The sequence below is a fragment of the Pseudomonas oryzihabitans genome (genome assembly GCF_032027545.1).
GTDB classification, from domain to species: domain Bacteria; phylum Pseudomonadota; class Gammaproteobacteria; order Pseudomonadales; family Pseudomonadaceae; genus Chryseomonas; species Chryseomonas oryzihabitans_F.
Window position 1 is genome coordinate 1 of the sequence record NZ_JAVSJB010000021.1, and the last position, 56669, is coordinate 56669.

A 56669-nucleotide genomic window follows, 5' to 3' on the forward strand; every position below is an offset into this window, starting at 1 on the left:
TTACCTGCTGCCGACCCTGGCCGCCCTGGTGCCGCTGCTGGCGCGCACCCTGCTGGAGGCCCAGCGCCGCGGTGTCACCGGCGCCCTGCGCCTGAACGGCCTGTGCAACCTACTGGTCGGCCTGGCTGGCCTGGCCGCGCTGCTGATCTATGGCAGTCGGCTCTATGAGGCCGGCGAAGGCCTGACCCATGCCCTGGCCCTGCTGGCGCCCCTGGCGCTGCTGCTGGCCGGTCTGGCCGCGCTGTTCTGGCCAAGACGCACCCTGCTGGCGCCGGCCCTGGCGCTCTGGGTGCTGCTGCCGCTGCTGTCCATCGCCCTGCCCGACAGCGTGGTCGACAACAAGCTGCCGAGCACCTTCATCGAGGCCCAGCTCAGCCACTTCAAGAAAGCAGGCCTGCTGGTCAGCAACGACCTCGGCGTGGCCGCCAGCCTGGCCTGGGCCACCCACCGCGACGACGTGGTGCTGGTCGGCGGCCCGGGCGAACTCAAGTACGGCTTCGCTCGCGAGCCCGACAGCGGCCGGTTGATCGAGGAGCGTGACCTGGCCGCCTGGCTCGCTGTCCACCGCGACCAGGGCCCGGTGGCCATCCTGCTGCGGGTCGATGGCCCCAGCGATCGCCAACTGCTCGACAGCCTGCCCGAACCCGGCGAGAGCATCGCCAGCGAGCGCCTGGTGCTGCTGGTCTATCCGAGGCTGACGCCATGAGCGCCGTCGATGGCCTGCTGATCGCCCTGGTGATCGGCCTCACCAGCGCTGGCCAACTCGGCCAGAAGCGCGCGGTGACCGCCGGCAACGCCCTGGCCGCGCGGCTGAGATCGCCCTGGCTATGGGGCGCCCTGGTCTGCCTGGGCCTGGCCCTGCTGGTCTGGTGCGCGGTGCTGCAGCGGGTGCCGGTGGGCGTCGCCTATCCCTTGCTGTCGCTCAACACCCTGGCGGTGACCCTGCTGGCCCGCCTGGTGTTCGGCGAGACGGTGGACGCCCGTGCCTGGTGCGGCTGCCTGTGCATCGTCGTCGGCGCCGCCCTGCTGGGAGGCCAGGCATGAACGGTCTGCTGCCCCTGGGCCTGAGCATCCTCCTGACCACCCTGGCCCAGCTGTCCTTGCGCGCGGCCCTGGTACGGCTGCCGGCCATGGCCACCTGGGCCAGCGAGCCCGCAGCACTGTTCGGCCCGGCCGGACTGCTGCTGGCCCTGGGCGTCGCCTGCTACGGCCTGTCGCTGCTGGCCTGGCTGGCCGCCCTGGCGCGCCTGCCGCTGGGCCGCGCCTATGCGGCGCTCGGCCTCTCCTACGTCTTCGTCCACCTCGGCGCGGCCTGGCTGCCAGGCGCCGCCGAATCCTTCACTCCCTGGAAAACCCTGGGCGTCGCGCTGGTCGTGGCCGGCGTCGCCCTCGTCGGCGGACCCCGGTCCGGCGCCGCTCCCACCTTGAGGAATACCCTATGAACATCAGCGTTTTCGGCATCGGCTACGTGGGCCTGGTGCAAGCCGCCGTGCTGGCGGAAGTCGGCCACCAGGTGGTGTGCATGGACATCGATCGCGTCAAGATCGACAAGCTCAAGCGCGGCGAGGTAACCCTCTACGAACCCGGTCTCGAAGACCTGGTGCGCAGCAACCTGGCTGCCGGCCGCCTGGTGTTCACCCATGACGCCGCCGAGGCCGTGGCCCATGGCGCCGTGCAATTCATCGCCGTCGGTACCCCGCCGGCCGCCGATGGCTCGGCCGATCTGTCCGCCGTCTTCGCCGTGGCCGAAACCATCGCCCGGCTGAGACGCGAGCCGCTGATCGGCCAGCCGGTGTCCCGCGATCCGCTGCTGGTGGTGAACAAGTCCACCGTACCGGTGGGCACCGGCGACCGCGTCCGCGCGCTGATCCACGAGGTGTTGGCCGAAGAGGGTCGTACCCTGCACGTGGAAGTGGTCTCCAACCCGGAATTCCTCAAGGAAGGCGCCGCCATCGCCGATTGCAAGAAGCCCGACCGCATCGTGGTGGGCACCGACTCGCCGGTGGCCCGCGACCTGATGCGCGAACTCTATGCACCCTTCAACCGCAACCACGACCGTATCCAGTGCATGGACCTGCGCAGCGCCGAGCTGGCCAAGTACGCCGCCAACAGCCTGCTGGCGGTGAAGATCAGCTTCATCAACCAGATCGCCGAACTGGCCGAGCGCGTCGGTGCCGACATCGAGGCGGTGCGCCAGGCCATCGGTGCCGATCCGCGCATCGGTCACCACTTCATCTATCCCGGTTGCGGCTACGGCGGTTCCTGCTTCCCCAAGGACCTGCAGGCGCTGATCCGCACCGGCGAGGAAAACGAGCTGGACCTGGACCTGCTGCGCGCCGTGGAAGCCATCAACGTGCGCCAGAAGACCAAGCTGTTCGAGCGCATCAATACCTACTTCGACGGTGACCTCAAGGGCCGCACCTTCGCCCTCTGGGGCCTGGCCTTCAAGCCCAACACCGACGACATGCGCGATGCGCCCAGCCGGGTGCTGATGGAAGCCCTCTGGGAAGCCGGCGCCAAGGTGCGCGCCTTCGATCCGGTGGCCATGGCCGAGGCCCAGCGCCTCTATGGCCACGACGAGCGCCTGGCGCTGATGGGTACCCCCGAGGCCGCCCTGGCCGGCGCCGATGCCCTGGTCATCTGCACCGAGTGGCAGCAGTTCAAGGCGCCGGACTTCGACCTCATCGCGCGCCAGCTCAACCAGCCGGTGATCTTCGACGGCCGTAACCTGTTCGAGCCCGAGCGGATGGAGCGGCGGGGCATCGAGTATTTCGCCATCGGCCGCGGCGCCACCCTGGGCGGTCCCCAGGTCGCCCGCCGCGTGGACGCCGCCTGATGGTCTCGCCCATGCCCTTGACCCCGCGTAGCGCGCCGTTCACCGCGCTGCCGGCGGCCAACCGCCTGCGCTGGGAAAGCCTGTTGCTCGGGGTGGTCGCCACCCTGATGTTCACCCTCGGCATCTGGAACCAGGCACCCCAGGGCTTCGACGGCCGCTGGGCAATGTTCCTCAATGAAATGTTTCGCCACGGACCGGCCTTTTTCCCCACCACCTATGGCCAGCCCTACCCGGACTATCCGGCCACCGCCACCTGGCTGAGCTGGCTGGCGGCGCGGGTGATCGGCGCGCCCAACCACCTGGCCAACGTGCTGCCCACCGCCCTGGCCTCGGCCGCGGTGCTGGCACTGACCTATCGCCTCTTGGCCGACACCCGCCGCACCTGGGCCCTGCTCACGGTGCTGCTGGTGGCCCTGACCCCGCAGTGGCTGGAAAAGGCCCGCGCCGTCTGCCTGGATCAGCTGGTCGCCCTGGTGGTGCTGAGCTGCTTCTATCTGCTCTACAGCGCCGACCGCGACGATCGTTCGCTGCGCCGGCTGCTGGTGCTGCCGCTGTTCGCCCTGGGCTTCGCCATCCGTGGTCCGCTGGGGCTGATCGAACCCTGCGGCGTGGTCTGCCTCTACTGGCTGGTGGTGGCCTGGGGCGAGCCGGCGCGGCGTACCTTCGCCCTGCAGCGACTGGTCGGTTACGGCCTGGCGGGCCTGACGCTGCTCGGCCTCTGCTGGTGGACGTTGATCCAGCTGGCCCATTTCGAGGGCGGCGCGACCTTCGCTGCCGAGGTCTGGCACATGCAGGTCAGCGGCCGGCTGGACGAGAGCGGCAAGCCGTTCTGGTTCTACCTGCAACTGGGGCTGTATCGCTATCTGCCGGTGCTGCCCCTGGCGCTGCTGGTGCTCCTCGCCCAGCGGCGCAGCTTGCTCGCCTGGCCGCACACCGCCCAGCGGCGGCTGCTGCTGGCCCTGGCCGGTAGCGGTCTGCTGATCCTGGTCGGCCTGTCCATCCCGCACTTCAAGCGCGCCTACTATGTGGTGCCGATGGTGCCCTTCCTGGCCGCCATCGCCGCCCACGGGCTGTTGCGCGCGGACGGCTGGTTCCGCCGGGTCGTGCCGGTCTATACGGCGCTGGTGCTGGCGCTGCCGACGCTGGCCCTGGTGGCGTTGCTGGTCTGCCGGCATCTCTGGCAACGCCACGGCTACTGGCCGGACGTCTCCCTGGCGCTGCTGGTGCCGGTCTTCGTCGCCCTGCAGATTGCCGCCCTGGTCACCTGGCGGCGCCTGAACGGTACCCGCCGACTGCTTGCCCTGAGCGCCCTGGCGCTGGCCGCCCAGTGGCTGATGCTGGTGACGGTGGTGGAGCCGGCGCAGGACCTGCAGTACGACAGCCGCGGCTTCGTCCAGCAGGTGGAAGGCCTGCGCCAGGCGCAGCCGGGCCCCCTGGTGTTCTTCGGCCTTGGCCAGGATAGCTGGGCGATCCGCTACATGATGAACCTGGACCACGACGAGCAGCCGATCTTCATCGCGCGGTCCCAGGTCGCCGACCTGGCCCATCTGCCGTCCGGCGCCTGGGTCATCCTCGCCCGCGAGGATCGGGACCTGCTGGCCGGCACCCCGCTGGTGAATCAGCAACCCGTGCTGGAGCGTCGCCTCAACGGCAATCCCTGCCTGGTGTACCGACTGCCATGACGACCAGGAGCTGGCCGCGCTAGCGGTCAGCTCTGTACAGCTCCAGAATCCGACTGCGCCCCTGTTCGGCGACCAGATAATGGCCGTCGCCGCGGGCGATCAGGGTCTGGGCCGAGCGCAGGTGCGAAAGCACCGTGACCAACTGGCCGTCGGGCTGCACCAGCAGGACGCGGGCGCCGTGGGTGGCGTCCTCGGTGATCCACAGGCCGTCGGCCGAGCACTGCACGAAGCCGGGAGCGTCGAGGCCCTCGGCGACCAGGGTGTCGGCGCCCTGGGGCTGCCATTGCTTGACCCAGCCCTTGGCCTTCTCGGTATAGAACAGCCGGCCATCGGGGCAACGCGCCACCCCTTCGCCCTCCACCAGGCCGTCGCGCAGCACCTCCAGGCGTCGCCGCGCGGGGTCGTAGCTCAGCAGCCGGCCGCTGGGGCGGTCCTCGATGGCATAGAGCAACTGGCCGTCGGTGGCCACGCCCTCGACGTCATTGCCATCGAACAGCGACTCGGGACGGCCATCGCGCAACAGGAACACCGGGAAGGTCCCGCCTTCCTGGCTGACCACCAGGCCACCCTGGAACAGCACCAGGCCATCCGGCTTGGACAGCTCGCCGAGTACCGGCTGGCGCTGGCCATCGGGCCGCAGGCGCAGCAGGCTACCGCGGCGACTGGAGAACTCCTGGGTGACGAACAGGCTGCCATCGGCCTCCGGCGCGAGGGCGCTGACCATGGGGATGTCCACGGCGAATTCCCGGTAGGCCCAGCCCGGGGCGGCGCTGACCGGATGAAAATGCCGCCAGGCCGGATAGGCGAAGCCGAGCGCCACCACGGCGACGCCCAGCGCCAGCCCCTTGCCCCAACCCAGGCGTGAAAAACGTCGCATGGAAGCCTCGCTAAGCGATGGAAAGACCACTCAGCTTAGCGGGCAGGGCGTGAAGATTCCGTCGCTGGCGCGCCCCGGGAGGACGGCCGGCGGGGAGAGGTGGCGCCTCAGGCGGTGAGGAAGGCCTCGGTCAGCTTGACCCAGTAGCGCGCGCCGACCGGCAGCAGGGCGTCGTTGAAGTCGTAGGCCGGGTTGTGCAGGTTGGCGCTGGGGCCGTTGCCGACGAACAGGTAGCAGCCGGGCACCTGCTGCAGCATGTAGGCGAAGTCCTCGCTGGCCGGGATGGGCGCGAAGGGGTGCAGGGCCTCGGCGCCGAAGTGGTCGACCGCCACCTGGCGGGCGAAGGCGGTGGGGCCGTCGTGGTTGACCAGCACCGGATAGCCGCGCTGGTAGTCCAGCTCGGCGCTGGCGCCGAAGCTTTCCGCCTGGGCGCGCACCAGGCTGCCGATGCGCTGCTCCAGCAGGTCGCGGGTGCTGTCCTGGAAGGCGCGGATGGTCAGCTTCATCTCCACGGCGTCGGGGATGACGTTGGAGGCCTCGCCGCCGTGGATGCTGCCGACGGTGACCACCGCGGTGTCCAGCGGCGCCACGTTGCGCGACACCACCGTTTGCAGCGCCATGACCGTGGCGGCGCTGGCGACGATGGGGTCGACCGCCTTGTCCGGCACCGCGCCGTGGCCACCCTGGCCGCGGATGCGCAGGAGGGCGGTGTCGGACGAAGCCATGGCGGCGCCGTCGACGAAGCAGAACTTGCCGGTGGGCACGCCGGGCATGTTGTGCAGGCCGAACACCTGGTCGCAGGGGAACAGCTCGAACAGGCCGTCCTGCATCATCTTCAGGGCGCCGCCCAGACCTTCCTCGGCCGGCTGGAAGATCAGGTGCAGGGTGCCGTCGAAGGCGCGGGTCTCGGCCAGGCAGCGCGCGGCGGTGAGCAGGGTGGTGGTATGGCCGTCGTGACCGCAGGCGTGCATGCGTCCGGGGTGTTGGCTGGCGTAGTCGAGGCCGGTGGTCTCCAGGATCGGCAGGGCGTCCATGTCGGCGCGGATGCCCAGCACCTTGCTGCCGCTGCCGGCGCGCAGGGTGCCGACCACCCCGGTGCCGCCCAGGCCGCGGTGGACCTCGTAGCCCCAGCCCTGCAGGGCGGCGGCCACCAGGTCACTGGTGCGCTGTTCCTGGTAACCCAGTTCGGGATGGCGGTGGATGTCGCGGCGCAGGGCGACCATGTCCGGCAGGTAGCCGGCGATGTGGCGGGTGGTGGCGTCTTGATCCGCAGCGGTGGGGAAGCTCATGGCGATCTCTCTCAATCCAGGTGGCGTTCGGGATAGCTCAGCAGTGCCAGCCATCCTATCAGCAGCATGACGATCAGGTACCAGGCCGGGGCGAGCGGACTGCCGGTGGCCTGGATCAGCCAGGTGGCGATGAATTGGGCGGTGCCACCGAACAGCGTCACCGCGAGGGCGTAGGTCATGGCCAGTCCCGTAGCGCGCACCGGGCGTGGCAGGCCGGCGAGGATCAGCAGCAGCCCGGCGGTCATGTTCACGCTCATGGCGGTGATCACCAGGAAGCGGGCGGCGAAGGCCAGGCCCTGGGTGGTGGGATCGTTCAACCAGACGAAGGCCGGATAGATGCCCAGCAGGGCCACCGCCAGGCTGGTCAGGGCCACCGGCTTGTAGCGCCCATAGCGATCCAGCAGCAGGCCGGCGGCCAGGGCGGCGGCCATCTGCACCGCGCTGGAGGCCACCCCGGCGAGATAGGCGCTGGTGGCCGGCAGGCCGACGATGCGGGTCATGTAGGTGGGCATGTAGAACTGCATCAGGTAGGTCAGCAGGGTGGCCGACATCACGATCAACAGGCCCAGGCCGAAGCGCCGCGGATGCTCGCGCAGGAAGGCGCGCACCGGACCGCCCTCGACCGTGCCGGCGCCGCTCCAGGTCTCGTCCACCTGGCGGCGGATATAGAGGCCGACCGGGATGATCAGCAAGCCGACCAGGAAGGGGATGCGCCAGCCCCAGGCGTGCAGCTCGGCCTCGGACAGGCTGCGGGTGAGCAGGGCGCCTAGGGCGGCGCCGAGCAGGGCGCTGCCGCCCTGGCTGATGACCTGCCAGCTGACGTGGAAGCCACGCCGGCCGGGGCTGGCCGATTCCAGCAGCAGGGTGGTGGCGGCGCCGATCTCGCCGCCGGCGGAGAAGCCCTGCAGCAGGCGACCCAGCAGCAGGATCAGCGGCGCGGCGAGGCCGATCTGGGCGTGGGTCGGGGTGAAGGCGATCAGGGCACTGCCCAGGCCCATCAGCGAGATGGTCAGCAGCATGGCCTGCTTGCGCCCGTGGCGGTCGGCATAGGCGCCCAGCACCATGCTGCCCAGGGGGCGCATGACGAAGCCGACGCCGAACACCCCCACCGCCATCAGCAGCGAGCCATAGGGGGTATCCGAGGGGAAGTAGAGCTGGCCGATGATGGCGGCGAAGAAGCTGAAGACGGTGAAGTCGAACATCTCCAGGCCGTTGCCGAGGCTGGCCGCGGCGATCAGCTTGGCGCGCGAGGGGCCGGCGACGGGCCGGGCGGTTGCCGGGGTGGAGGACGTCGGAAGGGCCTGGGCCATGGGGCTTTCCTCGGTGACAGGGTGAATGCTTAGCTATGCAAGTACCGGTCCGCCCCGTCCGGGCCGCGTTATGGCACGCAGGGGGCCGGGCGAGGCATCTTTCCTTGCGCCAGCCTAGTGCACGGTGGTCACTTCTGCCGCCTGGACGAGCCGTCGCCGTCGGCAGGCTTTCATAAATCCTTCACAATGCCTGCCTAGAGTGCCAGCTCGCGCCTGCGCGTCGCCGGCCCAGGTCCGTCTCCCATCCCCGCGAGGAATCCGGCATGCATCTCAGAGGTCCGCTGACCACGCTGGCACTCGTCCTGGCGCTTGGTGGCCCGACCGTCGCCCGGGCGACCGACGTCGACCCGGCCCTGCCCGAGTACCAGAAGGTGAGCGGCGTCTCCGGCAACCTGTCCAGCGTCGGCTCCGATACCCTGGCCAACCTGGTCACGCTGTGGGCCGAGAGCTACAAGCGCGAATACCCCAACCTCAATATCCAGATCCAGGCCGCGGGTTCGTCCACCGCGCCGCCCGCGCTCACCGAGGGCACCGCCAGCATCGGTCCCATGAGTCGCAAGATGAAGGACGCCGAATTGCAGGCCTTCGAGCAGCGCTTCGGCTATCGCCCCACCGCCGTGCCGGTGGCCATCGACGCCCTGGCGATCTTCGTGCACAAGGACAATCCGCTCAGGCAGCTGACCCTTGAGCAGGTCGATGCCATCTTCTCCAGTACCCGCCTCTGCGGTGGGCCGCGCGAGCTGCGCACCTGGGGCGACCTGGGGCTGACCGGCGACTGGGCCAGGCGCCCGATCCAGCTGTTCGGGCGCAACTCGGTGTCCGGCACCTACGGCTACTTCAAGGAAGCGGCGCTGTGCCGTGGCGATTTCCGCGCCAACGTCAACGAGCAGCCGGGTTCGGCCTCGGTGGTCCAGGCCATCAGCCAGTCCCTGGGCGGCATCGGCTACTCCGGTATCGGCTACCAGACCGCCAGCGTCCACACGGTGGCCCTGGCCAAGCAGGGCACCACCGACTACGTCGAGGACAACCAGGAGAACACCCTGTCCGGGCGCTACCCGCTGGCGCGCTTTCTCTACGTCTATGTGAACAAGACACCCAATCGTCCGCTCAACCCCCTGGAAGGCGAGTTCCTGCGGCTGATTCTCTCCCGCACCGGTCAGGAAGCGGTGGTCAAGGACGGCTACATTCCGTTGCCGGCGCCGGTGGTGCAGCAGGCGCTGAAGTCCCTGGGCTACTGATCGCCGCCGCGCTTCCGCTCGCCCCGCCGGGGGCGCGGTCGGCCGTCCATTCGCTGTAACCTTTCTGTCACACGACGTGATTAGGCTCTGCGCCATGAAATCCCCGGTACCCCCGTCCACGCCCGATCCTCGCGGCCCCGCCCGGCTGGACTTCAACACGTCCGCACTGCGCCGGCGACGGCGTTGGCGGGCCTTGCAGGATCGACTGATCCGGGTGTCCGTGCTGGTCGGCGGCCTCGCCGTGCTGGCCACCATCACGCTGATCTTCTTCTATCTGGCCTACGTGGTGGCGCCACTGTTTCGCGGTGCCAGCCTGCAGGCCCAGCCGGTGCCCCAACCGGACTGGCTGGCGGGCGCCGGGGCGCCGCTGCTGCTGAGCCTCGACGAGCAGAACCGCATCGGCCTGCACCTCTCCGCCAGCGGCGACGCCACCTTCTTCACCCTGGCCGACGGCCAGCCGCTCATGCGTGAGCGGCTGCCGCTGCCGCCGGGGGTCAGCATCACCAGCCAGGCCCAGGACGCGCCGCGCGGGCTGATCGCCCTGGGGCTGTCCGACGGCCGCGTGCTGGTGGCGCACAAGCGCTATGTCTCGCGCTATCCCCAGGGTACCCGGGTGATCACCCCGGAACTCGACTTCCCCTACGGCCGCACGCCCCTCGACCTGGGCGCCCCGCCGGCCGCCCTCGAGCGCGTGGCCATCGCCGGCGACGACGACCTGCTGATGCTCGCCGGTGCCCAGGGCAACCAGGTGACCGCCCTGCGCGTCGCGCATCGCGCGGTACCGTTGACCGGTGGCGAGAGCAGCGAGGTGCGCAGCGTCACGCGGCTGATTCCGCTCAATGCCGCGGTCAAGGCGCTCTACCTCGATCCGCGCGGCCACTGGCTCTATGCCCTCAACGGCCGCGCCCAGGCGGACGTCTTCGACCTGCGCGACGGCAGCCTCAACGGCCACTACAAGCTGCTCGAGTCCGCCGACGACGAAATCACCGCCAGCGCCCAGCTACTCGGTGGCGTATCCCTGCTGGTGGGCACCGCCAAGGGCGGCATCGCCCAGTGGTTCATGGTTCGGGGCCAGGATGGCGAGCCGGTGCTGCGACGCATCCGCGGCTTCCAGCTGGGCGATGCCCCCATCGTGCAACTGATCCCCGAACAGCGCCGCAAGGGCTTCCTGGCGCTGGATGCCCAGGGCTGGCTCGGCGTTTACCACAGCACCGCGGCCCGTACCCTGCTGCGCGAGCAGATAGCTCCGGCTGCCGGTGCGCTGGCCCTGTCGCCTCGCGCCGACCGGCTGCTGCTGGAGCAGGATGGCCGGCTGCTCGGCTTCGTCCTCAACAATCCGCACCCGGAAGTCTCCTGGACGGCGCTGTGGGACAAGGTCTGGTACGAGAACTACGCCGCGCCGGCGCAGGTCTGGCAGTCCAGCGCGGCGACCACCGATTTCGAACCCAAGTTCAGCCTGGCGCCGCTGACCTTCGGCACCCTCAAGGCGGCCTTCTACGCCATGCTGTTCGCCGCGCCCCTGGCCATCGCCGCGGCGGTCTACACCGCCTACTTCATGGCGCCGCGCATGAGGCGCACGGTCAAGCCGGTCATCGAATTGATGGAAGCCCTGCCCACGGTGATCCTCGGTTTCTTCGCCGGGCTGTTCCTCGCGCCTTTCGTGGAGAATCACCTGCCAGGCCTGTTCAGCTTGCTGCTGCTGTTGCCGCTGGCCATCCTGGCGGCCGGCTTCGGCTGGTCGCGGCTGCCGGCGGCCCTGCGCGAGCGGGTGCCGGAGGGCTGGGAAAGCCTGTTGCTGCTGCCGGTGGTGCTGCTCACCACCGCGCTCGCCCTCGCGGTCAGTCCCTGGTTGGAGGGGGCGCTGTTCGCCGGCGACCTGCGGCTCTGGCTGAACCAGAAGCTGGGTATCGCCTACGACCAGCGCAACGCCCTGATCGTCGGCCTGGCCATGGGTTTCGCGGTCATCCCCAACATCTTCTCCATCGCCGAGGACGCCATCTACAGCGTGCCGCGCAGCCTGACCCTGGGTTCCCTGGCGCTGGGCGCCACGCCCTGGCAGACGCTGGCGCGGGTGGTGCTGCTCACCGCCAGCCCCGGCATCTTCTCGGCGCTGATGATCGGCCTCGGCCGCGCCGTGGGCGAGACCATGATCGTGCTCATGGCCACCGGCAACACCCCGATCATGGACGCCAACCTGTTCGAGGGCATGCGTACCCTGGCGGCCAACATCGCCGTGGAGCTGCCCGAATCCGAGGTGGGCGGCACCCATTACCGGCTGCTGTTCCTGGCTGCCCTGGTGCTGCTCAGCTTCACCTTCCTGATGAATACCCTGGCCGAGCTGATCCGCCAGCGGTTGAGGAAAAAGTATGCGGCGCTCTGAGGCTCGCGCGCCGCAAGGGCGGGGCCACGCCGTGCGCCGGCGCTCCCTGGGCAGTTGGCTGCGCGGTGGCGCCCCGGGCATCTGGCTCAGCGGCGGTGCCGTGGCCATCGCCGTGCTGATGACCCTCGGCCTGATCGGCGTCATCGCCGTGCGCGGCCTGGCGCATTTCTGGCCGGCCGAGGTGGTGCAGGCGCGCTACGCGCCGCCGGGGCTCACGCCACGCCTGGTACTGGGCGAGGTGGCGCAACGGGAAACGGTACCGCTGGAGCGGCTGCGCAGCGCCGGCCTGCCGATCCCGGCGGACAGTGGTGAAACCTTCACCCGCGAACTCTTCAAGCTCGGCAATCGCGACCTCCAGGGCAGCGACTTCGTCTGGCTGATCGGCGATTGGCTGCAGGATCGCCGCACCCCGGCCGACGTCCTGGTGCTGGAGCGCCGCGAATGGGGCAACTTCTATGGCTTCGCCGTGGAGGTACGCGAGGAGGGCCGCCAGGTCGCCAAGGGCGCCGCAGCGCTACCCGAGCTGCAGCGCCGGCTGGCCCGCACCCAGGAGCTCAGCGTACGCCTGGAGCGTTTGGAAAAGCAGGACATCGGCAGCGTCAACCATGCCCTGGAACGCCTGCGCCTGGACGGCCGTACCCTCGAACTGGACGGTCGCCTCGATGCCGTTGCCCAGGCCGATCTGGCTGCCCGTCGCGCCGAGCTGGAGGGGCGCTACGACCAACTGGAGGAGCAGCTCGCCAGCCTGCGCCAGGCGCTTCGACGCGACAGCCTGGTGGTGCGCGACGTCGAGGGCCGCACCCTGGAACTGAACCTGGACCGCATCGTGCGGGCCTACCAGCCCAACGCCATGGGCCTGGGCGCCAAGCTCGGCTTCTACGGTACCAAGCTGTGGGAATTCCTCAGCGCCGATCCGCGCGAGGCCAATACCGAAGGCGGCGTCTTCCCGGCCATCTTCGGCACCGTGATGATGACCCTGCTGATGGCGGTGATCGTCACCCCCTTCGGCGTCATCGCCGCCATCTACCTGCGCGAGTACGCCCGCCAGGGCCCGCTGACCCGCATCATCCGCATCGCCGTCAACAACCTGGCCGGGGTGCCGGCCATCGTCTACGGCGTCTTCGGCCTGGGCTTCTTCGTCTATGTGCTGGGCGGCTCGCTGGACCAGCTGTTCTTCCGCGCCAGCCTGCCTTCGCCCACCTTCGGCACCCCGGGCCTGCTGTGGGCCTCGCTGACCTTGGCGATCCTCGCCATGCCGGTGGTGATCGTCGCCACCGAAGAAGGCCTGGCGCGGATTCCGCGCAGCATCCGCGAAGGCTCCCTGGCGCTGGGCGCCACCCAGGCCGAGACCCTGTGGAAGGTGGTGCTGCCGCTGGCCAGCCCGGCGATGATGACCGGGCTGATCCTCGCCGTGGCCCGCGCCGCCGGCGAGGTGGCACCGCTGATGCTCGTGGGGGTGGTCAAGCTGGCACCGGCGCTGCCGCTGGACGGCAACTATCCCTATCTGCACCTGGACCAGAAGATCATGCACCTGGGCTTCCACATCTATGACGTCGGCTTCCAGAGCCCCAATGTGGAAGCCGCCCGCCCGCTGGTCTATGCCACCGCGCTGCTGCTGGTGCTGGTGATCGCCGGGCTGAACCTGTCCGCCGTGTTCCTGCGCAATCGGTTGCGCGAAAAGTATCGGCTGCTGGAAGACTAGCCCACGGCCGAGGAGAACCCATGCCTTCCGATTCGTCCATCTTCAGAACCGCCGCGGCCTACGCGGCCAGCGTCCCGCCCGCGGCGAGCGAAGGGGGCGTGGCGCTGTCGGTACCGCGGCTGAGCCTGTACTACGGGCAGAAGCAGGCGCTGCAGGACATCGCCCTGGAGATCCCGCGCCAGCGCGTCACTGCCTTCATCGGTCCCAGCGGCTGCGGCAAGTCGACCCTGCTGCGCTGTTTCAACCGCCTGAACGACCTGGTGGAAGATTGCCGCATCGACGGCGAGATCCTGCTCGACGGCCAGAACATCTACGCCCGCGGCACCGAGATCGCCGAGCTGCGGCGGCGGGTGGGCATGGTGTTCCAGAAGCCCAATCCCTTTCCCAAGAGCATCTACGAGAACGTGGTCTACGGCCTGCGCATCCAGGGTATCAAGCAGAAGCGCGTGCTGGACGAGGCGGTGGAATGGGCGCTGCACGGCGCGGCGCTGTGGGACGAGGTCAAGGATCGCCTGCACGAGTCGGCCCTGGGCCTCTCCGGCGGCCAGCAGCAGCGGCTGGTGATCGCCCGCACCATCGCCGTCCAGCCCGACGTGCTGCTGCTCGACGAACCCTGCTCGGCGCTGGACCCCATCTCCACCCTCAAGGTTGAGGAGCTGATCCACGAACTGAAACAGCGCTACACCATCGTCATCGTCACCCACAATATGCAGCAGGCAGCGCGGGTCTCCGACTACACCGCCTTCATGTACATGGGCCAACTCGTCGAGCATGGCGACACCGACACCCTCTTCACCAACCCGGCGAAGCGGCAGACCGAAGACTACATCACCGGCCGCTACGGCTAGTTCCAGGCAGGCCGGTGCCCCCACCGGCGACTCGATCATCTCAGGCAGGACTGACACCATGATCAACAAAGACGGTCACACGCAGCACATCTCCCAGCAATACAACGTCGAACTGGAGGAGGTCCGCAGTCACCTGCTGGCCATGGGCGGTCTGGTGGAAAAGCAGGTCAGCGACGCCGTGCGCGCGGTGATCGACGCCGATGCCGGCCTGGCCCGCCAGGTGCGCGCCATCGACGACCAGATCGACGTCATGGAGCGCGGTATCGACGAGGAGTGCCTGCGCATCCTCGCCCGCCGCCAGCCGGCCGCGTCCGACCTACGGCTGATCATCAGCATCTCCAAGTCGGTGATCGACCTGGAACGCATCGGCGACGAGGCCGCCAAGATCGCTCGCCGCGCCATCGAGTTGGCCGAGGACGGCGAGGCCCCGCGCGGCTACGTCGAGGTCCGCCACATCGGTGAGCAGGTGCGCAAGATGGTCCATCAGTCGCTGGATGCCTTCGCCCGCTTCGACGCCGAGCTGGCGCTGTCGGTGGCCCAGTACGACAAGCTGATCGACCGCGAGTACAAGTCCGCCCTGCGCGAGCTGGCCACCTACATGATGGAAGACCCGCGCTCCATCTCCCGGGTGCTGAGCATCATCTGGGTCCTGCGTTCCCTGGAGCGCGTCGGCGACCACGCCCGCAACATTGCCGAGCTGGTCATCTACCTGGTGCAGGGCACCGATGTTCGCCACCTGGGCCTCAAGCGCATGGCCGAAGAGGTCAACCGGTCGCGCGAATGATCCGCCCGGTCACTCCCCGGGTGGCGACCCGGGGCTGCCTGCTATGCTGCAAGACTTGGCATGGAGTGACCGATGAGCAAGTTGAACGTACTGGTAGTGGACGATGCGCCCTTCATCCGCGACCTGATCAAGAAGGGCCTGCGCAACCTGTTTCCCGGTCTCGCGGTGGACGAGGCGGCCGATGGTCGCCGCGCCCAGACGCTGCTTGGCAAGCAGCGCTTCGACCTCATCCTCTGTGATTGGGAAATGCCCGGCATGACCGGCCTGGAACTGCTCACCTGGTTCCGTGCCCAGCCGACCCACCAGGGCGTGCCCTTCATCATGGTCACCAGCCGCGGCGACAAGGAAAACGTCGTCCAGGCCATCCAGGCCGGCGTGTCCGACTACATGGGCAAACCCTTCTCCAACGAGCAGCTGGCGGCCAAGGTCAAGAAGGCCCTGCAGCGCACCGGCAAGCTCGCCGAGCTGCAGGCCGGTGCGCAGCCGCGCCCGGCCACCGGCTTCGCCAATGACTCCCTCGGTGCCCTCACCGGTAACCGCAGCGACGTGGTCCAGCCGAGCCCGGCGGCGCCGGTCGCCGCGCCGGCACCGGCCGCCAGTTCCAGCGCGGCCCTGCTGACCGGCTCGGCACCGCCGCCCAGCGCCGCCCGCGGCAAGGCCGCCGCCAACTTCGGCCAGGGCCAGCTGCGGCTGCCCAATGCCAGCATGGCCTGCCTGATCAAGGCCCTCAGCATCAAGGAGGCCTTGCTGGTGGTCCGCCGCGGCGATCCGCTGCCGCAGATCCTGGAAACCGCCGTGCTCGACCTGGAGCAGGGCGACGACGGCGGCGACGTGGCGCGCCTCAACGGCTACCTGCATTCGCTGGCCGCGGTGGAGCCGACCCCGGCCAGCGAGTGGGTGCAGGTCAACTTCCGCTTCATCGACCGGGACCCGGCCAAGCTCGACTATCTGTCGCGGCTGATCGCCAAGGGTACCGCTCAACGGCATTACGTGCCGGGCGCCTAGGACGGAGCCGGGGCATGAGGGCGCTGGCACGGAGACTGCTTCGATCCGCCTTATCGCGGATTCCTGACGCTTCTGCCATGCCCTACGCCCGTCACCTGCTGCTGCTCTGCCTCGTCCTGAGCGGTCCCGCGCTCGCGGCGCCGATCTACAAGTACGTCGACGCCAATGGCGTGGTGACCTACACCGACAAGGCGCAGAAGGGCGCCAAGGTGATGACCTTCAGCGACGATCCGATCGAGCGACTGGACCAGCGGGTCAAGCTGCAGCCGCGGCACTATGCCGGTGGTACGGTGCTGGAGGTGCGCAACGACAGCTTCCTGCCGGTGACCGTCACCCTGCGGCTCTCCGCGCTGCAGAATGTCAGCGGCGTGGGCGTAGCACCCATCCGCAAGGTCCTGCCGGCGCGCAGCCTGACCCGCCTGGCGACCCTGGTCGCGCCCGATCCGAGCCGGCCGCAGCGCTACACCCCGCAACTCACCACCCTGATGGGCAGCGCCACGCCGGTGTTCGCGTCCGGCTTCGCCTATCCCTTGCCCTGGCTGGGCGGGCCGTTCAGCGTCAGCCAGGGGGCCGGCGGCGGCTTCAGCCACAACACGCCCAAGAGCCGCTATGCGGTGGACATCGCCATGCCTGAGGGTACGCCCATCGTGGTGTCGCGCGCCGGCCAGGTGGTGGAGGTGGAGAACGACCAGGACGGCCGTGGCAACCATCCCTCCGGCAACTTCGTGCGCATCCTTCACGATGACGGCACCATGAGCGTCTACCTGCACCTGCAGCGTGGTTCGATCAAGGTTGCCGAGGGCCAGTGGGTGCGGACCGGCCAGCCGCTGGCGTCTTCGGGCAACACCGGGCGCAGTACCGGGCCGCACCTGCACTTCGTGGTCCAGCGCAACACCGGCGAGGCGGTCGAATCCATTCCCTTCCGCTTCGCCCAGGCGGTGGACAGCCTGCCCAACTTCGCCGTCGGCGGGCCTTGAGAGACTGTTCAAAGCCTGCTGCGCGTCGGTCAAACGGCGTTGAAAAGGCCCTGGGTCGCCAGTCCCGCCTGGGCGGCTCCGTCGTAATGCTCATTTACCACTCGTGAACCCGGGCGCGGGTCCGATCCGCTTCCTCAGGTGTTTTCGCGGGGCTGCCCAGGCCTTGTTTGCCTCTAGCTCGCGAGCCTTTGAGCAGGCTCTGCCCCTTGCCCGGCTTCAGCCCTGGGCGTCGAGGTATTCGCTGGGCGATACCCCCAGCACCCGGCGGAACATGCGGGTGAAGGCAGAGGGCGAGGCATAGCCCAGGTCCAGCGCCACCCGGGTCACCGGCTCCCCGGCGGCCAGCCGCGGCAGGGCCAGCATCAGGCGGGTGTGCTGGCGCCAGGTGGAAAAGCTGGTGCCGGTTTCCTTGAGGAACAGCCGGGCGAGGCTGCGCGAGCAGAGGTGCAGCTGTTGCGCCCAGGTCGCCAGCGCCGTGTCGTTGGCCGGGTCGGCATGCAGGCTGGTCTGGATGGTGCGCAGGCGGCGGTCGGCCAGGGCGGGCAGGTGCAGGGCGCTCTCTTCGAGGAAAACCAGCTCCGCCAGCATCAGTGCCCGGACATGGCCGCCCAGGTCGGCTTCCCCATAGGTGTTGCCGCCACGCCGCAGGCAGCGCAGCAGTTCGCGCAGCAGCGGCGAGATGAGCACCATGCGGGTGGCGGTCTGGGGTGAGGGCAGGCCGCGGGGCAATTCGATGATCACCACCTGCAGGGTGGCCTCGCCATTGGCGCGCGCCTGGTGTTCCACATGCGGGGGAATCCAGATCGCCTGCTTGGGCGGCACGTACCAGACGCCTTCCGCAGTGCTGATCTCCAGCACCCCGTTGACCGTGTACATCAGGTGCGCCTGGGCGTGGGCGTGCGGCGGCCACACCTGGCCATGGGCGAAGGTGTCGAGCTGCGACACCAGGGGCGCCGCGGCCGGCGCCGGCGCTGGTCCCGCGACCGGCCTGGAATACCGGTCGATTGTCTGTTCCTGCATAACGGCTGTCCGATTCGGTTGCGCATCGAAGAGGCGCTAGGGCCTAACCTGCCGCACTATGGCCGGAGCATCGTATGGGCTCCTGGGCGAGGTACCTGTACGCCGAGGACAGGTCTCTTGCCGGAGTGTCGCACAGAACGCCGGCCGCTTGGTTCGCTAGCCTGAAAGGCTGGCAGCGCATTTGAACTACCGTCTTGTCGGTGGCAGCGTGGTACAGGGATCTGAGTACCACGCTTTTTTATTCGCATCGATGCTTTGCCAGCGGCTTCACAAAGCGGTGGTTTGGTGATCGCCCGGCCGATGCGGCTTTGTTAGGTTCGGCCCTTGTTCATCATGGTGGCCCTATGCCATGGACCGACGCCTGACCGCCCTGATCGCCTGCCTGACCCTCGCTCTGGCCGCACCCGTCGCCAGCCAGGCCGCCGAGCCCTCCGCCAGCAGCAAGGTGTCCGCCAAGAGCCAGACCCGCAAGGGCCAGGTCAAGCTCAAGGTGCGCAACGCCAGCGAAGGCCGCATCTTCGAGGTGCGCAACGACTTCGACGTACCGGTACGAGTCGAGTTGCGCCTGCAGCGCACCGTCAATGTGGCCGGCGCCGAGCGGCCGATCCGCCAGGTCATCGAGCCGCGCTCCACGGTGCAGCTGGCGGTGATCCGCAAGCGGCAGCAGGGCTTCCCCATGCATTTCGACCAGTCGTTCAGCTACAGTCCGCAACTGCCGGTCGGCAGCCTGCCGCCGGCGGCGGACGGCACCGTGGGCGGTAACGCCAGCGGCCTGGGCTATGGCTACGCCTGGCCCTGGCGCCAGGGCGTCTACTACGTGACCCAGGGTGCCGGCGGCGACTTCAGCCACAACACCCCCAAGGGTCGCTACGCGGTCGACATCGCCATGCCCGAGGGCACGCCCATCGCCGCCGCCCGCGCCGGCACGGTGATGGAGGTCGAGAATGGCCAGTTCGGCCATGGGCCCAGCCCGTCCGGCAACTTCGTGCGCATCGCCCATGAGGACGGCAGCCAGAGCGCCTACCTGCACCTGCGCCGTGGCTCGGTGAAGGTCCGCCCCGGTGAGCGGGTGGAGGTGGGCACGCCGCTGGCGGAGTCGGGCAATACCGGGCGCAGCACTGGTCCGCACCTGCATTTCGTGGTGCAGGCCCACGAAGGCGGCGAGCTGGTGTCCATCCCCTTCCGCTTCGTGCGTCCCCTGGCCGCGCTGCCCAACATGGCCCTGGGCGACCGCTAGAGTGGTGTTTCAGAAGTTCGCGCAAGAATTGGCGAGTGATTTTTGTCTTCGGGCCAGGCGCCGCGACGAGTCATAGCAGGGCTATGGCGAGAAGTGGCAACGCCGCCTGGAGAGGTCCGCTTCTGCGGCAAAAAGCGCCGCCAGCATTGTGTAGATAACTTCTGAAACATCACACTAGGTCCCTGCGCAGGCGTTTCGCGGTCAACCGGTCGCCAGGCCTCTCGCGCGCGACAGAAGTCGTCGTACTGGTCAGAAATCCATTGCCAGGATCGGGGTGAGTGGCGTTATGCTATCACCAGATTTCCCGGTCCGCCCCACTTCGCCAGCTGCTCTACCTTCCTACCAGCTGTGGACGATACCCATGAATGGATTCTTGGCCGCCTTGCGCCTCTGGGGGTGCAGCGCCGTGCTGTGGTTGCCGCTGCTGGTCTTCGCCACCACCGGTCGTGCGGAGGTGCTGACGCTCGACGATCCGGCACGCAGCTACGATCCCCGCCCGTTCCTGGAAATTCTCAAGGCGCCCGCCAGCCTGAGCTTCGCCGAGGCCGCCGCCCAGCCGGTGGATGCGGAGCGCGGCTGGCATGCCCCGGGGGTGCTGGAAACGCTGCTTTACGATGGCCGCCAGGGACTTTGGCTGCGCTTTCGCCTCCAGAGTCGTGATGATCGGGCCTGGTGGCTGATTCCCAGTTGGGCGGTGCTGGATCGGCTGGAGTTGCGTACCCGCAGCGCCACGGGCGAGTGGAGCACGCCGCAGCGCAGCGGTATCGCCCTGCCAGCCAAGGAGCGTGCCCTGCCGGGTCGCCAACTCATGTTCGCCCTGGCACCGACCGCCGGGGCCGTAGAGGAGGTCTATCTGCGGGTGGATTCCCGGGAGACCTTCGTGCTGCCGCTGCGCCTGGTGACGCCGGCCACCTACCTTACCGAGGCACAGCAGGATGCCTGGCTGATCGGTGGTTTCTTCGGTTGCCTGTTCACCATCCTGCTGCTGACCCTCACGCTGTGGAGCTTCGGCCGGCGCTCTGGATTCGGTTGGTATGCCCTCTATCTGCTGAGCGTCATCGGCTACCAGGTGGTCACCACCGGCTACGGCGCCTGGCTGCTCTGGCCGGACATCCCGGCCTTCGGCCTTCGCGCGCACCAGGCCTTCGCTGCGCTGTGCCTGCTCAGCGCCGGGCTGTTCGTCCGCTATCTGCTCAGCCTCTATCGCGGCGAACGCTGGCTCGACCTCGGCAATCGCCTGTTGATCGGCTACTGGAGCCTGGGGTTGGTCATCGCCCTGGCCTGGCCGGACCTGCTGAGCTTCCAGGGCCTGCTCGGCATGATGGCGCTGAGTTGCCTGGTACTGCTCGGCACCACTACCCACCTGGCCCTGCGCGGCAGTCGCATGGCGCTCTGGTTCAGCGCCGCCTGGGGCCTGCTGCTGTTGGGCAGCCTGGCGCAACTGCTGGCGATCGCCGGCTGGCTGGCACCGGAAAGCCCGGCCCTTTACGGCCAGATGACCGGCTTCGCCCTGGGGTTCGTGATGCTGTCCCTGGGGCTCACCGAGGGGCTGAGCCAGCAACGGCGGCAGCGGATCGAGGCCCAGCGGCAGGCCCTGGAGGCTTCGGCCGCCCTGGCGCGTGAGCGCGAGGCTTCCTTCGTCGAGCTGGAGTTGCGGGTGGCCTTGCGCACCGTGGAGTTGCAGCAGGCCAAGGCCGCCCTGGAGCGACTCAATCGCGAGCTGTTGCACCAGAGCCAGACCGATCCCCTGACCGGCCTGAGCAATCGCCGGCATTTCGAGCGGGTGTTTCAGCAGGAAATCCGTCGCGCCATCCGCGCCGAGGTGCCGCTAGGGGTGCTGCTGGTGGACATCGATCACTTCAAGACGGTCAACGATACCCATGGCCATACCCTGGGCGACGAGTGCCTGAGGTGCGTGGGCGAGTTGCTGCGTCAGCATGCGCAGCGGGCGGGGGAGGTTGCGGCGCGCTACGGTGGCGAGGAATTCGTCATCGCCTTGCCTGGCAGCGATCTCCAGGCCGCCTACCTGCTCGCGGAGCGTATTCGTCAGGAAGTGGCGGGGCTGGAATTACAGAGCGAGCACGGGCTGCTGCGGCCCTCGGTGAGCATCGGCGTGGCGGTGGCCGTGCCGAGCAATCTGGAACACGGCCTGGGGTTGTTGGAGGATGCCGACCGGGCGCTCTATGCGGCCAAGCGCGGCGGGCGCAACCGCGTCTGCCTGAGCGATGGCCTACCCCGGCTGCTGAGCAGCCAGGGCTGACACCCGCCGCGCCTCAGAGCCTGTTCAAAACCTCGCGAGCTAGCGCCAAACAAGGCGACAAGGGCTGAGGAAGCGGAGTTTACGAATGGTAAATGAGCATTCCGAAGCCATTTTCAACGCGGTTTAGCCGACGCGCAGCAGATTTTGAACAGGCTCTCAGCGGTCGTCGGTCTGGCGGCGCTTCGGTTCCTGGGGGTCGAGCTTGATGACCTTGGCCAGCACGATCTTCGGGCCCTTCATCTTCTTGACGATGATACGCAGGCCCTCGGCTTCCAGCACCGTCTCCTCTTCGGGGACGCGCTTCAGGCTGTCGTAGATCAGCCCGGCCAGGGTTTCGGCCTCGACGTGGTCCAGATCGATACCGAGCAACCGCTCGACCTTGAACAGCGGCGTGTCGCCGCGCACCAGCAACTTGCCCGGCTGGTAGGCGACCACGCCGCGCTCGGTCTTGCGGTGTTCGTCCTGGATGTCGCCCACCAGCACCTCGAGCACGTCCTCCATGGTCAGGAAGCCGATGACCTTGTGGTCGGCTTCCTCCACCAGCACGAAGTGCGCGCCGCCGCGGCGGAATTGCTCCAGCAGGTCGGACAGCGGCATGTGCTTGGTCACCCGCTCCAGCGGATGGACCAGGTCGTCGAGGTCGAAGGAGGCGGTTTCGCTGTCCAGGCCGGCGATGGCCAGCAGCAGGTCCTTGATGTGCAGCACCCCGGTGAAGGTCTGGCTGTCTTCGTCATAGACCGGATAGCGGCTGTACTTGGAGCGCCGGATCTGGGTGAGGATCTCGTCCAGGCTGGCCTTGCTGTCCAGGTAGATGAGGTCTTCGCGGGAATTGGCCCAGTCCACCACTTCCAGTTCGCCCAGCTCCACGGCCGAAGCCAGCACCCGGGCGTCCGGGTCGGTGGCGCGGTTGGAGTGCAGGATCAGCTTGAGTTCGTCACGGCTGTAGTGGTGCTCGTGGTGCGCGCCCGGCTCGCCCTGGCCGGCGATGCGCAGGATGGCGTTGGCGCTGGCGTTGAGTAGCCAGATGGCCGGATACATCAGCCAGTAGAAGAGGTACAGCGGTACCGCCGTCCACAGCGACAGCAGGTCGGGCTTGCGGATCGCCCAGGACTTGGGCGCCAGCTCGCCGACCACGATGTGCAGGTAGGAGATGATGAAGAAGGCGGTGAAGAAGGAAATACCGTGGACCACCTCGGGATTGTTGACCCCGGCGGCGCCCAGCAGCGGTTCGAGCAATTCGGCGAAGGCCGGCTCGCCGACCCAGCCCAGGCCCAGGGAGGCCAGGGTGATGCCGAGCTGGCAGGCGGAGAGATAGGCGTCAAGCTGGTTGTGCACCTTCTTGAGGATGCGCCCGCGCCAGCCGTGCTTCTTGGCGATGGCCTCCACGCGGGTGGCGCGCAGCTTGACCATGGCGAACTCGGCGGCGACGAAGAAGCCGTTAAGCAGCACGAGGAAAAAAGCGAAGAACACGAGGCCGAGATCGGCGAACAACGTCGAGGAAAGACTAGTGGAAGGGTCCATTAGGGCCGAGAGCTGGAAAAAGGTCGCCTAAGCATGGGGGCGGGGCAGGGCAGTTGCAAGATATTGCGGCCGACGGATGGTCAGGTGGTCGGGCCTGGGATACGGCAGGCCCTCTGGCAGGCGGCTTCGGGTAGCGGTCAGGTCCAGCCCTCCAGACGCATGGTCGCCCGCACCAGGCGCTGCTCTTCCTGCTCGATCTCGCGCAGGCTGTCCCTCACGCTGTGGATGTGCTCGCGGGCGGCGGCATGGGCTTCGTCGGGCAGGCGCTGGCTCACGGCGGCATAGAGGCGGGCGTGCTGGGCGTCGATTTCGCGGCGCTGCGGTGGCCGATGATAGAGATTGGCGATGCAGGCGAACACCGAACCCAGCAGCAGCTCGTTGAGCGATTGCAGGGTGTGCACCAGCACCGGGTTGTGCGAGGCCTCGCTGATCGCCAGGTGGAAGGCGTGGTCCAGGCGGGCGTGAGCCTCGGCGGAGAGGGTGGCGAGGTCCTGGGCAGCGGCGCAGAGCTCTTCGTAGCGCCGGCCGATCAGCACCAGGTCGGCGGTGGTGGCGCGTAGTGCTGCCAGACGCGCCGCCTCGCCTTCCAGCAGGGCGCGGACTTCCAGCAGGTCGTAGAGGGTGCGCGGCTGGCTGCTGAACAGGTGCAGCAGGGGGTTCTCCGCCGCCGGCGCCGCCAGGCGGGCGACGAAGCTGCCCTGGCCGTGGCGCGTCTCGATGATGCCGCGGGCGCGCAGCAGGCCCAGACCCTCGCGCAGAGCGGTGCGGGAGACGCCGAGCTTGTCGCACAGGCGACGTTCGGAGGGCAGCGGCTGGCCGACCTTGAGCACCCCGTCCACCACCAGGCGTTCGATCTGCTGGCTGACGTTCTCGGCGACGGGAAGGCGGGCGGTGGCAACGGACATGCTGGTTTCCTGCTGGTATGACCACGAGGTTTCAGGCTAGTGAGCCACCGGTCGAAGAGGCCGTCAAGCCTCATGGAATGGCCTTGTCCTTTGGTCGAAGAGACTGCAAAAACTGGTATGACCAGTGCTGGCGGTCATGGACGCCTAGGCAGGTCTCGGGGTACAACGAAGCCTCTTGAGCCAGAACAACAACAATGGCGGTTACCCGATGAGCCTGGTCTACGACGAACGTCTCGACGGCGCCTTGCCCCGCCCGGACAAGGCGCAACTGCTGCAGCGCCTGCGCGGCGAACTGCCCGAGCATTGCCTGCTGCACGTCAGGGAAGACCTCAAGCCCTACGAATGCGACGGCCTGGCGGCCTATCGCACCACGCCGCTGCTGGTGGTCCTGCCGGAAACGGTGGAGCAGGTGCAGGCGACCCTGCGCCTCTGCCATGAGCTGAACGTGCCCCTGGTGGCGCGCGGTGCCGGCACCGGGCTGTCCGGCGGTGCCCTGCCACTGGAGCAGGGCGTGCTGCTGGTGATGGCGCGCTTCAATCGCATCCTCGACGTGGACCCCGATGGCCGCCGTGCCCGGGTCCAGCCCGGGGTGCGCAACCTGGCCATCTCCCAGGCCGCGGCGCCCCATGACCTCTACTACGCGCCCGATCCCTCCTCGCAGATCGCCTGTTCCATCGGCGGCAACGTGGCCGAGAACGCCGGCGGCGTGCACTGCCTGAAATACGGCCTGACCGTGCACAACGTGCTGGCGGTGGAGATCGTCACCCTCGAAGGCGAACGCCTGACCTTGGGCAGCGCCGCCCTGGACAGCCCCGGCTTCGACCTGCTGGCGCTGTTCACCGGCTCCGAGGGGCTGCTCGGCGTGGTGGTGGAGGTGACCGTCAAGTTGTTGCCCAAGCCGCCCTGTGCCCGGGTGGTCATGGCCAGCTTCGCCGACATCGAACGCGCCGGCGCGGCAGTCGCCGACATCATCGCCGCCGGCATCATCCCCGGTGGCCTGGAGATGATGGACAACCTGACGCTGAGAGCCGCCGAGGACTTCATCCACGCCGGCTACCCGGTGGATGCCGCCGCCATCCTGCTCTGCGAACTGGACGGGGTGGAAGCCGACGTGGCCGCCGACATCGAGCGCGTCAGCGCCCTGCTGGCCGCTGCGGGTGCCACCGAGATCCGCCTGGCCCGAGACGAAGCCGAACGGCAGAAATTCTGGGCCGGGCGCAAGAACGCCTTTCCCGCGGTGGGGCGGCTGTCCCCCGACTACTACTGCATGGACGGCACCATCCCGCGCCGCGCCCTGCCCGAGGTCCTGCGTGGCATCGAGGCGCTGTCGGCGGAATATGGCCTGGCGGTGGGCAACGTCTTCCATGCCGGCGACGGCAACCTGCACCCGTTGATCCTCTTCGATGCCAATCGCCCCGGCGAGCTGGAACAGGCCGAGGCCCTGGGTGGACGCATCCTCGACCTCTGCGTGGCGGTGGGCGGCACCATCACCGGCGAGCACGGCGTCGGTCGCGAGAAGATCAATGCCATGTGCACCCAGTTCCAGCCCGGCGAGCTGACCTTCTTCCATGCGGTGAAGGCCGCCTTCGACGCCCCCGGGTTGCTCAATCCCGGCAAGAACGTGCCGACCCTGCAGCGCTGCGCCGAATTCGGTGGCCTGCACGTGCACCAGGGCTAGTTGCCCCACCCCGAACTGGAGCGCTTCTGATGGACAGCCTGGAACTGCTCCTCGACCAGGTCCGCGAGGCCCTGGTCCGCCACCAGCCGCTGCGCATCCACGGTGGCGACACCAAGGCCCACCTGGGCCGTGCGGTGGTCGGCGAACCGCTGGACGTCAGCGGCCATCGCGGCCTGGTGCGCTACGACTCCACCGAGCTGGTGGCCACGGTACGCACCGGCACGCCCCTGGCCGAACTCAATGCCGCCCTTGCCGAACAGGGCCAGATGCTGCCCTGCGAACCCCCGCGGCTGGGGGAGGGCGCCACGGTCGGCGGCACCCTGGCCTGCGGCCTCTCCGGTCCACGGCGACCCTGGGCCGGCAGCCTGAGGGATTTCGTCCTGGGCACCCGGTTGATCACCGGCACCGGTGAGCACCTGAGATTCGGCGGCGAGGTGATGAAGAACGTCGCCGGCTACGACGTCTCCCGGCTGCTGGCCGGTAGCCAGGGTTGCCTGGGGGTGATCACCGAGGTGTCCTTCAAGGTGCTGCCCCGGCCGCGTTGCAGCCAGAGTCTGAGCCTGGAACTGGACGCCGCGCGCGCCCTGCAGCGCCTGGCCGTCTGGGGCCGCGAAGCCTTGCCGATCTCGGCGGCCTGCCATGACGGCCAGCACCTGCACCTGCGCCTGGAGGGTGGCGAAGGCTCGGTGCGCTCGGCGGCCGATCGCCTGGGCGGTGAAGCCCTGGGCGAAGGCTTCTGGGATGACCTCAACGAACAGCGCCTGGCCTTCTTCGACGGCCCCGCGCCGCTGTGGCGGCTGTCGGTGCCGGTCAACACCCCCTTGCTCGACCTGCCCGGCACCCGGCTGCTGGATTGGGGCGGTGCCCAGTACTGGCTCAAGAGCGATGCCCCGGCCCAGGTGCTGCGGGACCTGGCCGAACGGGCCGGTGGCCATGCGCTCTGCTATGCCCCGGACGCCGAGCGCGAGGCCCAGCATCCGCTGCCCGCCGCGCTGCTCGACTATCACCGCCGCCTAAAGGCGCGCCTGGACCCCCAGGGGATCTTCAATCCGGGTCGGCTATACGCCGGGCTGTAAGGGAGCGACCTATGCAAACCAATCTGAGTCCTGCCGCCCGTGAGCTGCCCCGCGCCGCCGATGCCGAGCGGGTGTTGCGTAGCTGCGTGCACTGCGGTTTCTGCAATGCCACCTGCCCGACCTACCAGTTGCTCGGCGACGAGCTGGACGGTCCGCGCGGGCGCATCTACCTGATCAAGGGCATGCTCGAAGGCGGCGAGGTCAGCGAAAAGACCCGCGAGCACCTCGACCGCTGCCTGACCTGCCGCAACTGCGAGACCACCTGTCCCTCCGGCGTCTCCTACCACGAATTGCTCGACGTCGGCCGCGCCGAGGTGGAGCGCCGGGTGCCGCGGCCACTGGGCCAGCGCCTGTTGCGCGCCGGACTGCGGCAGGTGCTGCCGCAACCACGGCTGTTCGGGGTGCTGCTGAAGAGCGGCCAGGCGCTGAAGCCGCTGCTGCCGGCCAGCGTCCAGGCCAAGCTGCCGGCGCGCATCGCTGCCCCGGGCGTGCGCCCGGCACCGCGCCATGCCCGGCGCATGCTGATCCTCGAAGGCTGCGTGCAGCCGGGGCTCTCGCCCAATACCAATGCCGCCACCGCGCGGGTGCTGGATCGCCTCGGCATCAGCCTGGAGGCCGCGCCCCGTGCCGGGTGCTGCGGCGCGGTGGATTACCACCTCAACGCCCAGGAGGCCGGCCTCGACCGTGCCCGGCGCAATATCGATGCCTGGTGGCCGGCCCTGCAGGCCGGTGCCGAAGCCATCATCCAGACCGCCAGCGGTTGCGGCGCCTTCGTCAAGGAATATGCCAGCCTGCTCAAGGACGATCCGGTCTATGCCGCCAAGGCGCGGGAAGTCTCGGCACGCACCCGCGACCTGGTGGAGGTACTGCGCGACCTGCCGCTGGAAGAGCTGAGGTTGAAGGACACCCCACGTCTGGCCTTCCATTGCCCCTGCACCCTGCAGCACGCCCAGCGCCTGGGCGGTGCCGTGGAAGGCGTCTTGCAGCGCCTCGGTTTTCCGCTGGCGCCGGTACCGGACGGCCACCTCTGCTGCGGCTCGGCCGGTACCTATGCGCTGACCCAGCCGGACTTGTCGCGCCGGCTGCGCGACGCCAAGCTCGAGGCCCTGGAAAGTGGTCAGCCGGAGGTGATCGCCACCGCCAACATCGGCTGCCAGAGCCATCTCGACGGCGCCGGGCGCACCCCCGTACGCCATTGGATCGAAATCCTCGACGCGGCCCTGGCCGCCCCGACCCCCGCCTGACCCTGGAGGCCCCATGAAGACCAAAGCCGTGCTCACCCTCGCCGAGATCGACACCCTGCTGGCCGCCGGTCGCGCCGAAGCCGAACGCCAGGGCTGGGCCGTGTGCATCGCGGTGGCCGACGACGGCGGCCATCCGCTGGCCCTGCTGCGTCTCGACGGCGCCGCGCCCAACAGCGCCTACATCGCTCCGGAAAAGGCCCGCAGCGCCGCCCTGGCGCGCAAGGAGTCCAAGGTGCTGGAAGAGATGATCAACAACGGCCGTACCGCCTTCCTTAGCGCGCCCCTGATGCAGGGCATGCTCGAAGGCGGGGTGCCCATCCTGGTGGACGGCCAGGTGGTGGGCGCCGTCGGCGTCTCCGGGGTCAAGGCCGCGGAAGATGCCCAGGTCGCCAGGGCGGCCATCGCGGCCCTGGGTTAACCCTCTCTCGACATTTTCGTTATCAAGGAAAGCCATCATGACCGACCGTACTACCCTGGGCCGCCTGCAGGTGGCCACCGAGCTGCAGCGCTTCATCGACGAGGAAGTGCTGCCCGGCACCGGGCTCGCCACCGCCGCCTTCTGGTCGGGGGTGGATACCCTGGTGCACGAGCTGGCGCCGCGCAATCGCGAACTGCTGGCCGAGCGTGATCGCCTGCAGGTGGAGCTGGATAACTGGCACAGCGCCCATCCCGGCCCGGTCACCGATCTGGCCGCCTACCAGGCCTTTCTCGAAGGCATCGGCTATCTGCAACCGGTGCCCGGTCAGGTCCAGGCCTCGACGTCCGGCGTCGACCGCGAGATCGCCGAGCAGGCCGGTCCGCAGCTGGTGGTGCCGGTACTCAACGCCCGCTACGCCCTGAACGCCGCCAACGCCCGCTGGGGTTCGCTGTACGACGCCCTCTATGGCACCGACGCCCTACCCGAGACCGATGGCGCCGAGCGCGGCAAGGGCTACAACCCCGCCCGTGGCGCCAAGGTGGTGGCCTTCGCCCGCCAGGTGCTGGACGGCGTGGCCCCCCTGGCCAGCGGCTCGCACCGGGATGCCACCGCCTACCGCATCCAGGACGGCCGCCTGGTGGTGGACCTCAAGAGCGGCACCAGCGAACTGGCCGATCCAGCCGCCTTCGTCGGCTACCAGGGCGATGCCGCCGCGCCGTCGGCGGTGCTGCTGCGCCATAACGGCCTGCACCTGGAGATCCAGATCGACCGTGCCAGCGCCATCGGCAAGACCGACGCCGCCGGGGTCAAGGACCTGCTCATGGAGGCCGCGGTCAGCACCATCATGGACCTGGAAGACTCCATCGCCGCGGTGGACGCCGCCGAGAAGGTGCTGGCCTATCGCAACTGGCTGGGCCTGATGAAGGGCGACCTGGCAGAAGAAGTCAGCAAGGGCGGCGAGACCTTTACCCGCCGCCTCAACCCCGACCGCGAGTACCAGGGCGCCGACGGCCAGCCGCTGACCCTGCACGGTCGCTCGCTGCTGTTCATCCGCAACGTCGGCCACCTGATGACCAACCCGGCGGTGCTGCTGGAAGACGGTCGCGAGATTCCCGAGGGCATCCTCGACGCCGTGGTCACCGTGACCATCGCGATGCACGACCTCAAGCGCCAGGGCAACTCCCGCAGCGGCTCGGTGTACATCGTCAAACCCAAGATGCACGGCCCGGCCGAGGTGGCCTTCGCCGTGCAGCTGTTCGACCGCGTCGAGGCCCTGCTGGGGCTGCCGGCCAACACCGTCAAGCTGGGCATCATGGACGAGGAGCGCCGTACCAGCGTCAACCTCAAGGCCTGCATCGCCGCCGCCGCGGCGCGGGTGGCCTTCATCAACACCGGCTTCCTCGACCGCACCGGCGACGAGATGCACACCGCCATGCTGGCCGGGCCCATGCTGCGCAAGGGCGACATGAAGACCTCGAAGTGGATCACCGCCTACGAGCGCAACAACGTGCTGGTCGGCCTGGCCTGCGGCCTGCGCGGGAAGGCGCAGATCGGCAAGGGCATGTGGGCCATGCCGGACCTGATGGCCGCCATGCTGGAGCAGAAGATCGGCCATCCCAAGGCCGGCGCCAATACCGCCTGGGTGCCGTCGCCCACGGCCGCCGTGCTGCACGCCCTGCATTACCACCAGGTCAACGTCCAGCAGGTGCAGCAGGAACTGGAACGCAGCGATGTCGACGCCGCCCGTGGCGACTTGCTCGCCGGACTGCTCAGCGTGCCGGTGGCCGAAGCGCCGGACTGGTCCGCCGAGGCCATCCAGCAGGAGCTGGACAACAATTGCCAGGGCATCCTCGGCTACGTGGTGCGTTGGGTCGACCAGGGCGTGGGCTGCTCCAAGGTGCCCGACATCCATGACGTCGGCCTGATGGAAGACCGCGCCACCCTGCGCATCTCCAGCCAGCACATCGCCAACTGGCTGCACCACGGCGTGGTCACGGCCGCACAGGTGGACGAGACCCTGCAGCGCATGGCCAAGGTGGTGGACGGCCAGAACGCCGGCGATGCGCTCTATGAGCCCATGGCCGGCAATTTCGACACGTCCTACGCCTACCGCGCCGCCCGCGACCTCATCTTCAAGGGCCGCGAGCAGCCCAGCGGCTACACCGAGCCGCTGCTGCACGCCTGGCGGTTGAAGAAGAAAGCTGGCGCCTGATCCAGGCAGCGATGGAAAAGCCCGCGCCGGGATGACCGGCGCGGGCTTTTTTTGCGGTCTAGAAGGACGCGGTCATCGAGGCATAGAAGGCGCGCCCCGGTTCGTTGTAGGTGTTGGCGCCGGTGCCGTTCTGGCGATAGAGGCGCTTGTCGAACAGGTTGGTGACCCCCGCGCCGAGCGTCAGGTGGCGATTGACCTCGTAGCGACCGCCCAGGCTCCAGATGTGGTAGGGCGAGCGCTCCTCCAACTGCGTCGCATTGGTCACCGCGGTGCTGGTGGTGGGGGTGAACACCCGTGGCTGCTGCCGACCATAGTAGGTACCGGTCAGGCTCAGCGACAGGGCCTCGGTGGCCTGCCAGTCGAGCATGCTGTTGATCGTGTACTCGGGCACGATGGACAGCGGGTTGCCGTCCTGGTCGTCGTTGCGCTGCATGTAGGTGAAGTTGGTGTTCCAGGCGAGGACTTCGCCGGCCTCGCCCAGTAACGGGATGCCCAGGTTGCCTTCCCAGCCCTGGACCACCGCGTCCTGGGCGTTATCCCAGCGCAGGATGCCGGCGTATTGCGCCGGATTGGCCGGGTTGACCACGCTGCCGGTCACCACGTTGGACGAGGTGATCTTGTTGTCGTAGTCGTTGCGGAAGAAGGTCAGGCCAGCGCTCCAGCCGGCGCGGGCGAAGCTGATGCCCAGCTCCTTGTTCACGCTGACCTCCGGTTCCAGGTCGGCGTTGCCCAGGACGTAGCAGCCGCCGCCATTGGTGGTGCCCGCCGCGCAGCCGTTGCCGTTGCTGCGGTAGAGGTAGTTGGGATTGAGCTGGTAGAGATTGGGCGCCTTGAAGGCCCTGGCGATGCCGCCCTTGAGGGTGATGTCCTCGGTGAGCTTGTAGGTGGTGTTGAGGCTGGGGCTCCAGTTGGCGCCGAACTGGTCATGATGGTCCAGGCGCAGGCCGGGTGTGAGGATCCAGTCCGGCGTGAGCTCGATGTTGTCCTCGACGAACAGCGCCATCAGGGTGGCGTCCATGTCGGTGGGGCGCCCGAGTCCCGAGTTGGGCAGGGCATACCAGGTGTTGGCACCCACATCGCGGTCGAAGGTGGCGGGGTCGTCCAGCTCCTGGCGATTCCATTCGGCGCCCAGGGTCAGTACCTGGTTGAACAGCGCGTCCAGCGGCAGATCGAGTTGGCCCTGCAGCAGGTAGCTGTCATAGGTGCTGGTCTGCTTGTTCGTGGTGTTGATCACCCCCTCCACCGAGCCGGTCTGGCCCTCGTCGAAACGGCGGTTGCGGGTGTTCTCGTATTGCGCCAGCAGCCGCGAAGTGCCGAAGCTCCAGTCGCTGTGCAGGGTAGCCGAGTAGGTCTGGCGATAGAGGGTATTGGTCTCGTGCCCGACGTAGCCGTTGAGCAGGGTGCCCGGCACGGTGGCGCTACTGCTGCTGCCGGTACCCACGTCACCGGCATAGATGTTGCCCTGGCGGCTGAAGCCGGCTTCCAGGTCGAGGGTGTGGATATCGTCGATGGCCCAGCTGAGCAGGCCGTCCAGATCCCGGTTGCGCACGCCCTCCCGCCCCGCGGCCAGGGTGCCGCCGTTGCCGAGGCTGCCGGCGTTGATATCGGCATCGTCGGCGTCGGTCTTGTTCAGGTTGCCGTAGACGCGGAAGGTCAGGGCCTCGGTGAGTGGCCCGGCGAGGCTGAAGGTAGCGCGCTGGGTGGCGCCCTCGGCATCGTCTTCGGGCTGGTTGACGAAGGTGGTGAGCGAGCCGCTGAGCTGCTGGGTGGGTCGCTTGGTGATGATGTTGACCACCCCGCCCATGGCCCCGGAGCCATAGCGCGCCGCCGCCGGGCCGCGCAGCACCTCGATGCGCTCCACCTGGTCGACCGGCACCCAGTTGCTGTCGCCGCGGGTGTCGCGCTCGCCGGCGCGGGTGTAGCGCACCGCGTTGCGCGAGGTCACCGGGCGACCGTCGATGAGGATCAGGGTGTTTTCCGGGCCCATGCCGCGGATGTCGATCTGGCGATTGTTGCCGCGCGAGCCGCTGGAGCTGTTGCCGGTGAGATTGACCCCCGGCATCCGCCGCACGATGTCGGCGACGTCGTTCACCGGCGGGCGCTTGTCGATGTCCGTGGCGGTGATGATGGATACGCCAGCCGCCTGCTTGAGTTCTTCCTCGGCGGTGCCGAGCACTAGGGTGTCTTCCAGTTCGGTGGCGTCGGCCAGACGGGGATCCGGCTCGGCGGCCCAGGCCAGCGGGGTGGGCAGAATGGCCGCCAGTACGGCCAGGCGGAGGAGATTGGTTCGAGGTTGCATCCGGGTGCTCCAGAGGGGGGACGAGGGGCGCTCGGGGCGGTTTGGCCGGGGCCTTTCCGGCCGGCGTACCGCTCTGCTGATCTGCGCGGAGCAGGATGTTAGTATTCGTTTTCAATTGAGAAATATTATCTTTACGAAAATTACAGTTTCCCTTCGCCTCCGTCGTTTACCCGGTATTGCCATGCAGCTTCTTCCCTCGCCAGAGCGGTCTCCGGTACTACCGCCCGGCCTGCGCCTGCTCATCATCGAAGACGATCCGTTGCTCGGTGCCCATCTCGCCGACCAGCTCCAGGCGCGGGGTTATCAGCCCCGGCTCTGCGCGACCGTCAGCGCGGCGCGCGAGTGCTTGGCGAGCGAGCCGGTCGAGCTGGTGCTGCTGGACATCCTGCTGCCCGGTGGCAACGGCCTGGACCTGCTGCGCGAGCTACGCCAGCGCAGCGGCGTGCCGGTGATCCTGATCTCGGCCCTGGGCAGCGAAGGGGATCGCATCCAGGGCTTTTGCAGTGGCGCCGACGACTACCTGCCCAAGCCCTTCAGCCTCGATGAGTTGCAGGTGCGCATCGAGGCGCTGCGTCGCCGTATTGCCTTCGAGCGCGCCGCGACCGAGGCGTCGGAGGCCCTGGCCGCCGCGAGCCCGCTGGAATTCGTCGCCCGGCAGCAGGACGTGCGCCACCGGGCCACCTGGTTGGGGCTCACCGCCTCGGAGTACCGGGTGCTGGAATTGCTCTGGCGCGAGGCCGGCGCGGTGCTGAGCAAGCCGCTGATTCATCATCAGGCCCTGCAGCGCGCCTGGTCACGCCATGATCGTAGCCTCGACATGCATGTCAGCCATCTGCGGCGCAAATTGCAGCAGGCCGGCTGCGTCGCAGTGGAGATCCGCACTGTTTGGGGCCAAGGCTACGTGCTGCTGCGGGTCGAGGCATGAGCGCCCTACCGTCGCGGCACTCGCTGTTCTGGAAGCTGCTGGCGCTGACCCTCGGCGCCTGCCTGCTGATCGTCTGGCTCAGCTGGAGCTGGGGGCGGGCCATGGAGATCCGCGGCTATCGCCTGGAGCCTGAGACTCAGGTTGAGCTGCAGGAGCAGGCTGCCCGGGTCGCTGCCGCCTGGCACGAGGAGGGCAGGGCAGGGGTCGACCGAGCCCTGACACAGTTGCGCCAAACCGAAGGCGTCTGGGCCATCGCCCTGGACCCGCTGTTCCAGTCCCTGGCTTCCACCCCCCTGACCCGTGCCGAGGCCGAGCGCCTGCGCGGGGTACGTAGTCTCGACTGGCCGCTCAGTGTGCGGACCCGAGGCGCGCCGCTGTTGGAGGTGCCCTTTCCGGCACACCTGGCCGAGGGACGGCTGATCGTCGAGTTGCCGGCGCGCCTCATGCCCGGTCCGACCCACCTGGTCTCACGACTGCTCAGCCATGGCCTCTTCCCGCTGATCGTCACCCTGGCGCTCTGTGCGCTGCTCTATCGGCAACTCATGGTGCCGCTACGGCGGCTGCGCCAGCAGGCCCTGACCGCCGGCGCCCAGGGCGCTGCCTTCGCCGCCCCGGAGATCACCCGCCGTCACGACGAGCTGGGCGATCTCGGCCGCGCCTTCGCTGGCATGGCTGCCCGGCTGCAAGGACAGGCAGGCTATCAGCAGCGGCTGCTGCGTGATCTGTCCCACGAGCTGCGTACCCCGTTGTCGCGCCTGCAGGTGCTCTGCGAAGGCCAGGATGACGCCGGCGCACTGCGCGCCCGCTTGGCGCGCGAGGTGCAGGGCATGCAGCAACTGGTGGAGCTGACCCTGGATTTGGCCTGGCTGGACACCGAACCACCGATCCTGCCACGCGAGCCGGTGGCGCTGGTGGCGCTCTGGGAGATCCTCGGCGAGGATGCCCTCTTCGAAAGCGGCTGGCCGTGTACCCGATTGCACTGCGGCCTGCCGGCGGACGCCACGGTGCTGGCCAATCTCAACGCCCTGAGCCGAGCCCTGGAGAATCTGCTGCGCAACGCCATCCGCCATTCACCGGTGGACGGCCATATCCGCCTGGACGGCCGGCGCCAGGGCACGGACTGGCTGTTCTGGATCGAAGACCAGGGACCGGGCGTGCCCGCGGCCGCCCTGGAATTCATCTTCGAGCCCTTCAGCCGCCTCAACGGCGCCCGTCCCGGTGGCGACGGCTTCGGCCTGGGCCTGTCCATCGCCCGCTCGGCGATCCGGCTGCAGGGTGGCGAACTCCACGCCGAGAATCGTCATCCGGGCCTGCGCCTGACGCTGAGGTTGCCGGCGGCCTGACCGCTGACCTTCCGACCATCGCCCCTTCCCTTGCCACTGGCGAATTTTTATACTATCGGGTCCCCCGTTCCCGGGATCATCATCGCCACGAGGAAGACCATGGCCCGCGTTACTGTCGAAGACTGCCTGGATAACGTAGACAACCGATTCGAGCTGGTCATGCTCGCCACCAAGCGCTCGCGCCAGCTGGCCACCGGCGGCAAGGAGCCCAAGGTACCGTGGGACAACGACAAGCCCACCGTCGTCGCCCTGCGCGAGATCGCTGAAGGCCTGGTCGACGAAGAAGTCATCCGCCTGGAAGACATCGTCGAGGAAGAGCCCCTGTTCGCCGCCTTCGAAGTCAACGACGAAGCGGACGGCGAGGCTCTCTAAGCCATGGCCGCCGAGCCTGCGTATGGTGACGTCCGCCCGACCGGCATCGATTTGCTGGCCGAGCGTCTGGCGGACTACCTGACCCCCGACCAGGTCAATCTGGTCCGGCGGGCCTACTACTACGCCGAGCAGGCTCACGACGGGCAGCGCCGCCGCAGCGGCGAGCCCTACGTCACCCATCCGCTGGCCGTCGCCAACATCCTCGCCGACATGCACATGGACCATCAGAGCCTGATGGCGGCCATGCTGCACGATGTCATCGAGGACACCGGCATCGCCAAGGAAGCCCTCGCCGGCCAGTTCGGCGAGACGGTGGCGGAATTGGTGGACGGGGTCAGCAAGCTGACCCAGATGAAGTTCGAGACCAAGGCCGAGGCCCAGGCGGAGAACTTCCAGAAGATGACCATGGCGATGTCCAAGGACATCCGCGTCATCCTGGTCAAGCTGGCCGACCGGCTGCACAACATGCGCACCCTGGACGCCATGCCGCCGGACAAGAGCCGGCGCATCGCCAAGGAAACCCTGGAAATCTACGCGCCCATCGCCAACCGGCTGGGCATGCACGACTTCTACGTGGAATTCGAGGACCTGGGCTTTCGTGCCATGCACCCGATGCGTGCCGAACGCATCCAGCGGGCGGTCAAGACCGCGCGTGGCAATCGCCGCGAGATCCTCGGCAAGATCCAGGAATCCCTGGCCAACTGCCTGGCCCGCGACGGCCTCGACGGCGAGGTGGTCGGCCGCGAGAAGCACCTGCACAGCATCTACCAGAAGATGCGCGGCAAGCGTAAGTCGTTCAACGAGATCATGGACGTCTACGGCTTCCGCATCATCGTCGACAAGGTCGACACCTGCTACCGGGTGCTCGGCGCGGTGCACAATCTCTACAAGCCGTTCCCGGGGCGCTTCAAGGACTACATCGCCATCCCCAAGGCCAACGGCTACCAGTCCCTGCACACCACCCTGTTCGGCATGCACGGCGTGCCCATCGAAATCCAGATCCGCACCCGCGAGATGGAAGAGATGGCCAACAACGGCATTGCCGCCCACGGCCTGTACAAGGCCGGTGGCGACGAGCCGCGCGCCAGCCACCTGCGGGCGCGCCAGTGGGTGAAGGGCATCCTCGAGTTGCAGCAGCGGGCGGGCAACTCGCTGGAATTCATCGAGAACGTGAAGATCGACCTCTTCCCCGACGAGGTCTACGTCTTCACGCCCAAGGGCCGCATCATGGAGTTGCCCAAGGGCTCCACGGCCGTGGACTTCGCCTACGCGGTGCATACCGACGTCGGCAACAGCTGCATCGCCTGCCGCATCAATCGTCGCCTGGCGCCGCTGTCGCAGCCGCTGGGCAGCGGCGAGACGGTGGAGATCGTCACCGCGCCCGGTGCTAGGCCCAATCCGGCCTGGCTCAATTTCGTGGTCACCGGCAAGGCCCGCACCAACATCCGCCATGCGCTCAAGCAGCAGCGTCGCTCCGAGTCCATCAGCCTCGGCGAGCGGCTGCTGAACAAGGCGCTGTCCGGCTTCGGCACCCAGCTGTCGAAGATCTCGCCCATGCGCATCCTCTCGGTGCTCGGCGAGTACAAGGGCGTGGTGCTGGAAGACCTGCTCGAAGAGATCGGCCTCGGCAATCGCATGGCCTACGTGGTGGCCCGGCGCCTGGTGTCCGGCAGCGAGCAGGAAGAGCCGCTGGAGCCCCAGGCCAGCACCACGCCCCAGGGACCGCTGGCGATCCGCGGTACCGAGGGCCTGGTGATCAGCTACGCCAAGTGCTGCACGCCGATTCCGGGCGATCCCATCGTCGGCCATCTCTCGGCCGGCAAGGGCATGGTGATCCACCTGGAAAACTGCCGGAACATCGCCGAATTCCGGCACAACAGCGAAAAGTGCATCGTGCTCAACTGGGCCAAGGACGTCACCGGCGAATTCAGCGTCGAGTTGCGCGTCCAGCTGGAGCACCAGCGCGGCCTGATCGCCATGCTGGCCAACAACGTCACGGCCGCGGACGCCAACGTCGAGAAGATCGGCATGAACGAACGCGATGGTCGGGTCAGCGTGGTCCAACTGGTGGTAAGCGTGCGTGACCGCGTCCATCTGGCGCGGGTGATCAAGAAGCTGCGCACGCTCAAGGGCGTGGCCGGTATCACTCGAGTACGCAGCTAAGAACCTGTTCACGGTCTGCTGCGCGTCGGCCAAACGGCGTTGAAAATGGCCTGGGTCGCCAGCCCGGTCGGAATGCTCATTTACCACTCGTAAACTCCGCTTCCTCAGCCCTTTTCGCCTTGTTTGGCTCTAACTCGCGAGATCGTGAGCAGGTTCTGAGGTTGCAGCGGATCACCACCGGCTTGCAGAATCGGTCCTTTCCCGCACAGGAGTGATCCATGAGCAAGCAAGTGATCCACACCGACAAGGCGCCCGCCGCCATTGGTACCTATTCCCAGGCGATCAAGGTCGGTGACACCGTCTATCTCTCCGGGCAGATCCCGCTCAATCCCACCAGCATGGAGCTGGTCGACGGCTTCGAAGCCCAGGTGGTCCAGGTCTTCGAAAACCTCAAGTCCGTCGCCGAGGCCGCCGGTGGTTCGCTGGCAGACATCGTCAAGCTGAACATCTTCCTGATCGACCTGGCGCACTTCGCCACCGTCAACGAGATCATGGGTCGCTATTTCCAGCAGCCTTATCCCGCCCGCGCCGCCATCGGTGTGGCCGCGCTGCCCAAGGGTGCGCAGGTGGAAATGGATGGGGTGTTGGTGTTGGGTTGATCCTTCTGATCGCGGCCATGGGTCGCTCCTACAGGAGATTGATGCTTTTGTAGGAGCGGCCCATGGCCGCGATGGCCCCAAACGAAAAAAGCCGACCGTCTCGCGACGGTCGGCTTTTTCATGCCTGCCTACTTAGGCCGGGATGGACTTGATCTTCGGCATCCGCGCCCAGCAACGGTGCTTGGCGATGGCGGCGAAGAAGTCCTGCTGCACCGCCTTGAAGTCGCTGCCGGTAAGCAGCGCCTCGTCAGGGCTCAGGTAGACGGCCTTGAGCAGCTGCTCGGCTTCGCCGGTGAGGGCGATGGCCTTGAGGTGCTTGTAGGCTTCCAGCAGGTAGTGCTTGATCACGCCGTCGTCGAGCATGGCCTTGACGCTCTCGGCGCCGCCCGGCACATAGACCGCATCCAGCGCCACCGACGGCATGCCCTCGGCCGAACCGTCCACGGCGACTTCACTGCCATCGGCGGCCTTGACCGGGCCGGCGGTAGGGCCGAGCACCTTCACATGGGCACCTTCGGCCTTGAGCGCCTGCTTGATGGCGTCAACCTCGCTGGCGATCACGCCGTCACCCACCAGCACGGCCACCTTGAAGCCCTTGATGTTGCCGGACAGCAGGTTGAGCTGGCTCAGCGCCGGCGATTTGTCGATGGAGATCTTGCGCGGCGGCACGGTGGGGGCGGTGGGCGGGGTCACGCCGATCTTCTTGGCCACCTTCTGCGCCAGCTCCAGGTCGATGTTAGCGAGGATCTCGTTGACCTGGCGCTCGCGGATCCACAGCCGCTCGACCTTGCCCAGCTCGAAGCTGTAGGCATCGGCGACGTGGGACTGTTCGGCTTCCGACAGGCTGTTGTAGAACAGCGTGGCCTGGGAGAAGTGGTCGCCGAAGGTCTCGCTGCGCTCCCGTACCTTGTGGCCGTCGATGCGCTCGTAGTAGCTCTCGTAGCCGCCATCCTGGGGCGCCGGCGGGGTTTCCTTGGGCCAGCCACCATCGATGGAGTTGGGCTCGTAGGAGGCCCGGCCCTTGTCGATGGTCATGCGGTACTTCGCGTCGCGCTGGCCGTTGTGGTTCGGCACCACCGGGCGGTTGACCGGCAGTTCGTGGAAGTTCGGCCCACCAAGGCGGCTGATCTGGGTGTCGGTGTAGGAGAACAGCCGGCCCTGCAGCAGGGGGTCGTTGCTGAAGTCGATGCCGGGCACGACATGACCGGGGCAGAAGGCCACCTGCTCGGTCTCGGCGAAGTAGTTGTCCGGGTTGCGATTGAGCACCAGCTTGCCCAGCGGGGTGATGGGCACCAGCTCCTCGGGGATGATCTTGGTGGCGTCGAGGATGTCCCAGTCGAACTTGTGCTCGTCTTCCTCGGGGATGATCTGCACGCCGAATTCCCACTCGGGATAGTCACCGGACTCGATGGCTTCCCAGAGGTCGCGACGGTGGGCATCGGTGTCTTTGCCGGCCAGCTTCTGGGCTTCGTCCCACACCAGGGAACGCACGCCACCGGCGGGTTTCAGGTGGATCTTGACGAAGACGCCCTTGCCGGCGGTGTTGATCATGCGGAAGGTGTGGATGCCGAAGCCCTGCATGCTGCGCAGGTTCACCGGGATGGCGCGGTCGGTCATGGTCCAGAGCACCATGTGCGCCGACTCGGGCACCAGGGAGACGAAGTCCCAGAAGGTGTCGTGGGCACTGCCGCCGGTGGGGATCTCGTTGTGTGGCTCGGGCTTCACCGCGTGGACGAAGTCGGGAAACTTGATGGCATCCTGGATGAAGAAGACCGGCATGTTGTTGCCGACCATGTCCCAGTTGCCCTCCTCGGTGTAGAACTTGATGGCGAAGCCACGCACGTCGCGCACGGTGTCACCGGACCCGCGCGGGCCCTGCACGGTGGAGAAGCGCACGAACACCGGGGTCTGGTGGTTGGGATCGCGGAAGAGCGCGGCCTTGGTCAGGTCGGACCAGTCCTGGTAGGGCTGGAAGTAGCCATAGGCACCGGTGCCACGGGCATGGACGATGCGCTCCGGGATGCGCTCGTGGTCGAAGTGGGTGATCTTTTCCCGCATGATGAAGTCTTCGAGCAGGGAGGGCCCACGGGTGCCGGCACGGAGGGAATTCTGGTTGTCGGCAATCTTCACGCCGTGGTTGGTGCGCAGTGCCTGGCCGGTGGCATCGGAGCGGAACTGCTCCAGCTGCTCGAGTTTCTTCGAGGTGTTCTGGCGATCCAGCGTATCGGTACCGGCGAGTTCACTCTTGGGGGGCGTAGCCATGGAAAGTCCTCATCAGGCGCCTGGAGGGCGCTCTTTGCGTCCCCTACGGAATGTGGGGCGAATTCAGGCAGTCCTGTAGTGACTCACCTGGGCGCGCTGGTGTTCCGTTCGGCCAGGGCGAAGCGACAGGCTGTTTCCCGGACGAGGATTCCTTGCCCGCGCTGGCCATATGCCTTTATCGGCTTAACATCCGATAACAAGTGCTAAGCAGATATAAGCGCGCACGTTAAACTGCGCGCCGGGATCACCCTCCTGTTGTCTGATGATGCACTCAAGGTTCTTCCATTGATCGAATTCCATGCTGTCCACAAGACGTACCGCACGCGCGGTCGCGAGGTCGCGGCGCTCCAGCCGGTCGACCTGAGGATCGAAGCCGGCGAGATCTTCGGCCTGATCGGCCATTCCGGCGCGGGCAAGAGCACCCTCTTGCGCCTGATCAACCGCCTCGAAGCCCCCAGCGGCGGCCGCCTGCTGGTCGACGGCGCCGAGGTCACCACCCTGGGCGCGAGCGAGCTGCGCGATTTCCGCCGTCGCATCGGCATGATCTTCCAACACTTCAACCTGCTCTCGTCCAAGACCGTGGCGGCCAATGTGGCCCTGCCGCTGGAACTGGCCGGCGGGCGTTCGCGGGCGCAGATCGCCCAGCGCGTCGAGGAACTGCTGGCGCGGGTCGGGCTGTCCGACCAGGCGCGCAAGTACCCGGCGCAACTCTCCGGCGGCCAGAAGCAGCGCGTCGGCATCGCCCGCGCCCTGGCCACCGAGCCGAAGATCCTGCTCTGCGACGAGGCCACCAGCGCCCTCGATCCCCAGACCACCGCCCAGGTGCTGCAACTGCTCGCCGAACTCAACCGCGAGCTGGGCCTGACCATCGTGTTGATCACCCACGAGATGGACGTGATTCGTCGCGTCTGCGATCGCGTCGCCGTGCTCGATGGCGGCGCCGTGGTGGAACAGGGCACCGTGGCCGACGTCTTCCTGCATCCGCAGCACCCCACCACCCGCCGCTTCGTGTTCGAGGCCGAGCACCAGGACGAGGCCGACCTGGCCGACGCCTACGCCCATGTCGAGGGCCGCATCCTGCGCCTGACCTTCCGCGGCGAAGCCACCTATGCACCCCTGCTGGGCCACGTCGCCCGGGAGACCGGTGTGGACTACAGCATTCTCGGCGGCCGCATCGACCGCATCCGGGACGAGCCCTATGGCCAGCTCACCATCGCCCTGGTGGGCGGTGACCTGGACGCCGCCCTGGCTCGCTTCCAGGCCGCCGACGTCACCGTGGAGGTCCTGCGCTGATGGACGAACTCTTCAGCAACATCGACTGGGCCGAGATCTGGCAGGCGACCCAGGACACCCTGGCCATGCTCGGCTGGTCCATGCTCTTCACCCTGATCCTCGGCCTGCCGCTGGGCGTGCTGCTGTTCCTCACCAGCCGCCGCCAGTTGCTGGAGCAACCGCTGGTCTACGGCATCCTTTCCTTCGTGGTCAACGTGCTGCGCTCGGTGCCCTTCATCATCCTCTTGATCCTGATGATCCCCATCACGGTCTGGCTGATCGGCACCTCCCTGGGGGTCGAGGGTGCCATTCCGCCGCTGGTGGTGGGCGCCGCGCCCTTCTTCGCCCGGCTGGTGGAGACCGCGCTGCGCGAGGTCGACCGCGGCATCATCGAGGCCACCCAGGCCATGGGCGCCAGCCTCTGGCAGATCGTCACCCGTACCCTGTTGCCCGAGGCCCTGCCGGGGCTGATCGCGGCCACCACCGTCACCGCCATCGCCCTGGTGTCCTACACCGCCATGGCCGGGGTGATCGGCGGCGGCGGCCTCGGCGATCTGGCCATCCGGTTCGGTTACCAGCGCTTCCAGACCGACGTCATGGTGGTCACGGTGCTCTTGCTGCTGGTGCTGGTCCAGGTACTGCAGATGGTCGGCGATCGCCTCGTCGCCCATTTCAGTCGTCGTTGATCCAGGCTTCATCCATTCGCAGGTTTTGCATAAGGAAAATCCAGATGTCGCTGAAACGTACCCTGCTGTCCCTGGCCTTCGGCCTGAGCGTTGCCACCGCTGCCCAGGCCGAGACCCTGACCGTCGCGGTCAACCCGGTTCCCCATGCCGAGATCCTGGAATTCATCAAGCCGCAACTGGCCAAGGAAGGCGTGGACCTGAAGATCAAGGTCTTCACCGACTACATCCAGCCTGATCGCCAGACCGATCAGAAGCAGGTGGATGCCAACTACTTCCAGACCAAGCCCTACTACGCCAGCTACCAGAAGAGCAACCCGAGCAGCGACCAGGTGCCGGTGGTGGCGGTGCACGTCGAGCCCTTCGGTGCCTATTCGCAGAAGATCAAGGACATCAAGGACCTCAAGGACGGCGCCACCGTGGCCATCCCCAACGATCCGAGCAACTCCGGTCGCGCGCTGCTGCTGATCGCCAAGCAGGGTCTGATCACCCTCAAGGACCCGAGCAACGTCACCGCCACCCCGCGTGACATCGTCGAGAATCCCAAGCACCTGAAGTTCAAGGAACTGGAAGCCGCGACCCTGCCGCGGGTGCTGAACCAGGTCGACCTGGCGTTGATCAACGCCAACTACGCCCTGGAAGCCAAGCTGGTGCCGACCAAGGACGCCCTCTTCATCGAGAGCGGCGAGTCGCCCTACGCCAACCTGCTCTACACCCGTGCCGACAAGGCCAACGATCCGGCCATCCAGAAGCTGGCCAAGGCGCTGACCACGCCTGAAGTGAAGCAATTCATCGAGAAGAAGTACCAGGGCGCCGTCGTTCCCGCGTTCTGACAGCTCTGCGCCACCGCCGTCGGCGCCCGCAGAGGCGTCGGCGGTTCCACCCCGCCTTAGGAAACTGCCATGAAGAAACTGCTCGCCACCGCTGCCCTGCTGGCCGCCAGCCTGACCGCCCACGCCGCCGAGACCCTCAGCGTCGCCGCCACCCCGGTGCCCCACGCCGAGATCCTCGAGTTCGTCAAACCCCAGCTGGCCAAGGAAGGGGTGGACCTGCAGATCAAGGTCTTTACCGACTATGTGCAGCCCAACCTGCAGGTGGCCCAGAAGCGCCTGGACGCCAACTTCTTCCAGCACCAGCCCTACCTGGATGAATTCAACAAGAGCCGCGGTACCGACCTGGTGACCGTCGCCCAGGTGCATGTCGAGCCCTTCGGCATCTACTCGCAAAAGATCAAGAAGCTGGACGAACTGCGCGAAGGCGCCGTCGTGGCCATTCCCAGCGACGCCACCAATGGCGGCCGTGCCCTGCTGCTGCTGGAAAAGGCCGGGCTGATCAAACTCAAGGACAGCGCCAACATCCTCGCCACGCCCAAGGACATCGCCGATAATCCGAAGAAGCTCAAGTTCAAGGAGCTGGAAGCCGCGACCCTGCCGCGGGTGCTGAATCAGGTCGACCTGGCGCTGATCAACACCAACTATGCCCTGGAAGCCAAGCTCAATCCGACCCAGGATGCCCTGCTGCTGGAAGGCAAGGAATCGCCCTACGCCAACATCCTGGTCGCCCGCCCGGACAATAAGGATAGCGACGCCGTGCAGAAGCTGGCCAAGGCCTTGAACACCCCGGCGGTGAAGCAGTTCATTGAAGAGAAGTACAAAGGCGCCGTGGTGCCGGCGTTCTAAGCACTGTCCGAATTGAAAACGCCGGCCCTGGGCCGTCAGTTAAGCATTGATCGCAGTCCACACTGCTCTTCAAGCTACCCTGATAGCCACAAAAAACGTCGTGCTCTTTTCGCAAGAACGCGGCGTTTTTTGTCACTGATCGGCAATGCCAGGCTGTTGCATGGCCCCTATCAGAATCTCTAACGCACCCGCTTTATCGCGGCCATGGGCCGCTACTACGGGATAGATCGGTATCTGTAGGAGCGTCCCATGGCCGCGATAAGACAGTGGCGCCTACCGTCGGAGCATAGCCGTAGAAGCGGCCGCATCGGCGGACCGCCATGGCCGAGATAGCACGCCTAAAGCGAGATCCAAGCTCCTTTTCTAGCGAACAGGCACCAGTGTCTGAGGGCTTAACTGCTCGGCATTACGGCGTTTTTCATGAGCCTATCAAGCCACAGATTCGGCGCTGGCCGGCACGCTCCCACGCTGCCCGATGATCACCAGCAGCACCGCCGCGCCGGCCGCCATCAGTAGCGGCAAGGCATGGCCGGTAAGCCACTGGCTGGCGGCACCGGTGACCAGCGGGCCGACCAGGCAGCCGAGGCCCCAGAGCTGGGCGATACAGGCATTGGCGCGGACCAGTTCGGCGTCGCGGTAGCGCTCGCCCACCAGGATCAGCGCCAGGGTGAAGAGGCCGCCGGCGGTGGCGCCGAACAGGATCAGCAGCGGCCAGACGCCGACCGTATGCAGGAGCAGCGGCAGGGCCAGGCTGACTGCCAGCAACCCCAGGGTGCAGCCGAGGAACAGCCCCTGGCGCGAGAGGCGGTCGGCGAGCAGGCCCAGGGGTAGCTGCAGCAGGGCATCGCCCACCACCACGGCGCTGACCATGTACAGCGCCAGGGCCTGGCCGAAGCCCTGGTTCAGCGCATAGACCGGCAGCAAGGTGAGGATCATCGCCTCGAAGCAGGCGAACAGCGCCACGGCCCAGGCGATGGCGGGCGCCCCGCGACAGAAGTCCAGCAGGGCCCGCCAGGCCGCCGTGTGGCCGCCGGCGGCGGGCGCGCCCTGGCGACCGAGCAGCAGCGTGGCGCCGCCGAGCATGAGCAGGGCGCCGAGCCAGAAGCCCTGGTCGCCTTCGGTGCCCAGTACGCCGAGCAGCAGTGGGCCGGCCAGCTGGCTCAGGGCGTAGGCGCTGCCGTAGAGGGCTACCAGCCGGCCGCGCCAGCGATCGGTGATGACCTGGTTCATCCAGCTCTCGCCGAGCACGAAGATCAGCGTGAGGATGGCGCCCAGGGCCAGGCGCAGGAGTAGCCACAGGGGATAGCTGGGCAGCAGCGACAGCAGGATCAGCGAGCCGGCGCCGCTCACCAGGCACAGCCGCATCAGCCGTGGCGTGCCGATCCAGGTGGCGAGACGTCCGGCCAGGCTGGCGCCGGTGAGGATGCCGATGGCCGGCGCCGCCGCCATCACGCCGATGGCGAAACTGCCATAGCCCCAGCTTTCCAGGCGCAGCGACACCAAGGGCATCGACAGGCCGATGGCCAACCCCACGCTGATGACGCTGCCCAACACGGCGAAATAGATGGCCCAGGGCATGGGCGCGGACGAAGTACTCATGGGCTTGTCTTATCTGAAGGCAGCGGGTCGCCGGCTATGGAGCCCTGGCTGTTCGCATGGGTTCCGGCACGGTTGGCCTTTGCCGGGCTTTCGCGTAGCGTGCGCCCTACCTGAAGCTGGATGAGAGAAAAATAGAAAATGCGCAAATGGCAATGCATCGTATGCGGCTATATCTACGATGAGGCCCAGGGCTGGCCCGACGATGGCATCGCGCCCGGCACCCGCTGGGAGGATGTACCGGAAGACTGGCTCTGCCCGGATTGCGGGGTGGGCAAGGGCGACTTCGAGATGATCGAAATCGGCTGATCTAGCATTGCCTCGTCCTGATGGTAATAAATGGCAACAAAAAAGGCATCGCTGGAGCGATGCCTTTTGGCTGTAGCGGCCATCCGTGCCACGCGATTCTCAGCCTTCGATGCTGTCCTTCAGTGCCTTGCCGGGCTTGAACGCCACCGTATTGCTCGCCCGGATCTTGACCGGCTCGCCGGTCTGGGGATTCTTCCCCATGCGGGCGCCGCGGTGACGCGGCAGGAAGGTACCGAAGCCGACCAGCGTCACGCTGTCCTTGCGGTGCAGCGCGTTCGCGATCTCGTCCAACAGCGTGTTGAGCACGGTGTTGGCCTGTTCCTTTGGAAGTCCGACTTTTTCAGCGATCACAGTTGCCAATTCTGGCTTGCGCATAACTACCTCTCGTGGCGTCATTTTTAGCTGTGCGGGCCTCGCATGGCTTTCCTAGCAAAGCGAGTCCCCCAGGATAGAGGGCGGCCCGACACCAATAGCGTTGGTGCGACAAAAGTCGAACCAGATAGCGTTATAAGGCAAAGCAAGGACAAGCGAAAGTTAATTAGCAGACTATTAGCCATTGGTAGGATGACTGATGCGGCCTTCGCCAACTGTGCAGCATTCTACGCACCGCTCGTGGACGAAATGTCCGCCGCTCGGCGAATGGCGGTGGCCTCCGGTTTTCGCGGCAAGGGCTCTAGCCAGGCGCTGTGGAACAGCCGGACCGGGAGTGGGCCGGTGATGGATTTGCGGATGAAATGACGCGCCGGGAGAGTGGCGCTGCGCGCCTGGCTCATGAAACGCGCGTCGTGACGAGTGCGCCGCCAGGTCGCAGCCTGGACTTGGCATGGGTGATCATCTTCGGCTGGGGAGCGGCCAGCAAGACCGCTGGAGCGTCGCACGGACGCTCCAGCGAAACGGCGCGGACCTATGCCTGGATCGGCATCACGGTCTGACTGGCGGGGGCCTGGCCTTCCAGTCGGCGCTCCAACGCCTTGGGCTCGATCACCAGGCGCATGCCGTTGCTGGCCTGGGTACGGCCCCAATCCTCCAGCAGCTCCATGCAGGCGTGATCGATGTAGGACACGCGATCCAGCGGCACGTGCAGGGTGGTGCCCGGCTTGACCTGTTCCAGCACCTTGGTCAGCTGGGGCACGCGCAGGAAGGTGGCGGCGCCCACCAGACGCAGTTCGGCCTGCTGCGGATCGTCCTCGCGGTAGGTGAGGCTGACTTTGAGCCGCGCCGCCTTGATCGCCAGGAAGGCGACGGACAGGCCGAAACCCACCAGCACCCCGGTCAGCAGATCGGTGGCGACGATCATCAGCGCGGTCAGCGCATAGATGGCCATGGGCGCCCGGCCGTAGCGCTTGAGTCCGGTCAGCGACTTGGGGTCGGCCAGCTTGACCCCGGTGAACACCAGCACCCCGGCCAGGCTTGCCACGGGGACCAGCTTGAGCACGAAGGGCAGGGCGGCGACGAAGGCCAGCAGCCAGAGGCCGTGGAAGATGGTGGAGGCCCGGCTGGTGGCGCCGGCCTGGACGTTGGCCGAGCTGCGCACGATGACGCCGGTCATCGGCAGGGCGCCCACTGCGCCGCACAGCAGGTTACCTACGCCCTGGGCGCCCAGTTCGCGGTCGAAGTGCGAGCGCGGACCGTTGTGCATGCGATCCACCGCCGCGGCGGAGAGCAGGGTCTCGGCACTGGCGATGAAGGCCAGCGCCAGGGCGGCCACTACCAGCTCGGCGTTGGCCAGCATGCCGAGATCGGCGAAGGTCACCCAGTCGATGGCGTCGGCCAGGTTGTTGGGTACCTCGACGCGGCGGATGTCCAGGGCCAGCCAGAGGCTGGCCAGGGTCGCCAGGGTCACGCCGATCAGGGCGCCAGGCAGGAAGCGCAGGCCCTGCGGGCGGAATTTCTCCCACAGCCACATGCTGGCGATGGTCAGCAGGCCGATCAGGGCGGCCTGGGCACCACTGCCGCTGCCGTTCCACTGGCTGGCGGCCTCGACGGCGGCGCCAGGGAAGGCCAACAGGTTGGACAGCCCCGATGCCGCCGGCTTGGCGTCGAGCATCACGTGCAGCTGCGAGAGCACGATGAGGATGCCGATACCGGCCAGCATGCCGTAGACCACCGCGGGCGAGGTGACGCGGAACCAGGCGCCCAGACGGGTGAAGCCGGCGACCAGTTGCAGCAGACCGGCCAGCAGCAGCACCGGCCCCAGGGCTTCGATGCCATGGCGATTGATCAGGTCGAATACCAATACCACCAGGCCAGCGGCCGGGCCGCTGACCTGCAGCGGCGAACCGGCAATAAAGCCGACCACCAGGCCGCCGATGATGCCGGTGATGATGCCCTTGGCCGGCGGCATGCCGGAAGCAATGGCGATGCCCATGCACAGCGGCAGGGCGACCAGGAATACCACGAGTGAGGCCAGGGCATCGCGCGACAGGCTGCGCCCCGGGGTCTGTTGATTGGCAAGCATGGTCCTAGTCCTCCAGCGACTCGGGATGAAGCGGTGCCCAGGCGTCATATCACGTCATATGACACCGGTCGGTTTTAGGCAGAGATCGAAAGGATGGGCGGCCCCGGTGGAGCCCCGGGTGGGTTGCGCGGTGCGCTGTTATGGGCCGCCGGGTCGCTGGACCCGCCGGCGAACTGCCGCCCTTGTACCGGACGGCAGCGGTGGATCAGGGCTGCTGCAGGCGCGGGCGCGGGGTGGCGACCGGCATGTTCTCCCCATCCAGGGGCAGGAAGCGCTCCTGCTGGGCGTCGTACGCCTTGATTTCGCTGGTCTCGATGGAATAGACCCAGCCGTGGATCTGCAGCTGGCCACTGGCCAGGCGCGAGGCCACGGAAGGATGGGTCCTCAGGTGAACCAGCTGGGCGACCACGTTCTCTTCAGTCAGGAAGCCCAGGGTGCCGCCGTGGTCGCAATCACAATGACTGTGATCCGCGACCACGGTACGGGCCACCTCGGCATGGCGCAGCCAGACCTTCACCGTGGGCATCTTTTCCAGTGGATCGGGGTTGAGCACGGCCTTCATGGCGCCGCAATCGGAGTGGCCGCAGATGATGATGTGCTTCACGCCCAGCGCCACCACCGCGTATTCGATGGCCGTGGATACGCCGCCGTTCATCTGGCCGTAGGGGGGCACCACGTTGCCGACGTTACGGGTTACGAAGAGGTCGCCTGGCGAGCTCTGGGTGATCAGCTCGGGCACGATCCGCGAATCGGCACAGGTGATGAACATGGCCTTGGGCGCCTGTGCACTGGCAAGTTTCTTGAACAGTTCTTCCTGTTCCGGAAAGACATCCTGGCGGAAACGCTTGAAACCATCGACCAACTGCAAGAGGGCCTCGTCGGGTGCGCCGAAGGTGGTATCCGTGTTGTCGCTCATCTGTTTCTGACCTCTTCTCAAGTACGCAATGGCAGCGGTAAGCGCTGGTTAATGGCTAGACGCCCCCTGGCATCACCTCGATACGCCTCGGCCATCTTGGGCTCTGGTGGCGTCGTTCCGCGGCGATCCCTTGCCTACTTGAGGCACCGTCGGCACCTCCGTCTCGCATCCTGTTGGAAACAACCTTAATCCACGCTGAAAGAATCTCTCGTGACCTACAACGCAGAAGATATTTCAAACTTATACTGAGATCATCCCGCCATTATCGCTGCACGATCCACGACATTCGCACTTTTATCGACACGAAGCCGACAATTCGCCGCCAAGTCGCATCTTTCGCCGTGAAGAAAACGTGAATTGCGATAGGCGAGGGCTTTCTCCTTGCCGATCAGTGGCTTGCGAGAGATGTGCGAAAGTGTGAACACAATGCCGTTGGCGGACATTCGCCGTTCTTTTCGACCTTTCGGCGCGGCTTGTGACCTGTGGCACAGCGCCGCAGCCCAAAACTTTCACCAGGCTTTCAAACAGGCTCCATCCCCTATGGGACAAGGGTTCCGCGCTTTTGCTGCATGGACAGGCCGCCGGGGGCAGGCAAATCCCTGCAGGTAACCGGCCTCAGGATCTACCTCCGTTGGTCGATAGGTGAGCTTTCCGGTCCATTGGAGGCAAGTCCATGTCCCTTCGCAATCTTTCCATCGCTCGCCGTGCATCGCTCGGCTTCGCCTTCATCGGCCTCCTGCTGTTGCTGCTCGGCGGCACTGCCCTGGTCAAGATGAACGACATCCGCGCCTCGGGGCTGGCCATCGAGCAGCGCTCCATGCCACGCGTCGCCGCCCTCGACGAGCTGACCGCCCTGACCCTGCGCCTACGGGTACTGTCCTATCGTCTCCTACTCAACCGTGAGCCCGAGACCATCGCCAAGACCACCGCGTTGTTCGAACAGCGCAATGGCCAGATGCGCGTCGCCCAGCAGCGCTACGAGGGCCTGATCCAGGCCAGCGAGGAGCGTGATGCCTACGCCCGCTATCAACAACTGATCGGCCAGTACGCCAGCCTGCAGCAGCGCATGCTGGCCTATTCCACTGCCAGCCAGCTGGAGCCGCTTCGGCAATTGCTCAACGAAGACCTGCTCGCCAACTCTGACGCAGTGAACGCCGTGCTCAAGCAGCTGACCGACCTGGTCAACCAGCAGACCGCGGCGGCCAACGCCCTGGCGGCGGCCGACTATAGCCATGCCATGCAATGGCTGGTGACGCTGCTGGTCGCCACGGCGCTGCTGACCCTGGTGTTCGCCTGGCTGCTGATCCGCAGCATCACCCAGCCCATCGCCCGGGCGGTGCAGGTGGCCGAGGTGATCGCCACCGGTGACCTCACCACAGAGATCCATAGCGAAGGCCGCGACGAAGCCGCACGGCTGCTGCAGGCCATGAAGACCATGCAGGGCCAGCTGCGCCAGACCCTGCAGGGTATCCTCGGTTCCGCCACCCAGCTCGCCTCCGCGGCGGAAGAGCTCAATGCGGTGACCGAGGAATCCACCCGTGGCCTGCAGCGGCAGAACGCCGAGATCGAACAGGCCGCCACCGCGGTGACCCAGATGTCCTCGGCGGTGGATGAGGTGGCGCGCAATGCGGTGAGCACCTCCCAGGCTTCGCAGGAATCCGCGGGCGTGGCCCGGGAAGGCCGCGACCTGGTGCAGGAGACCGTGGGCGCCATCGATACCATGAGCGGCGACGTCCAGCACGGCGCCACCCTGGTGGGTGACCTGGCCCTGCAGGTCAACGACATCGGCAAGGTGCTGGACGTGATCCGCAGCGTGGCCGAGCAGACCAATCTGCTGGCGCTCAACGCGGCCATCGAGGCGGCGCGTGCCGGTGAGGCCGGACGAGGCTTCGCGGTGGTGGCCGACGAGGTGCGGGCGCTGGCCCATCGCACCCAGGAATCGACCCGCGAGATCGAGACCTCCATCGGCACCATCCAGCAGGGTACCGGTCAGGCCGTGGCCGCCATGCGCAGCAGTACCGAACGGGCACAGAGCACCCTGGACGTGGCTCGCGGCGCGGGCAATGCCCTGGAACGCATCCATGGGGCCATCGGTGCCATCAACGAGCGCAATCTGGTCATCGCCAGCGCGGCGGAGGAGCAGGCGCAGGTGGCCCGCGAGGTGGATCGCAACCTGGTGAACATCCGGGAATTGTCGATCCAGACCGCGGCGGGCGCCGAGCAGTCCAGTGCCGCCAGTGCAGAGCTGTCGCGCCTGGCCATCGACCTCAATGGCATGGTGGCGCGTTTCCGCCTGTGAAACCGCGGCGGCGGCGCCTGGAGCGCCGCCGCCGGGTCAGGGTCTCAATGCGAGTACAGCAGTTGCAACACCACGGTCAGCGCCATCAGCAGGCCGAAGGGCGTGAACACCGCGGAAAGCAACAGGGACAGCGCCTTGCCGGCGCCGGGACGCGAAATGGTCGGCATGACGATTCTCTCAAGGCTCGGAAAGGGAGTCGGGAGCCACAGGGCTCCGTAGGACGAATTGTCCATCAGCCGAGGCACAGCGTCATGTCAAGAAAGCGCAAAGATGCGTAAAGCCCAGCGAGATAAAGCACTGGGCCGGAGGGCTATCCGAGGAGGGTGGGCCCGCGCTTGCCGAAGCTGACCCTGGTGTCAGGGTTAGCTTCGGCTCGGGCTTGAATACCCAGGCGCCGAGCCGTTGGCAGACGCCGTCGACGCAGGGCCCATCAGACGCGGAAGCGTGCCGCCAGGCCGTGGATTTCGCGGGTCAGCTCGACGAGTTGGCGACTGGAGGTCTCGATCTGGTCGGCACCGTTCTTGGAGACGGCCGCCAGTTCGCGAATGTTGATCAGGTTGCGATCCACCTCGCGGGCGACCTGCGCCTGCTCCTCCGCCGCGCTGGCGATGACCAGGTTGCGCTCGTTGATGTCGCTGATGGCGACGAAGATGTGCTCCAGGCTCTCGCCGGTGCGTTCGGTGGTGCTCAGGGTGGTGCCGGCCAGGGCATTGCTGCGCTGGATGGCGGCCACCGCCGAACCGGTACCCGCCTGGATGTTGCCGATCATCTGCTCGATTTCCAGCGTCGATTCGCGGGTACGGTGGGCGAGGCTGCGCACCTCGTCGGCCACCACCGCGAAACCTCGACCGGCATCGCCGGCGCGAGCGGCCTCGATGGCCGCGTTGAGCGCCAGGAGGTTGGTCTGCTCGGACACCGCGCGGATCACGTCGAGCACCTTGCCGATCTGATTGGCCTGTTGCGCCAGGTTGGCGATGACGGCCTCGCTTTCGTTGACCGTGGTCTGCATGGTGTGCAGTTCGTTGAGCACCTGGGACACCTGGCTGCGGCTTCCAGCGGCCAGGCGATCGGATTCGCGGGCGGTGTCGGAGGTGGAGGCAGCATTGCGCGCCACCTCTTCCACGGCGGTGGTCATTTCCGTCACCGCGGTCACGGCCTGTTCCAGCTCCTGTTGCTGCTGGTTGAGGGTGCGATTGCTCTCGGCGGTCACCTGGCCCAGTTCCTGGGCAGCCGTGTCGAGTTGCTCGGCGGTGCGGTTGAGCTGGGCCAGGGTATCGCGCTGGCTGGTCTGCAGGGTGACCAGGCCGGCGAACAGCTGGCCGATCTCGTCATGGCTGCGGACCTCGATGCGTTGGGTGAGGTCGCCGGTGCTCATGGCAGCGAAGTGCTCGCCAGCCTCGCGTAGCGGGGCCAGCACCCGGCGGGCGATGAACCAGCCGGACAGCACCGCCAGCAGCAGGGTCAGGCCGACCAGCAGCAGGCTGCCGATCTGGGCCTGGAAGACGCGGCTGTCGGAGGCGGCGAGGGTGGCGGCGATGCGCCCGGTGATTTCGTCGGTGAACGCCTGCCGGGTATCGGCGAAGGCCGTGCTGGCGCCCTTGGCACCGTCGCTGATGCGGATGTAGCCTGGTAGGTCACCCGCACGACACGCGGCGATCTGGTTCTCGACGATAACCTTGTAGGCATCGAAGGCCTGCAGCATGGCGTCGATCTGCCCGCGCAGCTTGGTCTCGCTGATCGAGGCCTGCATGTCGGTGATCAGCTTGCGGGCGATGTCCAGCCGCTCCAGCGCCAGTTTCACGCCTTTCTCGGCCTTGGCCGGATCGCCGTTGACCCGGTCGAGCATGGCGGTATGGGAATTGGCGCTGGCCCGGCTGATCCAGGTGGCGGCGTTGTTGACCTTGTCTAGCTGCTCCATGGTCAGACTATCCAGCTCGCGGATCTGCTGGGCGCTGGTGCGGGCGCTGATCCAGCCATAGAGGCAGGCCAGCAGCAGGCAGGCGACGAACAGGCTGAGCACGCTGTACATCCCGGTCCGGATTCTAGTTGTTCTTTGCATGGCGATCTTCCTGATGGAAAAAAAGCTGAAGCGCGCGGGGCGCCTTTCGTAAAACTTTTTCGTCAGGAATACGGTAAGACTTTAGCCAGCGTCGATGGCCAGTAGCCCGCCGGTAGCAGTAAGGGGCTGAAGAGTTGTCGGATATCTCGGGGCAGCGGGGCCCGGCGAGGCCGGGCCCGGAGGGATCAGGACAGCGGAGTGAACTGGATGACTTCGACCCAGTAGCCGTCGGGGTCCTTGATGAAGGCGATCTCTTTCATATTGCCGTCGGTCAGGCGCTTCTGGAAGGCCACGCCCAGCTGTTCGAAACGTTCGCAGGCGGCGCGGATGTCCGGGACCGCCACGCAGGTGTGGCCGAAGCCGCGCGGATCGCTGTTGCCGTTGTGATAGCTGAACTCGGCGTCGTTCTCGGTACCGTGGTTGTGGGTCAGCTCGAGGATGCCCGGGGTGGACTTGCGCCAGCGCTGGCGCGCTTCCGGATCGGTCGGCACCTGGTTGCGATCGACCAGGGCGAGGAAGGTCAGGCTGAACTTGGCGTCGGGAAAGCCCTTGTGGTCGACCACGGTGAAGCCCAGCACGCGGGTGTAGAAGTCCAGTGAGGTTTCCAGGTTCTTGACCCGCAGCATGGTGTGGTTGAAGACGAACTCCCGGGTGGCGGCGTCCGGCTGGGCGGTCACGCCCGGCAGGTTATCGAATTGGCTCAGCGACATCAGGATTCTCCTGTGAGGGTGTGGGATTTGGAGAGGCGACCCTGCGCAACGTTCCCGCAGCAATTGGCGCCTGGCGCGGTCGCTCACGAAAAAGGGCGGGAAGTTTAAAGGCTCCGAGTACCGTTTCCCAAACACACCTTGACATCTCTTGTCGCTGCGCTCTGCGACGAATGGTCGAAACCCCGACGCCAGAGCAGCAGTCGGATTTTATAAGCACACTGCCTGTGCGAATCGAAGGAGACTTGATATGAGTAGCACCAGCGACAAAATCAAGGGTACCGCTAAAGAAGTGGCCGGCAAGGTCAAGCAAGGTGTTGGCGACGCCACCGACAATTCGCGCATGAAAGGCGAGGGTCGTGCCCAGGAAGCCGAAGGCAAACTGCAAAAGAACGTCGGCAAAGGTAAAGAAGCGATCAAGAACACCGTCGATCGCGCCTGAGTCCAGGATTCAAGGAAGAGGCCGCCTCCGGGCGGCCTTTTCTTTTGCCCGTCAGGCCGGGTCCAGCTCCGGATAATGCCGGAAGATGCCATGTTCGCTGAACGGCAGGCGCCGTGGCGAAGCGAGGTAGGCCGCGATATTGGGCAGGGTCGCCACCCGTTCGGCCACGCCCAGCACCCCGGGAATCTCTGGCGCGAGGCGACGCATGGCGTTGGGGAAGGCGTAGGTCAGGCCGGCCACTACCTGGAACAGCGACAGGTCGACGTAGGAGCGGCGGTCGCCCACCAGCCAGGTGTCGCCGGCCGGGTTGTAGCCCAGCACCCGCTCGAAGTAGCTCAGGTAGGTGCGGATGCGCTCGCCGGCGAAGGCCTTGGCGCGCCGCCGCGCTTCCTCCTGCTGCTCTTCATAGGTGAGCGCTATGGCCACCGGATGATGGACGTCGTGGGCCTCGGCAGTGAGGTCGGTGATGGTCAGCTGCAGGCCATGGACCCAGAACTGCGATTCCTCGTCGGTGGGGACCAGCTCCAGCCGTGGTCCCAGGTACTGGAGGATGTTGGCGACATGGGAGATGACCTCGTCGCCCGCCTTGAGGAACGGCGGGGCGAAGGGCGGGCGCCGTGTTTTCCGGCCTTGCAGGTAGTCGTCCAAGGCCGATACGCCGAGGCCTTCGCCCTCCGGCGCATTGCCGACGTCGAGATAGTCGGCGCCGGCCTCCTCGAGCGCCAGTCGGACGAATTCGCCGCGGCCCTGGATGCTGGGCCAATAGTGCAGTTCGTAACGCATGGGAACCTCCGTCGTCTGCCAGATTTACGGATTCAGGAGTCGTGACCCTCGGGTCGGTTCGAAGGTTTGCCCGCCGCGTACCTTTCACGACGAAGCGCACAACCAATTCCCATCCATGAGACTCCTATCAACCAGCGGCTAGTCATGAGGACGGTGGGATGACGGGGCAACAACGGGCGGACGGTTCCATGCGCATAGGCATTCTTACCCATGTGAAACACCCGGTGCGTCAGCCTTTCGCCGGCGGTCTCGAGGCCTTCACCTACGACATCACCCTGCAACTGCGCGCGCGTGGCCATGCGGTGACCCTGTTCGCCAGTTCCGCCTCGGCACCCGAGCTCGAGGTGGTGCCCATCCTCGACGACGGCAACTACGGTGCGGATGGCTGCCGGCGCAAGCGCAACGTGCTCAGCTCCGAGTACCTCGACGAGCACCACGGCTATCTCGACTGCATGCAACGTATCGATGGCTACGGCTTCGACGTCATCTTCAACAATTCTCTGCACTACGTGCCGGTGACCATGTCCGGGTTGATCCGCACGCCCATGCTTACCGTGCTGCACACCCCGCCGTTCTTCGAGCTGATCAACGCCATCGGTGCGCTACATCGGCGTGGCGGCGGCCATTACTGCACCGTATCCCAGGCCAATGCGGACAGCTGGGCGCAGCTGGCGCCAGCCTGCCACGTGATCCCCAACGGCATCGATCTCGACGCCTGGCGTCCGGGCAGCGCGCCGATTGGCGAGCATGCCCTCTGGTTCGGCCGCCTGGTACCGGACAAGGGCCCGCACCTGGCCCTGGACGCTGCGCGCGAGGCGGGCGTGCCGTTGCGCCTCGCGGGCCAGGCCACCGACGAGCGCTACTTTCGCCAGGAGATCGAGCCGCGGCTCGGCGAGCAGGCGATCTATCTCGGCCACCTGGAGCGCACTGCCCTGGCCGCCGAGGTGGCCCAGGCACGGGCCTGCCTGGTCACTCCCTGCTGGGACGAACCCTTCGGCCTGATC

48 protein-coding genes and 2 pseudogenes (1 of these 50 running past the window's edge) are annotated in these 56669 nt (G+C 67.1%); 33 read left to right on the forward strand and 17 right to left on the reverse strand.

Going from position 1 to position 56669, the window contains the following annotated elements:
• From RND78_RS23540 to RND78_RS23560, 5 genes and pseudogenes are all read left to right on the forward strand, one after another.
• A pseudogene (locus tag RND78_RS23540) lies at positions 1-706 on the forward strand (lipid IV(A) 4-amino-4-deoxy-L-arabinosyltransferase); the annotation flags it as partial.
• Entirely contained in the window at positions 703-1044 is a 342-nt protein-coding gene (locus RND78_RS23545; RefSeq protein ID WP_312732431.1) for an EamA family transporter, read from the forward strand. The pseudogene RND78_RS23540 and the gene RND78_RS23545, both read left to right, overlap by 4 nt.
• Complete coding sequence (gene arnF, locus RND78_RS23550; RefSeq protein WP_312732432.1) at positions 1041-1442, forward strand: 4-amino-4-deoxy-L-arabinose-phosphoundecaprenol flippase subunit ArnF; 402 nt, start codon at positions 1041-1043, stop codon at positions 1440-1442. The genes RND78_RS23545 and arnF overlap by 4 nt, the downstream gene beginning before the upstream one ends.
• A complete protein-coding gene (locus RND78_RS23555; protein ID WP_312732433.1) occupies positions 1439-2836 on the forward strand; it encodes a UDP-glucose/GDP-mannose dehydrogenase family protein in 1398 nt (465 codons plus the stop codon). The genes arnF and RND78_RS23555 overlap by 4 nt, the downstream gene beginning before the upstream one ends.
• A gap of 11 nt (positions 2837-2847) precedes the next feature.
• On the forward strand, positions 2848-4518 hold the full coding sequence (locus tag RND78_RS23560; RefSeq protein WP_312732434.1) for a glycosyltransferase family 39 protein: 1671 nt from the start codon (positions 2848-2850) through the stop codon (positions 4516-4518).
• A 19-nt stretch (positions 4519-4537) separates the two neighbouring features.
• On the opposite strand, the gene RND78_RS23565 is transcribed toward RND78_RS23560, so the two are convergent.
• The 3 genes from RND78_RS23565 to RND78_RS23575 all read right to left on the reverse strand — a co-directional run bounded on the left by RND78_RS23565 (position 4538) and on the right by RND78_RS23575 (position 7994).
• Positions 4538-5395 carry a hypothetical protein gene (locus tag RND78_RS23565; protein WP_312732435.1) on the reverse strand — a complete coding sequence of 286 codons (858 nt, stop codon included), beginning with the start codon at positions 5393-5395 and terminating at the stop codon, positions 4538-4540.
• Between the two features lie 107 nt (positions 5396-5502).
• Positions 5503-6684: a M20 aminoacylase family protein gene (locus RND78_RS23570; RefSeq protein WP_312732436.1), complete on the reverse strand. Its 1182-nt coding sequence runs from the start codon at positions 6682-6684 to the stop codon at positions 5503-5505.
• A gap of 11 nt (positions 6685-6695) precedes the next feature.
• A complete protein-coding gene (locus tag RND78_RS23575) occupies positions 6696-7994 on the reverse strand; it encodes an MFS transporter (RefSeq protein ID WP_312732437.1) in 1299 nt (432 codons plus the stop codon).
• Between the two features lie 263 nt (positions 7995-8257).
• On the opposite strand from RND78_RS23575, the gene RND78_RS23580 reads away from it, so the two are divergent.
• The 7 genes from RND78_RS23580 (at position 8258) to RND78_RS23610 (ending at position 16928) form a co-directional block, all read left to right on the forward strand.
• Positions 8258-9232 (forward strand): phosphate ABC transporter substrate-binding protein PstS family protein, encoded by a 975-nt coding sequence (locus RND78_RS23580; RefSeq protein ID WP_312732438.1) that lies wholly within the window; start codon positions 8258-8260, stop codon positions 9230-9232.
• A 94-nt stretch (positions 9233-9326) separates the two neighbouring features.
• Positions 9327-11612 (forward strand): ABC transporter permease subunit, encoded by a 2286-nt coding sequence (locus RND78_RS23585; RefSeq protein WP_312732439.1) that lies wholly within the window; start codon positions 9327-9329, stop codon positions 11610-11612.
• A 31-nt stretch (positions 11613-11643) separates the two neighbouring features.
• Positions 11644-13314 (forward strand): phosphate ABC transporter permease PstA, encoded by a 1671-nt coding sequence (pstA, locus tag RND78_RS23590; protein WP_312732489.1) that lies wholly within the window; start codon positions 11644-11646, stop codon positions 13312-13314.
• A 20-nt stretch (positions 13315-13334) separates the two neighbouring features.
• Complete coding sequence (pstB, locus tag RND78_RS23595) at positions 13335-14162, forward strand: phosphate ABC transporter ATP-binding protein PstB (RefSeq protein ID WP_312732440.1); 828 nt, start codon at positions 13335-13337, stop codon at positions 14160-14162.
• A gap of 58 nt (positions 14163-14220) precedes the next feature.
• Positions 14221-14946 (forward strand): phosphate signaling complex protein PhoU, encoded by a 726-nt coding sequence (phoU, locus tag RND78_RS23600; RefSeq protein WP_312732441.1) that lies wholly within the window; start codon positions 14221-14223, stop codon positions 14944-14946.
• Between the two features lie 72 nt (positions 14947-15018).
• Positions 15019-15951, forward strand: a complete 933-nt coding sequence (locus tag RND78_RS23605) for a response regulator (protein WP_312732442.1) — start codon at positions 15019-15021, stop codon at positions 15949-15951.
• Positions 15952-16028: 77 nt separating this feature from the next.
• Positions 16029-16928: a M23 family metallopeptidase gene (locus RND78_RS23610; protein ID WP_312732443.1), complete on the forward strand. Its 900-nt coding sequence runs from the start codon at positions 16029-16031 to the stop codon at positions 16926-16928.
• Positions 16929-17144: 216 nt separating this feature from the next.
• Here the strand turns inward: RND78_RS23610 and RND78_RS23615 are convergent, their stop codons facing one another.
• Positions 17145-17873 carry a helix-turn-helix transcriptional regulator gene (locus RND78_RS23615; protein ID WP_312732444.1) on the reverse strand — a complete coding sequence of 243 codons (729 nt, stop codon included), beginning with the start codon at positions 17871-17873 and terminating at the stop codon, positions 17145-17147.
• Positions 17874-18297: 424 nt separating this feature from the next.
• Here RND78_RS23615 and RND78_RS23620 point away from each other — a divergent pair, with 424 nt between their 5' ends.
• Positions 18298-19185, forward strand: coding sequence for a M23 family metallopeptidase (locus RND78_RS23620; protein WP_312732445.1), 888 nt, complete (start codon positions 18298-18300; stop codon positions 19183-19185).
• A gap of 361 nt (positions 19186-19546) precedes the next feature.
• Positions 19547-21445 carry a diguanylate cyclase gene (locus RND78_RS23625; RefSeq protein WP_312732446.1) on the forward strand — a complete coding sequence of 633 codons (1899 nt, stop codon included), beginning with the start codon at positions 19547-19549 and terminating at the stop codon, positions 21443-21445.
• A 156-nt stretch (positions 21446-21601) separates the two neighbouring features.
• On the opposite strand, the gene RND78_RS23630 is transcribed toward RND78_RS23625, so the two are convergent.
• Together RND78_RS23630 and glcC are read right to left on the reverse strand one after the other, a co-directional pair.
• Positions 21602-22966, reverse strand: a complete 1365-nt coding sequence (locus tag RND78_RS23630) for a hemolysin family protein (RefSeq protein WP_312732447.1) — start codon at positions 22964-22966, stop codon at positions 21602-21604.
• A gap of 137 nt (positions 22967-23103) precedes the next feature.
• Positions 23104-23871 carry a transcriptional regulator GlcC gene (gene glcC, locus RND78_RS23635; protein ID WP_312732448.1) on the reverse strand — a complete coding sequence of 256 codons (768 nt, stop codon included), beginning with the start codon at positions 23869-23871 and terminating at the stop codon, positions 23104-23106.
• A 208-nt stretch (positions 23872-24079) separates the two neighbouring features.
• Between glcC and glcD the strand changes: the two genes are divergently transcribed.
• From glcD to RND78_RS23660, 5 genes are read left to right on the forward strand one after another with little or no spacing between them, the layout of a single operon-like run.
• Positions 24080-25549, forward strand: a complete 1470-nt coding sequence (glcD, locus tag RND78_RS23640; RefSeq protein WP_312732490.1) for a glycolate oxidase subunit GlcD — start codon at positions 24080-24082, stop codon at positions 25547-25549.
• Between the two features lie 29 nt (positions 25550-25578).
• Positions 25579-26625, forward strand: coding sequence for a glycolate oxidase subunit GlcE (gene glcE / locus RND78_RS23645; RefSeq protein ID WP_312732449.1), 1047 nt, complete (start codon positions 25579-25581; stop codon positions 26623-26625).
• 11 nt (positions 26626-26636) lie between these two features.
• Positions 26637-27869: a glycolate oxidase subunit GlcF gene (gene glcF / locus RND78_RS23650; protein ID WP_312732450.1), complete on the forward strand. Its 1233-nt coding sequence runs from the start codon at positions 26637-26639 to the stop codon at positions 27867-27869.
• 13 nt (positions 27870-27882) lie between these two features.
• Positions 27883-28287 (forward strand): heme-binding protein, encoded by a 405-nt coding sequence (locus RND78_RS23655; RefSeq protein ID WP_312732451.1) that lies wholly within the window; start codon positions 27883-27885, stop codon positions 28285-28287.
• A gap of 37 nt (positions 28288-28324) precedes the next feature.
• On the forward strand, positions 28325-30499 hold the full coding sequence (locus RND78_RS23660) for a malate synthase G (RefSeq protein WP_312732452.1): 2175 nt from the start codon (positions 28325-28327) through the stop codon (positions 30497-30499).
• 58 nt (positions 30500-30557) lie between these two features.
• On the opposite strand, the gene RND78_RS23665 is transcribed toward RND78_RS23660, so the two are convergent.
• A complete protein-coding gene (locus RND78_RS23665) occupies positions 30558-32798 on the reverse strand; it encodes a FepA family TonB-dependent siderophore receptor (RefSeq protein WP_312732453.1) in 2241 nt (746 codons plus the stop codon).
• A 181-nt stretch (positions 32799-32979) separates the two neighbouring features.
• On the opposite strand from RND78_RS23665, the gene RND78_RS23670 reads away from it, so the two are divergent.
• The 5 genes from RND78_RS23670 (at position 32980) to RND78_RS23690 (ending at position 38200) form a co-directional block, all read left to right on the forward strand.
• A complete protein-coding gene (locus RND78_RS23670; RefSeq protein ID WP_312732454.1) occupies positions 32980-33723 on the forward strand; it encodes a response regulator transcription factor in 744 nt (247 codons plus the stop codon).
• Positions 33720-35066: a histidine kinase sensor domain-containing protein gene (locus RND78_RS23675; protein ID WP_312732455.1), complete on the forward strand. Its 1347-nt coding sequence runs from the start codon at positions 33720-33722 to the stop codon at positions 35064-35066. The genes RND78_RS23670 and RND78_RS23675 overlap by 4 nt, the downstream gene beginning before the upstream one ends.
• 99 nt (positions 35067-35165) lie before the next feature.
• Positions 35166-35438 (forward strand): DNA-directed RNA polymerase subunit omega, encoded by a 273-nt coding sequence (rpoZ, locus tag RND78_RS23680; protein ID WP_312732456.1) that lies wholly within the window; start codon positions 35166-35168, stop codon positions 35436-35438.
• Between the two features lie 3 nt (positions 35439-35441).
• Complete coding sequence (spoT, locus tag RND78_RS23685) at positions 35442-37601, forward strand: bifunctional GTP diphosphokinase/guanosine-3',5'-bis pyrophosphate 3'-pyrophosphohydrolase (RefSeq protein WP_017639298.1); 2160 nt, start codon at positions 35442-35444, stop codon at positions 37599-37601.
• Positions 37602-37819: 218 nt separating this feature from the next.
• Positions 37820-38200 (forward strand): RidA family protein, encoded by a 381-nt coding sequence (locus RND78_RS23690; protein WP_145008444.1) that lies wholly within the window; start codon positions 37820-37822, stop codon positions 38198-38200.
• A gap of 132 nt (positions 38201-38332) precedes the next feature.
• Here the strand turns inward: RND78_RS23690 and katE are convergent, their stop codons facing one another.
• Positions 38333-40462 carry a catalase HPII gene (gene katE / locus RND78_RS23695; protein WP_312732457.1) on the reverse strand — a complete coding sequence of 710 codons (2130 nt, stop codon included), beginning with the start codon at positions 40460-40462 and terminating at the stop codon, positions 38333-38335.
• A gap of 285 nt (positions 40463-40747) precedes the next feature.
• Here katE and RND78_RS23700 point away from each other — a divergent pair, with 285 nt between their 5' ends.
• From RND78_RS23700 to RND78_RS23715, 4 genes are all read left to right on the forward strand, one after another.
• Positions 40748-41755: a methionine ABC transporter ATP-binding protein gene (locus tag RND78_RS23700; RefSeq protein ID WP_312732491.1), complete on the forward strand. Its 1008-nt coding sequence runs from the start codon at positions 40748-40750 to the stop codon at positions 41753-41755.
• Positions 41755-42420 carry a methionine ABC transporter permease gene (locus RND78_RS23705; protein ID WP_017639302.1) on the forward strand — a complete coding sequence of 222 codons (666 nt, stop codon included), beginning with the start codon at positions 41755-41757 and terminating at the stop codon, positions 42418-42420. The genes RND78_RS23700 and RND78_RS23705 overlap by 1 nt, the downstream gene beginning before the upstream one ends.
• Before the next feature lie 50 nt (positions 42421-42470).
• The gene (locus tag RND78_RS23710) at positions 42471-43250 is read left to right on the forward strand and encodes a MetQ/NlpA family ABC transporter substrate-binding protein (RefSeq protein WP_312732492.1); all 780 of its coding nucleotides are present in this window, start codon (positions 42471-42473) and stop codon (positions 43248-43250) included.
• Positions 43251-43319: 69 nt separating this feature from the next.
• Positions 43320-44096, forward strand: a complete 777-nt coding sequence (locus RND78_RS23715; RefSeq protein WP_312732458.1) for a MetQ/NlpA family ABC transporter substrate-binding protein — start codon at positions 43320-43322, stop codon at positions 44094-44096.
• 429 nt (positions 44097-44525) lie between these two features.
• Here RND78_RS23715 and RND78_RS23720 read toward each other — a convergent pair whose 3' ends face one another.
• The gene (locus RND78_RS23720; protein WP_312732493.1) at positions 44526-45674 is read right to left on the reverse strand and encodes an MFS transporter; all 1149 of its coding nucleotides are present in this window, start codon (positions 45672-45674) and stop codon (positions 44526-44528) included.
• A gap of 159 nt (positions 45675-45833) precedes the next feature.
• On the opposite strand from RND78_RS23720, the gene RND78_RS23725 reads away from it, so the two are divergent.
• Positions 45834-46001 carry a rubredoxin gene (locus RND78_RS23725; RefSeq protein ID WP_059230412.1) on the forward strand — a complete coding sequence of 56 codons (168 nt, stop codon included), beginning with the start codon at positions 45834-45836 and terminating at the stop codon, positions 45999-46001.
• A gap of 99 nt (positions 46002-46100) precedes the next feature.
• Here the strand turns inward: RND78_RS23725 and RND78_RS23730 are convergent, their stop codons facing one another.
• The 4 genes from RND78_RS23730 to RND78_RS23745 all read right to left on the reverse strand — a co-directional run bounded on the left by RND78_RS23730 (position 46101) and on the right by RND78_RS23745 (position 49818).
• Positions 46101-46376 carry an HU family DNA-binding protein gene (locus RND78_RS23730; RefSeq protein ID WP_059230413.1) on the reverse strand — a complete coding sequence of 92 codons (276 nt, stop codon included), beginning with the start codon at positions 46374-46376 and terminating at the stop codon, positions 46101-46103.
• A 529-nt stretch (positions 46377-46905) separates the two neighbouring features.
• The gene (locus RND78_RS23735; RefSeq protein ID WP_312732459.1) at positions 46906-48459 is read right to left on the reverse strand and encodes a SulP family inorganic anion transporter; all 1554 of its coding nucleotides are present in this window, start codon (positions 48457-48459) and stop codon (positions 46906-46908) included.
• Between the two features lie 205 nt (positions 48460-48664).
• Positions 48665-49375, reverse strand: a complete 711-nt coding sequence (locus tag RND78_RS23740; protein WP_312732460.1) for a carbonic anhydrase — start codon at positions 49373-49375, stop codon at positions 48665-48667.
• A gap of 251 nt (positions 49376-49626) precedes the next feature.
• Positions 49627-49818, reverse strand: coding sequence for a hypothetical protein (locus tag RND78_RS23745; protein ID WP_312732461.1), 192 nt, complete (start codon positions 49816-49818; stop codon positions 49627-49629).
• Between the two features lie 230 nt (positions 49819-50048).
• Between RND78_RS23745 and RND78_RS28465 the strand changes: the two are divergent.
• Both RND78_RS28465 and RND78_RS28470 read left to right on the forward strand, forming a co-directional pair.
• Positions 50049-50819, forward strand: a pseudogene (locus RND78_RS28465) (MCP four helix bundle domain-containing protein); the annotation flags it as partial.
• Positions 50811-51674 carry a methyl-accepting chemotaxis protein gene (locus tag RND78_RS28470; RefSeq protein ID WP_409457112.1) on the forward strand — a complete coding sequence of 288 codons (864 nt, stop codon included), beginning with the start codon at positions 50811-50813 and terminating at the stop codon, positions 51672-51674. The pseudogene RND78_RS28465 and the gene RND78_RS28470, both read left to right, overlap by 9 nt.
• A gap of 44 nt (positions 51675-51718) precedes the next feature.
• Here the strand turns inward: RND78_RS28470 and RND78_RS23755 are convergent, their stop codons facing one another.
• The 3 genes from RND78_RS23755 to gloA all read right to left on the reverse strand — a co-directional run bounded on the left by RND78_RS23755 (position 51719) and on the right by gloA (position 54443).
• Positions 51719-51841: a hypothetical protein gene (locus tag RND78_RS23755; protein ID WP_312732463.1), complete on the reverse strand. Its 123-nt coding sequence runs from the start codon at positions 51839-51841 to the stop codon at positions 51719-51721.
• 263 nt (positions 51842-52104) lie between these two features.
• Positions 52105-53733, reverse strand: coding sequence for a methyl-accepting chemotaxis protein (locus RND78_RS23760; RefSeq protein ID WP_312732464.1), 1629 nt, complete (start codon positions 53731-53733; stop codon positions 52105-52107).
• Positions 53734-53918: 185 nt separating this feature from the next.
• Positions 53919-54443 carry a lactoylglutathione lyase gene (gene gloA, locus RND78_RS23765; RefSeq protein WP_312732465.1) on the reverse strand — a complete coding sequence of 175 codons (525 nt, stop codon included), beginning with the start codon at positions 54441-54443 and terminating at the stop codon, positions 53919-53921.
• A gap of 247 nt (positions 54444-54690) precedes the next feature.
• Here gloA and RND78_RS23770 point away from each other — a divergent pair, with 247 nt between their 5' ends.
• A complete protein-coding gene (locus RND78_RS23770; protein WP_312732466.1) occupies positions 54691-54882 on the forward strand; it encodes a CsbD family protein in 192 nt (63 codons plus the stop codon).
• Between the two features lie 51 nt (positions 54883-54933).
• Here RND78_RS23770 and RND78_RS23775 read toward each other — a convergent pair whose 3' ends face one another.
• Positions 54934-55665: a glutathione S-transferase gene (locus RND78_RS23775; RefSeq protein WP_312732467.1), complete on the reverse strand. Its 732-nt coding sequence runs from the start codon at positions 55663-55665 to the stop codon at positions 54934-54936.
• 188 nt (positions 55666-55853) lie between these two features.
• Between RND78_RS23775 and RND78_RS23780 the strand changes: the two genes are divergently transcribed.
• On the forward strand, positions 55854-56669 hold the 5' portion of the coding sequence (locus RND78_RS23780) for a glycosyltransferase (protein WP_312732468.1). The gene runs 261 nt beyond the window's last position; 816 of the gene's 1077 nt are visible here — the first part of the coding sequence; its start codon is at positions 55854-55856; its stop codon lies beyond the right edge, outside the window.

Coding starts and splice junctions, on each gene's coding strand:
- RND78_RS23545 (WP_312732431.1), top strand. CDS start 703: ATGAGCGCCGTCGATGGCCTGCTGATCGCCCTGGTGATCGGCCTCACC.
- arnF (WP_312732432.1), top strand. CDS start 1,041: ATGAACGGTCTGCTGCCCCTGGGCCTGAGCATCCTCCTGACCACCCTG.
- RND78_RS23555 (WP_312732433.1), top strand. CDS start 1,439: ATGAACATCAGCGTTTTCGGCATCGGCTACGTGGGCCTGGTGCAAGCC.
- RND78_RS23560 (WP_312732434.1), top strand. CDS start 2,848: ATGCCCTTGACCCCGCGTAGCGCGCCGTTCACCGCGCTGCCGGCGGCC.
- RND78_RS23565 (WP_312732435.1), bottom strand. CDS start 5,395: ATGCGACGTTTTTCACGCCTGGGTTGGGGCAAGGGGCTGGCGCTGGGC.
- RND78_RS23570 (WP_312732436.1), bottom strand. CDS start 6,684: ATGAGCTTCCCCACCGCTGCGGATCAAGACGCCACCACCCGCCACATC.
- RND78_RS23575 (WP_312732437.1), bottom strand. CDS start 7,994: ATGGCCCAGGCCCTTCCGACGTCCTCCACCCCGGCAACCGCCCGGCCC.
- RND78_RS23580 (WP_312732438.1), top strand. CDS start 8,258: ATGCATCTCAGAGGTCCGCTGACCACGCTGGCACTCGTCCTGGCGCTT.
- RND78_RS23585 (WP_312732439.1), top strand. CDS start 9,327: ATGAAATCCCCGGTACCCCCGTCCACGCCCGATCCTCGCGGCCCCGCC.
- pstB (WP_312732440.1), top strand. CDS start 13,335: ATGCCTTCCGATTCGTCCATCTTCAGAACCGCCGCGGCCTACGCGGCC.
- phoU (WP_312732441.1), top strand. CDS start 14,221: ATGATCAACAAAGACGGTCACACGCAGCACATCTCCCAGCAATACAAC.
- RND78_RS23605 (WP_312732442.1), top strand. CDS start 15,019: ATGAGCAAGTTGAACGTACTGGTAGTGGACGATGCGCCCTTCATCCGC.
- RND78_RS23610 (WP_312732443.1), top strand. CDS start 16,029: ATGCCCTACGCCCGTCACCTGCTGCTGCTCTGCCTCGTCCTGAGCGGT.
- RND78_RS23620 (WP_312732445.1), top strand. CDS start 18,298: ATGGACCGACGCCTGACCGCCCTGATCGCCTGCCTGACCCTCGCTCTG.
- RND78_RS23625 (WP_312732446.1), top strand. CDS start 19,547: ATGAATGGATTCTTGGCCGCCTTGCGCCTCTGGGGGTGCAGCGCCGTG.
- RND78_RS23630 (WP_312732447.1), bottom strand. CDS start 22,966: ATGGACCCTTCCACTAGTCTTTCCTCGACGTTGTTCGCCGATCTCGGC.
- glcC (WP_312732448.1), bottom strand. CDS start 23,871: ATGTCCGTTGCCACCGCCCGCCTTCCCGTCGCCGAGAACGTCAGCCAG.
- glcD (WP_312732490.1), top strand. CDS start 24,080: ATGAGCCTGGTCTACGACGAACGTCTCGACGGCGCCTTGCCCCGCCCG.
- glcE (WP_312732449.1), top strand. CDS start 25,579: ATGGACAGCCTGGAACTGCTCCTCGACCAGGTCCGCGAGGCCCTGGTC.
- glcF (WP_312732450.1), top strand. CDS start 26,637: ATGCAAACCAATCTGAGTCCTGCCGCCCGTGAGCTGCCCCGCGCCGCC.
- RND78_RS23655 (WP_312732451.1), top strand. CDS start 27,883: ATGAAGACCAAAGCCGTGCTCACCCTCGCCGAGATCGACACCCTGCTG.
- RND78_RS23660 (WP_312732452.1), top strand. CDS start 28,325: ATGACCGACCGTACTACCCTGGGCCGCCTGCAGGTGGCCACCGAGCTG.
- RND78_RS23665 (WP_312732453.1), bottom strand. CDS start 32,798: ATGCAACCTCGAACCAATCTCCTCCGCCTGGCCGTACTGGCGGCCATT.
- RND78_RS23670 (WP_312732454.1), top strand. CDS start 32,980: ATGCAGCTTCTTCCCTCGCCAGAGCGGTCTCCGGTACTACCGCCCGGC.
- RND78_RS23675 (WP_312732455.1), top strand. CDS start 33,720: ATGAGCGCCCTACCGTCGCGGCACTCGCTGTTCTGGAAGCTGCTGGCG.
- rpoZ (WP_312732456.1), top strand. CDS start 35,166: ATGGCCCGCGTTACTGTCGAAGACTGCCTGGATAACGTAGACAACCGA.
- spoT (WP_017639298.1), top strand. CDS start 35,442: ATGGCCGCCGAGCCTGCGTATGGTGACGTCCGCCCGACCGGCATCGAT.
- RND78_RS23690 (WP_145008444.1), top strand. CDS start 37,820: ATGAGCAAGCAAGTGATCCACACCGACAAGGCGCCCGCCGCCATTGGT.
- katE (WP_312732457.1), bottom strand. CDS start 40,462: ATGGCTACGCCCCCCAAGAGTGAACTCGCCGGTACCGATACGCTGGAT.
- RND78_RS23705 (WP_017639302.1), top strand. CDS start 41,755: ATGGACGAACTCTTCAGCAACATCGACTGGGCCGAGATCTGGCAGGCG.
- RND78_RS23715 (WP_312732458.1), top strand. CDS start 43,320: ATGAAGAAACTGCTCGCCACCGCTGCCCTGCTGGCCGCCAGCCTGACC.
- RND78_RS23720 (WP_312732493.1), bottom strand. CDS start 45,674: ATGCCCTGGGCCATCTATTTCGCCGTGTTGGGCAGCGTCATCAGCGTG.
- RND78_RS23725 (WP_059230412.1), top strand. CDS start 45,834: ATGCGCAAATGGCAATGCATCGTATGCGGCTATATCTACGATGAGGCC.
- RND78_RS23730 (WP_059230413.1), bottom strand. CDS start 46,376: ATGCGCAAGCCAGAATTGGCAACTGTGATCGCTGAAAAAGTCGGACTT.
- RND78_RS23735 (WP_312732459.1), bottom strand. CDS start 48,459: ATGCTTGCCAATCAACAGACCCCGGGGCGCAGCCTGTCGCGCGATGCC.
- RND78_RS23740 (WP_312732460.1), bottom strand. CDS start 49,375: ATGAGCGACAACACGGATACCACCTTCGGCGCACCCGACGAGGCCCTC.
- RND78_RS23745 (WP_312732461.1), bottom strand. CDS start 49,818: ATGTCCGCCAACGGCATTGTGTTCACACTTTCGCACATCTCTCGCAAG.
- RND78_RS28470 (WP_409457112.1), top strand. CDS start 50,811: ATGCAGGGCCAGCTGCGCCAGACCCTGCAGGGTATCCTCGGTTCCGCC.
- RND78_RS23755 (WP_312732463.1), bottom strand. CDS start 51,841: ATGCCGACCATTTCGCGTCCCGGCGCCGGCAAGGCGCTGTCCCTGTTG.
- RND78_RS23760 (WP_312732464.1), bottom strand. CDS start 53,733: ATGCAAAGAACAACTAGAATCCGGACCGGGATGTACAGCGTGCTCAGC.
- gloA (WP_312732465.1), bottom strand. CDS start 54,443: ATGTCGCTGAGCCAATTCGATAACCTGCCGGGCGTGACCGCCCAGCCG.
- RND78_RS23770 (WP_312732466.1), top strand. CDS start 54,691: ATGAGTAGCACCAGCGACAAAATCAAGGGTACCGCTAAAGAAGTGGCC.
- RND78_RS23775 (WP_312732467.1), bottom strand. CDS start 55,665: ATGCGTTACGAACTGCACTATTGGCCCAGCATCCAGGGCCGCGGCGAA.